The following is a 57671-nucleotide window of genomic DNA, read 5'->3' as shown; positions in this document are numbered from 1 at the left end:
ACCGGCTGCGCGCCGAGGCGGCGGAACGCATCCGCACCCTCCAGGCGCAGGCCGAGGCGGAGGCCGAGCGGCTGCGCACGGAAGCCGCGGAGGAGGCCGGCCAGGCCCGCGCCGAGGCCGAGCAGGCCGGGGTGCGGCTGCGCACCGAGGCGCAGACCGAGGCCGAGCGGCTGCGCACCGAGGCGCAGGAGACCGCGAACCGGCTGCGCGCCGAGGCGAAGGCGGCGGCCGAGCGGGTCGCCGAGGAGGCCGCGGAGGCGCTGGCCGCCGCGCAGGAGGAGGCCGCCCGGCGTCGCCGGGAGGCCGAGGAGACCCTCGCGTCGGCGCGGACGGACGCGGACAGCGAGCGGGCGCAGGCTCGCGAGCAGAGCGAGGAACTCCTCGCGCAGGCCCGCAAGCGCTCCGAGGAGGCCACGGCCGAGGCGGTCTGGCTGACCGAGGAGGCCGAGCGGCGCGCGTCCGAGGTGGTCGCGGCCGCCGAGGCGACCGCGCAGCAGGTGCGCGACGCGGTGGCCGGGCTGCACGAGCAGGCCGAGGAAGAGGTCGCCGGGCTGCGCAGCGCGGCGGACCACGCCGCGGAGCGCACGCGGACCGAGGCGCAGGAGGAGGCGGACCGGGTCCGCTCCGACGCCTACGCCGAGCGGGAGCGGGCCACCGAGGACGCGAACCGGATCCGCCAGGAGGCGCGGGTCGAGACGGACGCGGCGAAGGCGCTGGCCGAGCGGACCGTCGGGGACGCGATCGCCGAGGCCGAGCAGCTGCGCACGGACACGGCCGAGTACGCGCAGCGGGTGCGCACCGAGGCCACGGACGCGCTGGCCGCGGCCGAGCGGGACGCCTCGCGGACCCGCGCCGACGCCCGGGACGACGCCAACCGGATCCGCGGGGAGGCCGCGGAGTCCCTGGAGGCCTCGCGCGCCGAGGGCCTGCGCATCGTCGCCGAGGCGACGGAGCGGGCCGAGGCGCACACCGAGCAGACCCTCGCCGCGAACGCGCTGACGGTCGGCGAGGCGGCGGCCGAGGCCGAGCGGCTCACCACCGAGGCGGTGGCCGCGGCGGACGCGACCCGCGCCGAAGCGGCGGCCACCCTCGACGAGGCCCGCACCGAAGCCGGACGACTGCGCACCGAAGCGGCCGAACAGGCCGACCAGCTCATCACCGGAGCCACCGCGGAGGCGGAGCGGCTCACGCAGGAGACCCGCGCGGCCAACGACCGTACGGTCGGCGAGGCGGCGGCCGAGGCCGAGCGGCTCACCACCGAGGCGGCGGCCGCGGCGGACGCCACCCGCGCCGAAGCGGCGGCCACCCTCGACGAGGCCCGCACCGAAGCCGGACGACTGCGCACCGAAGCCGCCGAACAGGCCGACCACCTCGTCGGCGAGGCCACCGCGGAAGCGGAACGGCTGCGCACCGAGGCGGCCGGCGTCCTGGAGGAGTCCCGCGCGGAGGGCGGCCGGATCATCGGCGAGGCCACCGCGGAGGCCGAGCGGGTCACGCTCGCCGCGGCCGAGACCCTGGCCTCGGCGGAGCGCGAGTCCGAGCAGACCCTGGACGAGGCGCGCGCCGAGGCGGGCCGGCTGCGGTCCGAGGCGGCCGAGCAGGCGGACCGGCTCATCGGCGAGGCGTCCGCGGAGGCGGCCCGCCTCACGGAGCTGACCCGCAAGGACAACGAACGTACGGTCGGCGAGGCGGCGGCGGAGGCCGAGCGGCTGCGCGCGGAGGCGTCCGAGGCGCTGGCGTCGGCGCAGGAGCACGCGACCCGGACCCGGGACGGTGCGGAGCGGCTCAAGGCGGAGGCGGCCACGGAGGCGGAGCGGGTGCGCGCGCAGGCCCGTACCGAGTCGGAGCGGCTGCTCGACGAGGCCCGGCAGGCGGCCAACAAGCGCCGCAGCGAGGCCGCGGAGCAGGTGGACCGGCTCATCACGGAGGCGTCCGCCGAGGCGGACAAGCTCACCGCGGACGCGCGGGCGGCGGCCCTGGCGGCCACCACCAAGGCCGAGGAGCAGGCCGACGCGATGGTCGACGCGGCCCGCAAGGAGGCCGCGCGGATCACCTCGGAGGCGACCGTCGAGGGCAACTCCACGGTGGAGAAGGCCCGTACGGACGCGGACGAGCTGCTCGTGGGCGCGCGCACGGACGCGTCGGCCATAAGGGAGCGGGCGGAGGAGCTGCGCGCCCGGGTCGAGGCCGAGGTCGAGGAGCTGCACGAGCGGGCCCGCCGGGAGTCGTCCGAGCAGATGCGGTCGGCCGGCGAGCGCGTGGACAAGCTGGTGAAGGCGGCGACCGAGCAGAGCCAGGAGGCCGAGGCGAAGGCCAAGGCGCTGGTGTCGGACGCGAGCAGCGAAGCCGGCAAGGTCCGGATCGCGGCGGTCCGCAAGGCCGAGCAGTTGCTCAAGGAGGCCGAGCAGAAGAAGGCCGAACTGGTCCGCGAGGCCGAGGGGATCCGGGCGGCGGCGCAGGCCGAGGCGACGCAACTGGTCGACGAGGGGCGGCGCGAGCTGGAGGTCCTGGTGCGCAGGCGCGAGGACATTCAGGCGGAGATCTCCCGTGTCCAGGACGTACTTGAGGCGTTGGAATCATTCGAGGCGCCTTCGGGTGGCACAAAGCCCGGGGCCGGTCCGGCGGCGGGCGCGGTGAAGGCGGGAGCGTCGGCCGGTTCCACTCGTTCCGGTGGTAAGACGTCGGAGGGCTAGCAGGGGTACGAGATGTGTGCTCCTGATGGAGGTTCAGGCCAACGAGTGACAAGCATTCTGTCGCCTTGCCACTCAAAAGGGGTGTCATTGTGCAGATCAAACGTGGATTGACTCGATGACACGCCGCTCCGGCGCCTAGGATTCCCCTTAACACCTCACGTAGCACCTCATCGGTCTCATTCGACAGGAACCCCATGAGCGACACTTCCTCACCCTTCGGCTTCGAGCTCGTGCGGCGTGGTTACGACCGCGGTCAGGTGGACGACCGCATTACCAAGATCGTCGCCGACCGTGACAGCGCCCTGTCCCGCATCAACTCTCTGGAGAAGCGGATCGAGGAGCTCCACCTCGAGACGCAGAACGCCCAGGCCCAGGTCAACGACGCCGAGCCGTCGTACGCCGGCCTCGGTGCCCGGGTCGAGAAGATCCTGCGGCTCGCCGAGGAGGAGGCGAAGGACCTGCGCGAGGAGGCCCGCCGCGCGGCCGAGCAGCACCGCGAGCTCGCCGAGTCGGCGGCCCAGCAGGTGCGCAACGACGCCGAGTCGTTCGCGGCCGACCGCAAGTCGAAGGCGGAGGACGAGGGCGTCCGCATCGTCGAGAAGGCCAAGGGCGAGTCCGCCACCCTGCGCTCCGAGGCCCAGAAGGACGCCGCCTCCAAGCGCGAGGAGGCCGACGCGCTCTTCGAGGAGACCCGCGCCAAGGCCGCCCAGGCCGCCGCCGACTTCGAGACCAACCTGGCCAAGCGCCGCGAGCAGTCCGAGCGCGACCTGGCGGGCCGCCAGGCCAAGGCCGAGAAGCGCCTCGCGGAGATCGAGCACCGCGCGGAGCAGCTGCGCCTGGAGGCCGAGAAGCTCCGTACGGACGCCGAGCGCCGCGCCCGTCAGACGGTCGAGACCGCGCAGCGCCAGGCCGAGGACATCGTCGCCGACGCCAACGCCAAGGCGGACCGCATCCGCAGCGAGTCCGAGCGCGAGCTGGCGGCGCTCACCAACCGCCGCGACTCCATCAACGCCCAGCTGACCAACGTCCGCGAGATGCTGGCGACGCTGACCGGTGCGGCGGTGGCCGCGGCCGGTTCCCCGATCGACGACGAGCCGGTCACCCGCGGCGTTCCGGCGCAGCAGAGCCGCTGACGCGCCGCCGCGGCGCCGACGGCGTCGGGTGAGGCCGACCGGCTGAACCCGGCACAAGCTACCCGCCGGTAGCGGAACCTCGCATTCCAGGGCCTTGTGACACCTTTTTGAGGTGGCGCAAGGCCCTGAGGCGTTCTAGCGTGGCCCGCATGATCGAGCTTGAGGGCCTTACCAAACGATTCGGCGCGAAGACCGCCGTGGACAACCTCAGCTTCCAGGTCAGACCGGGGGTGGTGACCGGCTTCCTCGGCCCCAACGGGGCGGGCAAGTCCACGACCATGCGCATGATGCTCGACCTCGACAACCCGACCAGCGGTTCGGTCAGGATCGACGGCAAGCACTACCGGGACCTGCCGGAACCGCTGAAGTACATCGGCGCGCTGCTGGACGCGAAGGCGATGAACGGCGGACGCAGCGCCTACAACAACCTCTTGTGCCTGGCCCAGTCGAACCGGATCCCGACGAGCCGGGTCTCCGAAGTGCTCGACCTGGTCGGCCTGTCGAGCGTCGCCAAGAAGAAGTCCAAAGGATTTTCACTGGGCATGGGGCAGCGGCTGGGAATCGCCTCCGCGCTGCTCGGTGATCCGGAAATCCTGATGTTCGACGAACCCGTCAATGGTCTGGACCCCGAGGGAATTCTCTGGATCCGCAATCTCATGAAGAGCCTGGCCTCGGAGGGAAGGACGATCTTCGTTTCCTCCCACCTGATGAGTGAAATGGCCGTGACCGCGGACCATTTGATCGTGATCGGGCAGGGCCGGCTGCTCGCCGACACCTCGATGGCCGATTTCATCCACCAGAACTCGCGCAGTTACGTGCGCCTGCGCTCCCCGCAGCAGGAGCGGCTCAAGGACGTCCTGCACGAGGCGGGCATCGCGGCGATCGACGTGCCGGGCACCGGCTCCCTGGAGATCGACGACGCGAGCGCCGAACAGCTCGGCGAACTGGCGGCCCAGCACCGGATCGTGCTGCACGAACTCAGCCCGCAGCGGGCCTCCCTGGAAGAAGCGTTCATGCGCATGACGGCCGACTCGGTCGAGTACCACGCCCACGCGTCCGGTGCGCCCGGACACCCCATCGGACCCGGACACCCCATCGGACCCGGACACCCCGCGAGCGGCCCGCCCGGTGGTCCCGGCCTGCCCGGTGACAACCCGGCCCGGCCCGCCGACGTCCCCGCCTGGGGCGCCGGTTTCGACGCGCAGCGCAAGGGCGGCGAGTGACCATGGCTTCCTTCCCCGCCGTTCTCCAGTCCGAGTGGACCAAGATCCGTACGGTCTCCTCCACGATCTGGACCCTGATCTCCGCGCTGGTCGTCACGGTCGGCGTCAGCGCCGGCCTGTGCGCGGTCTTCAACGCCACGTTCAAGGACATGGACCAGGCCCAGCAGCTCACCTTCGACCCGACGCTGGCCAGCTTCGCCGGGATGACCCTCGGCCAGCTCGCCATGATCGTCTTCGGGGTCCTGGTGGTCGGCAGCGAATACAGCACGGGCATGATCCGCACCTCACTGGCCGCCGTGCCGGGCCGGGCGAACTTCCTGGCCGCCAAGCTCACCGCGGCCACCGGGCTGGCGCTGATCGTCGGCCTGCTGACCAGCTTCCTGTCCTTCTTCCTCGGCCAGGCCATCCTGGGCAGCCACAGCATCGGCATCGGCGAGACGGGCGTCCTGCGCGCGGTCATCGGCGCCGGGCTCTACATGGCCCTGACCGCCCTGTTCTCGATGGCCGTGGCGACCATCCTGCGCAGCTCGATGCTCTCGCTCGGCATCCTCATGCCGTTCTTCTTCCTGGTCTCGCCGATCCTGGGCGCGGTCAGCGCCACCCGCAAGGTCGCGCAGTACTTCCCCGACCAGGCCGGCTCCAAGATCATGCAGGTGGTGCCGGGCGCGATGGACAGCGCGGCGGCGCCGTACGGGCCGTGGGGCGGCCTCGGCATCATGGGCCTGTGGGTCCTGGCCGCGCTCGTCGGCGGCTACCTCGTCCTGAAGAACCGCGACGCCTGATCCGTACGGCCTGACCGTACGACCGGTCCCCGCGACCGGTCCGTACGACCTGATCCGTACGCCGCGTCCACCTCGCGGCCGACCCGGGGCCGTCCCTTCTCAGGGGCGGCCCCGGGTCGCATCTCAGGGGTAGCTCAGGGATCGGCAGCGGGTGGAACCGTACGAGGCTCGATATCCTCTTAAGCCTTACGCGGGCGAATCTCGCCAGCCTGGCAAGGGACAAGGAATGATCGAGGCAGTCGGCCTGACCAAGCGCTTCGGCGCCAAGACCGCCGTCGACCAGCTCTCCTTCCAGGTCAGGCCGGGTCACGTGACCGGGTTCCTGGGACCCAACGGGTCGGGCAAGTCGACCACCATGCGCATGATCCTCGGCCTCGACCGGCCCACCGCCGGACACGTCACGATCAACGGCGCCCCCTTCCGCGAGCTGCCGAACGCGCAGCGCAACGTCGGCGCCCTGCTCGACGCCAAGGCCGTCCACGGCGGCCGCCGGGCCCGCACCCACCTGCTCGCCCTCGCCCAGCTGTCCGGGATCCCGGAGAAGCGCGTGGACGAGGTGCTGCACGTGGTCGGCCTCCAGGACGTGGCCCGCCGGCGCACCAAGGGCTTCTCCCTCGGCATGGGCCAGCGGCTCGGGATCGCGGCGGCCCTGCTCGGGGATCCGCAGGTGCTGCTCTTCGACGAGCCGGTCAACGGGCTCGACCCCGAGGGCATCCTCTGGGTCCGCACCCTCATGAAGCAGCTGGCCGCGGAGGGCCGCACCGTCTTCGTCTCCTCGCACCTGATGAGCGAGATGGCGGTGACCGCCGACCACCTGATCGTCATCGGGCGCGGGCGGCTGCTGGCCGACATGGGCGTGCAGGAGTTCATCGCGCACAATTCGGCCGGATTCGCTCGGGTCCGCACCTCCGCCGACGCCCCCGGGGACGCCGCGGCCCTCTCCCGGCTCCTCGCCGAGGCGGGCGCGCGCGTCCTCACCGAGCCGGACGGCGCCCTGCGGGTGACCGGGCTGGAGCTGCCGCGCATCTCCGATCTCGCGCACGGCGCCGGCGTACGGCTGTGGGAGCTGTCCCCGCACCGGGCCTCGCTCGAAGAGGCCTACATGCGCATGACCCACGGCTCGGTCGAGTACACCTCCACCGACGACCCGCGGGCCGAGCTGTTCGAGCCGCCGCCGCTGACCGTGCCGGCCTGGGAGGACGACCCCGCCCCGCCGGCCGTGCCCCACGAGGGCTGGTACGTGCCCGCCCCCCCGGCGGCCGACGGCGCGCCCGCGCCCACCGGGACCGCGGGCTCCCCCGGGTCCGCTTCCGCGTCCCCGGGCGCCGCGCCCGCTCCGGGGCCCGAGGCCGCCGGACGCGCTCCCGCCTTCCTGATGCCGAGCAGCCCCGGCGACCTGGCCCGGACCGTCAAGAACGACCCCGAGGACTCCCGATGACCCCGCCGACCAGCACGCAGCAGCGGCCGCCGCGGCCGGGCGCGGCGGGCAACAGCGCCCCGCTGCCCACGCCGCGCCCGCACCTGGGCCACGCCCTGGCCTCGGAGTGGACCAAGATGATCTCGGTCCGCTCCACCCTGTGGACGATCGGCTCCCTGGTGGTGACGGTGGTCGGGATCGGGCTGGTCTTCGTCTCGCAGACCCAGGACGTGAACTACCGGAACATGCCGTACACCGCGCCCGCGCTGTTCGGCCTGCTCGTCGGCCAGCTCTCGGTGATGGTCCTCGGGGTGCTGACGATCACCTCCGAGTACGGGACCGGCCTGGTCCGGACGACCTTCGCCGCCGCGCCCGACCGGCACCGCGTGCTGAGCGCGAAGTACCTCGTCTTCGGCGCGGTCGCCTTCCTCACGGTGGCCGGGTCCATCTTCCTGGTGGGGATCGCGGCGGCGATCGCGCACGGCGGTCCCGATGCCGGTCCGCACGACGACGGCGCCTGGGTCTCGGCCCTGGCGGTCAGCGTGTACGTGACCCTGCTCGGCCTGCTCGCGCTCGCGGTGGGCGCCCTCGTGCGGCACTCGGCCGGGGCGATCGCCGTGATGCTCGGCGTGGTGACCCTGCCGCCGGTGATAGGGGGGATGCTCAGCGCCTGGGAGGCCTCGCAGCCGCTCGGCACGCTGGTCCTCAACTACAACGCGCCGGTGGCGCTGATGCAGCTCTTCGGCATGCCGGAGGTGGGCACCGCCGGCCTGCCGAGCAAGGTGGTCCAGCTGGCGCTGCTCCTCGTGGTGACCGGCGCCGCGGTGGCCGCCTCGTACGTGGTGGTCCGGCGCCGCGACGTGTGAGGGCCGCCGCCGGGCGCGGAGGTCAGTACCGGGGAGCGTTGCGCGACCGCTGCACCCGCGAGGTGCGGCGGTCCTTCGCGTTCCAGCAGGCCTTGTGCCAGTGCCTGCGGTCGTCCACGCCGCCGTACTCGGGCCAGGCCACCAGGTGCGGCATCCCGGAGGGGATCTCCTGGTCGCAGCCGGGGCAGCGGTAGCGCTTGCCCGCGGCGCTCGCGCCCGCGACGTGCCGGACCTTCCACTCCTCGCCCTGGTACTCCTCCGTGCGCTCCAGTCCGTACCGCTCCAGCCCCGGGCCGCGGCCCGAGTCCGTGCCGGATCGGTCGGCTGGGCTCTCGCCGCCCCGGGGGCGGTTGTGGCGCGGTGACACGTATACCTCACGGGTCGGGGGACGGACAGGACTTTTCTCCAGACTACGCGCAGCGAGCCCGGGTACCCGCAGGGTGGCCGAAGACGATTCCCCGACAATCCCAATAACTTTCCTGTGAGGCCGTGCCTTTGGCACGTGTCAGACGTTGTTGCCACCAGACGGTGTCTCATGAGAGCCGGTCCGCCTGGGGAGGCCGCGTCAGCCGCGAGGAGGAGAAGGCGATGCGCGTAGGAGCGTTCGTGCTGGGGGCCCAGTTCCCCGGCCAGGGGTCGGGCGAGGCCCTGCACCGGGCGGTACGGACCGCCGAAGTGGCCGAGGAGGCCGGGCTGGACTCGGTCTGGCTGGCCGAGCACCACTTCGTCCCGTACGGGGTGTGCCCCTCGGCGGTGACCCTGGCCGCCCTGCTGCTGGGCCGGACCCGGCGGCTGCGGGTGGGGACGGCGGTCAGCGTCCTGCCGAACGTGCATCCGGTGGCGCTCGGCGAGCAGGCCGCGTTGCTGCACCTCACCTCGGGCGGCAGGTTCACCCTCGGGGTGGGCCGGGGCGGGCCCTGGGTGGACCTGGAGGTGTTCGGCGGCGGCCTGGAAGCGTACGAGCACGGGTTCCCGGCGGCCCTGGACCTGCTGCGGCGGTGGCTGACCGAGCCGAGCGTGGCGGCCGTGCCGGCTCCCGGGCAGCGGTACGGCTTCCGCGAGGTGGCCGTCGTACCGCGCCCGTCGGAGTCCCTGGACGCCCTGGACGAGGACGCGGACGGCGGTGGCCCGGAGGTGATCGTCGCCTGCACCTCCCCCGCCTCCGTCCGGCTCGCCGCAGAGCGGCTGCTGCCGATGCTGCTCGGCATGCACTGCGGGGACGAGGACAAGGCGGCGATGGTCGCGCTGTGGCGGGAGGCGGCGCTGGCCGCCGGGCACCCGCGGGACCGGGTCCTGGCCGCCGGGCACGTGTCCGCCGGGGTCTGCCAGCTCGCGGACCGCACGGCGGACGCCCGCGAGGCCCTGCTGAAGGCGATGCCCGGGTGGCTCAAGCAGGGGCTCGACGCGCACGTGACGGTGGACGGGCGGGCGCGCGCGATGCGGGATCCCGTCGCCTACACGGAGCTGCTGTGCGAGCTGCACCCCGTGGGCACGCCCGAGCTGGCGGCGGACCGGCTGGCGGCCACCTCCGAACGCACCGGCATCACCCGCTTCGCCCTCCTGACCGAGGGCTGCGGCGACCTCGCGGGCACCGAGGAGAACGTCCGGCGCCTGGGCGTCGAGGTCCTGCCGCTGCTGGGCTGAGCCGGGCCCGCCACCGCCCCGTACCGCGCACCGCGCCGCGCCGGACCGCCGGGCCTTGGCTGCCGCTCCGGTACCAGTCGCACCTCCCGCGGTACGGAGCGGCAGCGAAGGCTCACGTCACTAGCAGTCCCGGAGTTCCGGAGACTGGTTGAGCAGCTGGCCCCTGATGGACGTGAACTTGGCCAGCCGGTCGTCCACCGCGGGATCCAGCGGGAACACCGCCACACGGTGACAGTTCTGGAATGCCAGACGCACCCCGAAGTGCCGCTGCAGCGCACCGCGTATCGCGTCACTCGCGAGTGCGCGCAGCAGCTGGCCGCGCGCCTGCTCGTTGGGCGGCGGCGTCTGGTTGTCGGCGAACTCGCCACCGTCGACCTTCAGTTGGGCCACCAACGAGCTGATCATCTCCCAGGCGAAAGGCAGGGAGGTCCGGACGCAGTCGACGAAGGCGGCTTCGTCGACCTCGCCTCGCTCGGCCTGTTCAAGTAGGGCCGGTGAGACGTCGAGCGACATGGGTTCTCCTCTCGCGACCCCGGCCGTTTGGTGACCGGAGCCTTACGGGCAGGGAAGGGAAACCGCGACGCAGCGTGCACGTACGGCGACCTCCCGCTCACCACGGTAGGCGCCCGGTGGGTACCGCACCAGGAGAATGCGCATACAACGCGCCATCCGCGAACGGGGCTTTCGGGGGCGAATCGCGTGCAGGCCTTCTCGTCGAGTAGCGTTGCCGACCATGCGTCTCGTCATTGCCCGCTGCTCCGTCGATTACGCGGGCCGGCTCACCGCCCATCTGCCCTCGGCACCCCGTCTGATCCTCGTGAAGGCCGACGGCAGTGTCTCGATCCACGCGGACGACCGGGCGTACAAACCGCTCAACTGGATGTCCCCGCCCTGCACCCTCAAGGAGGGGAGCGGGGAGGAGGCCGGTGTCTGGACCGTCGTCAACAAGGCGGGCGAGAAGCTCATCATCACGATGGAGGAAGTCATCCACGACTCCTCCCACGAGCTGGGCGTCGACCCGGGCCTGATCAAGGACGGCGTGGAGGCCCACCTCCAGGAACTGCTGGCCGACCGGATCGAGACCCTCGGCGAGGGCTTCACGCTGATCCGCCGCGAATACATGACGGCGATCGGGCCGGTCGACATCCTGTGCCGGGACGCCAAGGGCGCGACGGTGGCCGTGGAGATCAAGCGGCGCGGCGAGATCGACGGCGTGGAGCAGCTGACCCGCTACCTGGAACTGCTGAACCGCGACCCGCACCTCGCGCCGGTCCGCGGCGTCTACGCGGCCCAGGAGATCAAGCCGCAGGCGCGCGTGCTGGCGACGGACCGCGGCATGGAGTGCGTGGTGCTCGACTACAACGCGATGCGCGGCATCGAGGACGACAAGCTGCGCCTCTTCTGATCTTGACCTGATCCGTCCCCGGCCCGGGCCCCGCCGCGGCCCCGCTCCCCCTCGCGCGCCCCCTTCCGTCATCGACGGGAGGGGGCGTGCGCGTTCCGGCGCGGGGTCAAGGCGTGGCGGCGGGCGGGGAGAGCTGGGTCGTGGCGGGGGGCGACGTGGAGGCGGACGGGGTGGGCGACGTCGAGGCCGGTGGCGTAGGAGACCCGGAGTTCGACGCGGTGGCGGACGGGGTCGGCCTACTCGAAGCCGGTGCCGACGGGGGCTTCGACACCGGGCGGCGCGAGGCCCCGTTCCCGGGGGCGGGGGCCGACGGCGAGCCGGAGGCTCCCTGCGGCGAACCGCCGGGGGCGGGCGGCGCGTCGGCCGAACCGGAGGTGGACGGGGAAGCCGCGGGATCGGCGGGAGCGGGAGCCGGTGCAGGATCGTTCCCGCTGGTGTCCGGCGCGGAGGACGAGGGGGTCGCGGAACCGGGGTGCCGGGGAGCCGGCGCCTCCCCCGAGGAGATCGCGAAGCTCACCACCGTGCCCAGCGCCAGCACCGCGAGGACGCCGCCCGCCGCCAGGGCCGCCGGACGGCGGTGCCACTGCGGGGTCGCGGGCCGCACGGGCCGGGTCAGCGGCACGCGTACGGTCACGGGTGCGGGCACCGGCTTCGCGTCCAGCGGGAAGGTCTCCGCGAAGGCCGCCGCCGGGGGCACCGCGGGCACCGGTGCGACGCGCACCAGCGGGAACGCCTCGGTCTGCGCCTCGGCCCCCGCGGGAGCGGGCGGTTCCAGGCGCAGCGGGGGCGAGAGCCGCGGGCCCGCCGCCTCCCGGTCCGTGACCAGGGCGAGGGCCCTGCGGCCCGCCACCGTGCCGCGCTTGTCGGCGAGCGCGCCGCGCAGGCCGTTGGAGGTCTCCAGTTCGGCGCGGGCCCGGTCCAGCCGGTCGCCGCACAGGGCCAGGACGCCGAGTTCGTGGTGGAAGTACGCCTGTTCCGCGACCTCCCCCGCCGTGCGGGCGGCCTCGGCCCCGGCCCGTAGCACGCGCTCCCAGGCTCCCCAGTGCAGTGAGGCGGCGAAGGCGGGTGCGGCCGTACGGGCCAGCAGGACCGCCGCCACCACGTCGGCGCCCGCCAGGGCCGCGAGCACCGCGTCCCCCTCGGCGGCCACCCGCTCCGGCGTGACCGACGTGTGCCCGGTCCACCAGGCGTAGTGCCGGGCCGCCGTCAGCGCCTCGCCGGAGGGGACGAACCCGGATGCGGCGAGCTGGCGGGCGACCCCGGGGGCCAGCCGGTAGCGGCTCCCCGAAGCGGTCAGCAGCCCGCAGGCCAGCAGCTCCGCGACCGCCGCGTCCGCGTGGGTGTCCCCCACCAGCGCGGGCAGGTGCGCGGGGTGCGGCATCTCCTCGTCCAGGGCGCAGGCGAAGCGCAGCGCGGCCCGCGCCGACTCGCTGACCCGCGAGGCCAGCAGTTCCGCCGGGGCGGCGCCCTCGGCGAGGGTCGGCAGCGGGACCGGTGCGGCCTTGCGCGGGGGGCCCTCGAAGACGCCGGGCTCGTCCCCGTCGGCGTCCTCGGCGCTCCGGTTCAGTTCATCGCGCTGCCGCAGCAGCCCGCCGGCCTGGACGAAGCGCAGCGCGAGCCCCTCGGAGGCGAAGCGCAGGTCCCCCGCCCAGGCGCTCTCCAGCTCGGTCAGCGGCCGGCCGACGGCGCGTTCGAGCAGTTCCACGCACGCGGCCCGGCCGAGCCCGCCGAGGAAGACCTCTTCCAGGTGGGAGCGGTCGGAGGGGGCCGGGGTGTCCGGGGTCGCGGCCAGCAGCCAGGCGCATTCGGGCGTGGCGCGCAGCAGCTCTTCCAGCGCGGCGCCGCCGAAGTCGAGGTCGTCGAGGAGGACTACGGCGCCGATCTGTCCGACCCACCGCAGGAGTTCGGGGCGCGCGGGCCGTTCGGGGAAGCCGTCCGAGGGGGCGTACACCACGGAGTACAGCGCGTACAGCAGCTCGGTGGGGGTCTGCCGGTGTCCGCAGAGCCGCACGACCCCGTCGGGCGCGAGGTCCGCGCAGTCTCCGGCGACGGCGTCGAGGAGGGTGGTGCGACCGGATCCGGCGGGGCCGGTGAGCCGGACGGAACGCCCTCGTCCGAGGAGCCGGACGAGCCGCTCGCGCTCCTCGTCGCGCTCCAGCGGGGCCGGGGCGGTCTTGGGGGCGCCGGGAGGGGCGGGAGGCCGTCCGGCGGCGTCCAGGGCGGCGCGGGAGGCCGCGTCGCGGCGGGCCGGAGCTTCGCCCTCCGGTTCGTCGCCCCGCCGGGTCTCGATCTCGCTCCCGTCGACGGGATTGACCGTCAGCACGTAGTCGCCGACCGCGAGCCGGACCACCCGCGCGGGCCCGGTGGCGGAGGAGGAGGCGGCCGCATCCAGGAGGCCGGAGCCCTCGTCCACAGTGTCCATGACCATGTCTCCCGATCGCGTCGTGCGCCGTCGTCCCGCCCGGCCTTCGCACACGCCGCTGCCGCTACTGGTCCGGTTTCGCCCGAACCCTAGACGTTCTCGGCCCGTCCCGGAACCTCAGGGGTGCCCGGGCGCCCGGAGCGTCACGATTCGTCCGCCGACGTCCCTGCCGTACGGCGCCGCGGGGGCCCGGAAAGCGTCGCCTTTCGGCCACCCCCGGACGTCACACCCGAGGAAGCGATTCCGCTTCCAGTCCGCCCTCGATCGCGAGGATCCGGTGCAGCCGCGTGGCCACGAGCAACCGCTGCATCTGCGGCGGAACCCCGCGCAGTACGAGACGGCGCCCCGTCCGCCCGGCCCGCCGGTGCGCGCCCATGATGACGCCCAGTCCGGTCGCGTCCCAGGAGTCGAGCCCCGTCAGGTCGAGCACGAGGTCTCCGACGCCGTCGTCGAGCGCGGTGTGGAAGGCCGTACGGGCGTCCGCCGCGCTGCGCACGTCGAGGCGGCCCCCGACTGCGAGTTCGGCGTGGTCGCCCCTGATGTGCATGTGTGCTCCCGGCAGTGCGGCGTGTGCGTGGTCCGATGGCCGTGTCCGAGGAGCCGTGCCCGACGGGCCGTCTCCGATGGGGGCCGTGGTCGGCAACTCTCACTGCAACTGACTGCCCGGGGGGCAGGGAAGTTGCCGACCGTGAGCGAACCGATACCTAATTCACCCTGTCGGGTGAGGGCATTCGAACGGTGTCGCCCCTGCTCGTGCTCAGTGCTTGTAGAAGCCCTGCCCGCTCTTGCGGCCGATGTCACCGGCGTCCACCATCCGGCGCATCAGCTCCGGCGGCGCGAACTTCTCGTCCTGGGACTCCGTGTAGATGTTGCTGGTGGCGTGGAGCAGGATGTCCACACCCGTCAGGTCGGCCGTGGCCAGCGGGCCCATGGCGTGCCCGAAGCCCAGCTTGCAGGCGATGTCGATGTCCTCGGCGGAGGCGACGCCCGATTCGTACAGCTTCGCGGCCTCGACGACGAGCGCCGAGATCAGACGGGTCGTCACGAACCCGGCGACGTCGCGGTTGACGACGATGCAGGTCTTGCCGACGGACTCGGCGAAGGCGCGGGTGGTGGCGAGGGTCTCGTCGCTCGTCTTGTAGCCGCGCACCAGCTCGCACAGCTGCATCATCGGGACGGGCGAGAAGAAGTGCGCGCCGACGACCCGCTCCGGACGCTCCGTCACGGCCGCGATCTTGGTGATCGGGATGGCGGAGGTGTTGGAGGCGAGGATGGCGTCCTCGCGCACGAGCTTGTCGAGGGCGCGGAAGATCTCGTGCTTGACCTCGAGCTTCTCGAAGACGGCCTCGACGACGATGTCGGCGTCGGCGACCGCGTCGAGGTCGGTGCTCGTGGTGATGCGCGCCAGCGCGGCCTCGGCGTCCTCGGCGCTCAGCTTGCCCTTGGCGACGAACCGGTCGTACGAGGCCTTGATGCCGTCGGTGCCGCGGGTCAGCGCGGCGTCCGTGACGTCGCGCAGGACGACGTCCCAGCCCGCCTGTGCGGAGACCTGCGCGATCCCCGAACCCATGAGTCCGGCACCGATGACGGCGAGCTTCCCAGCCACTTCACACCCCACGTTCTTCCAGACGGCCCGGTCTCGGCCCGGTCTCTAGTCCTCTCCGGCGGAGAGTAGCGTCCGGGACGGGTCCGATGACCGGGAAGTAACACGCGTCACGTCTCAGATGACGGACATCACACCGGTACGGCCCAGCACTGCGGCGAGGGGCCGCAGTTGACGCGAACTAGGCTGACCGCATGGTGAACCTCACGCGCATCTACACCCGTACCGGCGACCAGGGCACGACCGCCCTCGGCGACATGAGCCGTACGGCCAAGACCGACCTGCGGATCTCCGCGTACGCCGACGCCAACGAGGCCAACGCGGCCATCGGGGCGGCGATCGCGCTCGGCGCGCTCGCCGAGGACGTCGTCAAGGTACTGGTCCGGGTGCAGAACGACCTGTTCGACGTGGGCGCCGACCTGTGCACCCCGGTGGTGGAGGACCCCCAGTACCCGCCGCTGCGCGTGGAGCAGTTCTACATCGACAAGCTGGAGGCGGACTGCGACGCCTTCAACGAGCGGCTGGAGAAGCTGCGCAGCTTCATCCTGCCCGGCGGGGCCCCCGGGGCGGCCCTGCTGCACCAGGCGTGCACGGTGGTCCGGCGCGCCGAGCGCTCCACCTGGGCGGCGCTGGAGGTGCACGGCGAGTCGATGAACCCGCTCACCGCCACCTACCTCAACCGGCTCTCGGACCTCCTGTTCATCCTGGCGCGCACGGCCAACAAGGAGGTCGGGGACGTGCTGTGGGTGCCGGGCGGCGAGCGCTGACCTCCCGTCGGCCGGCCGCCCCTCCGGAGGACGCCGTCCCTCCGGAGGACGCCGTGACCCCGCGGATCCCGCGCCCGCACCGCGACGACGTCCTGCTCGGCGTGGTCAGCGTCCTCGTGGGCGTCCTGCTGTGGGCCCTCGGCGTGCACAGCAACGCGACCCGGCACGTGCTGCCCCCGTGGGCCGCGCTGGTCCCGCTGGTGTGCCTCGGCGCGATGGAACCGCTGCGCCGCTCCGCGCCGCGGGTGACCCTCGCGGTGGGCACGGTCGGGATCGTCGCCGACCAGTTCACGGTGGGCTCCCTGGTCACCGTGCTGATCTTCACGGACCTGATGTACGCCGCCGTGGTCTACGGCAAGCCCGCCATGGCCCGGTGGCTTCCGGTCACGACCGGCCTGGTCACCGTGGTCGTCACGATCACCGCCGTGGCCTGGCTGCGCACCCCGCAGGGCCTGCTCGTCGGCGCGCTCACCGGCATCGTCTGCTTCGCGCCGGCCCTGACCGGGGCCACCCTGCGCAATCACCGCGAGGCCGCGGTGGCGGCGCGGCTGCGCGCCGAGCAGACGGCGCTGCTGGCCGAGATGGACCGGAGCCAGGCGGTGGCCGCCGAGCGCGCGCGGATGGCCCGCGAGCTGCACGACATGGTCGCCAATCACCTGTCGGCGATCGCCATCCACTCCACCGCCGCGCTCTCCATCGACTCCCCCGCGACCAGCCGCGAGGCGCTCGGGGTGATCCGGGAGAACAGCGTCCAGGGGCTGGCCGAAATGCGCCGGCTGATCGGCCTGCTGCGGGACGCGGGCGCGGCGGGGGAGGTGGCGGCGGTGCCGTCGCTGGACGCGCTGGGGACCTTGGTGGAGCAGGCCTGTACGAACGGCGCGGCGAGCGGGCTCGCCTTCGTGCTGCACGACGACCGGGCGCCCCGCGGGGAACCGGCCCCGGCGCTGCCCGCTCCGGTGGAGCTGGCGGCGTACCGGATCGTCCAGGAGTCCCTGACGAACGCGGTCAAGCACGCCTCCCCCGGCACGGTCACGGTCCGGGTCGCCCGCTCGGGCGGACTGCTGCGCGTGGACGTGGACTCCCCGTACGGCGGCCGGGCCGCCGGGCCGCGCGCGCCGGGGTCGGGCGCCGGGCTGGTGGGGATGCGCGAGCGGGCGGAGCTGCTGGGCGGCAGCTTCTCGGCCGGGGCGGCCGGGGCGGGGGCTGCGGGAGCGGGCCGGCCGGGCGCCGCGACATGGCGGGTGCGGGCGGTCCTGCCCGCCGAGGAGAGGGTGGCCGAATGACGACGAGCGGAACGACGACGGGCCCCGGGGCGCGCCCCGTACGGGTCCTGGTGGCCGAGGACCAGGCCGCGGTGCGCGCCGGGCTGGTGCTGATCCTGCGCAGCGCGGACGGCATCGAGGTGGCGGGCGAGGCCGGTGACGGGCTGGAGGCGGTGCGCCTGGCCCGGGAGCTGCGGCCGGACGTGGTGCTGATGGACGTGCAGATGCCGCGCCTGGACGGGGTCTCGGCGACCCGGCAGGTGGTCGCCGAGGGGCTGGCGGACGTCCTCGTCCTGACCACCTTCGACCTGGACGAGTACGTCTTCGGGGCGCTGCGCGCGGGCGCGGCGGGGTTCCTGCTGAAGGACACGGAGGCCCGGGAACTCGTCGAGGCGGTCCGGACGGTCGCGCGCGGCGAGGGGCTGATCGCCCCCGCCGTGACCCGGCGGCTGATCGCGGAGTTCGCCGCTCCGGCGGACCGGCGCCCGCCGGTCCCGCCGGAGACGGCCGCGGCGCTGGAGTCGCTGACCCGGCGGGAGCGGGAGGTGCTCGGCTGCCTGGGCGGCGGGCTCTCGAACGCGGAGATCGCGGTCCGGCTGGAGATGGCGGAGGCCACGGTGAAGACCCACGTCAGCAGGCTGCTGGGCAAGCTGGAACTGCGCAGCCGGGTCCAAGCAGCAGTGCTGGCACAGGAGTTGGGCCTGGTGCACTGAATTCTTGTGCGGAGCCGGAGCGGAGGTCTGGACCTCTTGACGGTTGGTCCAGACCTTTCTAATCTCACCGCAACTGTGGTGAGCGTGCATGACAACGCGTGCTCACGGGCGGCGCAGGTCCCACCCCCATGCCGGGAGTCGACGCCAGCGACTCCGGCGGACCTTCGGAGGAGCACCCTTGAGCACAGCACATGCGTCACGACCGGCACCCCCACCCCGCCACCGGCTGCTGCGCAGGTTCGCCGCGACCGTGGCCGCCTTCGCCCTGCCCCTCGCCGGGCTGGTCGGACTCGCGGGCACGGCCCAGGCGGCGACCTCCGCGACGGCGTCCTACACCAAGGTCTCCGACTGGGGCGGCGGCTTCGAGGGCAAGTGGACGGTGAAGAACACCGGCACCACCACCCTCAGCAGCTGGACCGTCGAGTGGGACTACCCCGCCGGCACCACGGTCACCTCGGCCTGGGACGCCACCGTCACCAGCTCGGGCACCCACTGGACCGGCAAGAACGTCGGCTGGAACGGCACCCTCGCCCCGGGCGCCAGCGTCAGCTTCGGCTTCAACGGCTCGGGCGCCGGCGCACCCAGCGGCTGCAAGATCAACGGTGGCTCCTGTGACGGCGGCACCACGCCCCCGGCCGACGCTCCCCCCACCGCTCCCGGCACCCCCACGGCCGGCGCGGTGGGCGACACCTCGGTCAGCCTGAGCTGGACCCCGGCCACCGACGACAAGGGCGTCAAGAACTACGACGTCTACCGCGGCTCCGCCAAGATCGCGACCGTGACCGGCACCAGCTACACCGACACGGGCCTGACCAAGGGCACCACGTACGGGTACAGCGTCACGGCCCGCGACACGGCCGACCAGAGCGGCCCCTCCTCGGGCACGGTCACGGTCACCACCACCGGCGGCGACCCGGGGCCCGGCCCCGGTCCCGGCCCGGGCTCCAAGGTGCAGCTCGGCTACTTCACGAACTGGGGCGTCTACCAGCGCAACTACCACGTGAAGAACATCGTCACCTCGGGTTCGGCGAGCAAGCTGACCCACATCAACTACGCCTTCGGCAACGTCACCGGCGGCAAGTGCCAGATCGGTGACGCCTACGCCGACTACCAGAAGACCTACGACGCCGCGAGCAGCGTCTCCGGCGTCGCCGACACCTGGGACCAGCCCGTCGCGGGCAACTTCAACCAGCTGCGCGAGCTGAAGAAGAAGTACCCGAACATCAAGGTCCTCTGGTCCTTCGGCGGCTGGACCTGGTCCGGCGGCTTCGGCCAGGCCGCCGCCAACCCGACCGCCTTCGCCGACTCCTGCTACAGCCTGGTCGAGGACCCGCGCTGGGCCGACGTCTTCGACGGCATCGACATCGACTGGGAGTACCCGAACGCCTGCGGCCTGTCCTGCGACACCAGCGGGGCCGCCTCGCTGAAGAACCTGCTGTCCGCGCTGCGCGCCAAGTTCGGCGCGAACAACCTGGTCACCGCCGCCGTCAGCGCCGACGGCTCGGCCGGCGGCAAGGTCGACCTCGCCGACTACGGCGCGGCCGCCCCGTACGTCGACTGGTACAACGTCATGACCTACGACTTCTTCGGCGGCTGGGACGCCAAGGGCCCGACCGCCCCGCACTCCCCGCTGACCTCGTACAACGGCATCCCGATCGCCGGCTTCAACAGCGACGCCGCGATCCAGAAGTACAAGTCCAAGGGCATCGCGGCCAACAAGCTCAACCTCGGCATCGGCTTCTACGGCCGCGGCTGGACCGGCGTCACCCAGGACGCCCCCGGCGGCGCCGCCACCGGTCCGGCGCCCGGCGCCTACGAGCAGGGCATCGAGGACTACAAGATCCTCAAGAACAGCTGCCCCACCACCGGCACCGTCGCCGGCACCGCCTACGCCAAGTGCGGCAGCAACTGGTGGAGCTACGACACCCCGGCCACCATCGCCGGGAAGATGGGCTACGTGAAGAACCAGGGCCTGCGCGGCGCCTTCTTCTGGGAGTTCAGCGGCGACACCAGCAACGGTGAACTGCTCACCGCGATCGACAGCGGCCTGAGGTAACGGCCCGCAAGTGACCGGGCCCGCAGCAGCGGGCCCGCACCAGAACCGGCGAAGCCGGGTGCCGGGGTCCGCCCCCCGTCACCCGGCTTCGCCTTGCGCAGGGGCTCCCCTACGCGACGTTCACCCGCTGGCCGGGAGGCGCCGCCTCCAGCCAGGCCAGGAAACCGGTGAGGGCGTCCTCGCTCATCGCCAGCTCCAGCCGGTCCCCGCGGTGGCGGGTGCCGAGCACGATCGCGTCGGAGAGCAGGGCCAGCTCCTCCTCGCCCTCCGGGGCGCGGCGGGACAGCACCTCGATCGCGGAACGCTCCAGCACCCGGCGCGGCCGGGGGGAGTACGAGAACACGCGGAACCACTCGATCCGGTCACCGCCGTAGCGCGCGACCCCGTACACCCAGCCTTTGCCGGAGACGTCGGGGGCGTCGGACACGCCCCAGCGCACGCTGCAGTCGAACGTACCGCCGGACCGCTGGATGAGCCGCCGGCGGAGCCCGAAGACAAAGAGCCCGATCACCACCAGGGCTACGACCAGGCCGCTCACAAGCAGAGCGAGGAGCATCTTCACCGACCTCCTCGCTCATCGAATTCGGAAAACCAAAAACGGACCCGCATCGCCTCAGCCGCGACCCGGTCCCGGAAATTCCGGAACGGGCCGCGGCTGAGGGCACACACTCTTGCGATACCGGGGTCAGTGCCCCGTCACCGCGCGCAGCCGGACATCGGCGCGACGCTCGGAGGCGTTGTCGGCCTCCGACTTCGCGCGCTCCAGTGCCCGCTCCGCACGCTCGACGTCGATCTCGTCGGCCAGCTCGGCGATCTCGGCCAGCAGGGACAGCTTGTTGTCCGCGAACGAGATGAAACCGCCGTGCACAGCGGCGACGACGGTGTTGCCGTCGCTGGTGCGGATGGTCACCGGGCCCGATTCCAGCACACCGAGAAGCGGCTGGTGACCGGGCATGACGCCGATGTCGCCGGACGTGGTGCGGGCAACGACCAGGGTGGCCTCGCCGGACCAGACACTACGGTCCGCCGCGACCAGCTCGACGTGCAGCTCAGCAGCCAAGGTGGCTCCTCGGGTCACCACCCGGCGGGAAAGCCGGGTGTTGGGTCAAATTCTAATGGGCGTGAGGAGAGGGACGGGACACACCCGCCCCTCTCCGTCGATCAGCTGTGCTCCGAGGAGCCCGGCCTCAGGAGACGCCCAGCTCCTTGGCGTTGGCCTTCAGGTCCTCGATGCCACCGCACAGGAAGAACGCCTGCTCGGGGAAGTGGTCGTAGTCGCCGTCGCAGATCGCGTTGAAGGCGACGATCGACTCGTCGAGCGGAACGTCCGAACCGTCCACGCCGGTGAACTGCTTGGCGACGTGGGTGTTCTGCGACAGGAAGCGCTCGACGCGACGGGCACGGTGGACAACGAGCTTGTCCTCCTCGCCCAGCTCGTCGATACCGAGGATCGCGATGATGTCCTGGAGGTCCTTGTACTTCTGCAGGATCCCCTTGACGCGCATCGCCGTGGCGTAGTGGTCCGCCGCGATGTACCGCGGGTCGAGGATGCGGGACGTCGAGTCCAGCGGGTCCACGGCCGGGTAGATGCCCTTCTCGGAGATCGGACGGGAAAGCACCGTCGTCGCGTCGAGGTGGGCGAAGGTGGTGGCCGGAGCCGGGTCGGTCAGGTCGTCCGCGGGGACGTAGATCGCCTGCATCGAGGTGATCGAGTGACCGCGGGTCGAGGTGATGCGCTCCTGCAGCAGACCCATCTCGTCAGCCAGGTTCGGCTGGTAACCCACGGCGGACGGCATGCGACCGAGAAGGGTCGACACCTCCGAACCGGCCTGGGTGTAACGGAAGATGTTGTCGATGAAGAAGAGCACGTCCTGCTTCTGCACATCGCGGAAGTACTCCGCCATGGTCAGACCGGCCAGGGCGACGCGCAGACGGGTGCCCGGGGGCTCGTCCATCTGGCCGAAGACGAGCGCCGTCTTGTCGATGACGCCGGAGTCGGCCATTTCCTCGATGAGGTCGTTGCCCTCACGGGTACGCTCACCGACGCCCGCGAAGACCGACACACCGTCGTGGTTGTTGGCGACGCGGTAGATCATTTCCTGGATCAGAACGGTCTTGCCGACACCGGCACCACCGAACAGACCGATCTTTCCACCCTTGACGTACGGGGTGAGGAGGTCGATGACCTTGACGCCGGTCTCGAACATCTCCGTCTTCGACTCGAGCTCGTCGAAGCGGGGCGCCTTGCGGTGGATCGGCCAGCGCTCGGTGACGTTGGCGTTCTCCTCCGGGTAGTTCAGCACCTCACCGAGGGTGTTGAACACCTTGCCCTTGGTGAAGTCACCGACGGGGACGGTGATGCCCTCGCCCGTGTCGGTCACCGGCGCCCGGCGGACCAGGCCGTCGGTGGGCTGCATGGAGATGGTGCGGACCACGCCGTCGCCCAGGTGCTGGGCGACTTCCAGGGTCAGCGTCTTGAGCTTGCCGTCCTCGGCCGGGTCGGCGACCTGGACCTTGAGGGCGTTGTAGATCTCGGGCATGGCGTCGACGGGGAACTCCACGTCGACGACCGGGCCGATGACCCGGGCGACGCGGCCCGTGGCGGCGGCCGTCTCAACAGTGGTCGTCATTACTTGTCACTCCCCGCGGTCGCGTCAGCCATGGCGCTCGCGCCACCGACGATCTCGCTGATTTCCTGGGTGATTTCGGCCTGGCGGGCCGCGTTGGCAAGCCGGGAGAGGCTCTTGATGAGGTCTCCGGCGTTGTCGGTCGCCGACTTCATCGCGCGGCGGCGGGCGGCGTGCTCGGAAGCGGCCGACTGCAGCAGTGCGTTGTAGATGCGGCTCTCGACGTAGCGCGGCAGCAGGGCGTCGAGGACGTCCTCCGCCGACGGCTCGAAGTCGAACAGCGGAAGGATCTCGCCCTTCGCACCGTCCTCGTCCGGAGCCTTGTCGAGGCTGAGCGGCAGCATCCGGCCGTCCACCGCGTTCTGCGTCATCATCGACACGAATTCCGTGTAGACGATGTGCAGCTCGTCGACGCCGCCCTCGGCCGTGTCCGTCTGGATGGCCTCGATCAGCGGCGCCGCGACGCGCTTGGCGTCGGCGTAGGCCGGGCTGTCGGTGAAGCCGGTCCACGACTCCGCGACCTTGCGCTCGCGGAAGCCGAAGTAGGCGACACCCTTACGGCCGACGATGTACGTGTCGACCTCCTTGCCCTCGCCGCGGAGCCGCTCGGTGAGCCGCTCCGCCTGCTTGAGCGCGTTGGAGGAGTAGCCGCCGGCCAGACCGCGGTCGCTCGTGATGAGCACGATCGCGGCGCGGGTCGGCGCCTCGACCTCGGTCGTCAGGGCGTGCTTGGTGTTCGAGCCGGTCGCCACCGCGGTCACCGCACGGGTGAGCTCGGTCGCGTACGGCATCGACGCCGCCACCTTGCGCTGCGCCTTGACGATGCGCGAGGCGGCGATCATCTCCATCGCCTTGGTGATCTTCTTGGTCGCCGTGACGGCACGGATGCGACGCTTGTAGACCCGGAGCTGCGCTCCCATGAGTCAGGTCCCTTCCGTCGTCACTTGGAGACGTTGACGGCCGGTGCGTCCTCGCCCAGCAGCTTGCCGTCCGAGGTCTCGAACTGCCGCTTGAAGTTGGCGATGGCGTCACCAATCGAGGTGATGGTGTCGTCCGACATCTTGGCGCCCTCGGCGATGGAGGTGAGGAGGTCCTTGCGCTCGCGGCGCAGGTGCTCCAGCAGCTCCGACTCGAAGCGACGGATGTCGTTGACCGGGACGTCGTCCATCTTGCCGGTGGTGCCGGCCCAGACGGAGACGACCTGCTCCTCGACGGGCATCGGCTGGTACTGGCCCTGCTTCAGCAGCTCGACCAGACGCTTGCCGCGCTCCAGCGAGGCCTTCGACGCGGCGTCCAGGTCGGAACCGAAGGCGGCGAACGCCTCCAGCTCGCGGTACTGGGCCAGGTCCAGGCGCAGTCGGCCGGACACCTGGCGCATGGCCTTGTGCTGGGCCGAGCCACCGACGCGGGAGACCGAGATACCGACGTTCAGCGCCGGGCGCTGGCCCGCGTTGAACAGGTCGGACTCCAGGAAGCACTGGCCGTCGGTGATGGAGATGACGTTGGTCGGGATGAACGCCGACACGTCGTTCGCCTTGGTCTCGACGATCGGCAGGCCGGTCATCGAACCGGCGCCCATGTCGTCGGAGAGCTTCGCGCAGCGCTCCAGCAGACGCGAGTGCAAGTAGAAGACGTCACCCGGGTAGGCCTCGCGGCCCGGCGGGCGGCGCAGCAGCAGCGACACGGCGCGGTAGGCGTCGGCCTGCTTCGACAGGTCGTCGAAGATGATCAGGACGTGCTTGCCGGCGTACATCCAGTGCTGGCCGATGGCGGAACCGGTGTACGGCGCCAGGTACTTGAAGCCGGCCGGGTCGGACGCCGGGGCGGCGACGATCGTCGTGTACTCGAGCGCGCCGGCCTCTTCCAGGGCGCCGCGAACGGACGCGATGGTCGAGCCCTTCTGGCCGATGGCGACGTAGATGCAGCGGACCTGCTTGTTCACGTCGCCCGAGCGCCAGTTGTCGCGCTGGTTGATGATCGTGTCGACGGCCAGAGCGGTCTTACCCGTCTGACGGTCGCCGATGACCAGCTGACGCTGGCCGCGGCCGATCGGCACCATCGCGTCGATGGCCTTGTAGCCGGTCTGCATCGGCTCGTGGACCGACTTGCGGACCATGACGCCGGGGGCCTGCAGCTCGAGGGCGCGGCGGCCCTCGGTGGCGATCTCGCCGAGACCGTCGATCGGGTTGCCGAGCGGGTCGACAACGCGGCCGAGGTAACCCTCGCCGACGCCGACGGAGAGCACCTCGCCGGTGCGCTGCACCGACTGGCCCTCCTCGATACCGCTGAACTCACCGAGGACGACCGCACCGATCTCGCGCTCGTCGAGGTTGAGGGCGAGACCGAGGGTTCCGTCCTCGAACTTCAGCAGTTCGTTCGCCATGGCGGAGGGCAGGCCCTCCACCTTCGCGATGCCGTCGCCGGCAACGCTGACCGTTCCGACCTCCTCGCGCGAGGCCGCGTCCGGCTGGTACGACTGGACGAAGTTCTCCAGTGCGTCCCGGATCTCCTCCGGCCGGATCGTGAGCTCCGCCATCTGGGTTCCCTGCTCTCCTTGTTGGGCCTGAAGCTTCTTAGGGGTCTGGGGGCGACCCCCAGGAATCTTCTGCAAGTTCTGCACGGCCCAACCGGGCCGCTGGAAATGCGTCGTGTGTGTAAGTGGCCGGTCAGCCGGCCATGCGGCGGGACGCCTCGCTGAGGCGTTCCGCGATGGTGCCGTCGATGACCTCGTCGCCGACCCGCACCACGATCCCGCCGAGGACCGTGGGGTCCACGTCGAGGTTCAGGTGCATCTGGCGGCCGTACAGCGTGGCCAGGACAGCGCCGAGACGCTGCTTCTGCGCGTCGCTGAGCGGAACCGCGGTGGTCACCGTGGCGACCATGCGGTTGCGGCGCTCCGCCGCGAGCTTGGAGAGGGACTCCAGTCCCGCTTCCAGGCTGCGGCCACGCGGGTGCGTGACGAGGCGCGCGACGAGACGCTCGCTGACCGGGTGGGCCTTGCCGCCGAGCAGGCTGCTGAGCAGCGCGCCCTTGGCGGACCCGGAGGCCGCGCGGTCGGTCAGCGCGGCGCGCAGTTCGGTGCTCGAACCGACGATCCGGCCGAAGCGGAACAGCTCGTCCTCGACATCGTCGAGCGCGCCGGCCTGCTGCGCACCGGTGAGGTCGGCGGTGTCCGCCAGCTCTTCCAGTGCGTCCACCAGGTCGCGCGACCGCGACCAGCGCGACCGGACCATGCCGGACACCAGGTCGAGGGCTTCCCCACCGACCTGGCCGTTCAGCAGACGGCCGGCCAGCTCGGCCTTGGCCTCGCCGGACTGCGCCGGGTCCGTGACGACCCGACGCAGCGAGACCTCACGGTCGAGCAGCGCGGTGACGGCAGCCAGCTCACCGGCGAGCTTCGCCGCGTCGACGGACGTGTTGTCCGTCAGCGCGTCGAGACGCTCGCGTGCGGCGGCCAGTGCCTCGCGGCTCGCTCCGTTCATCGGGCGGCCCCAGTCGAAGCAGCCTTCTCCTCGAGCTCGCCGAGGAAACGGTCGATGGTGCGGCTCTGCCGGGCGTGGTCCTCAAGGGACTCGCCGACGAGCTTGCCGGCCAGGTCGGTGGCGAGCTTGCCCACGTCCTGGCGCAGCGCGTGAGACGCGGCCTTGCGGTCGGCCTCGATCTGGGCGTGACCGGCAGCGATGATCTCCTCACGCTGCCGCTGGCCCTCGGCACGGAGCTCTTCCTTGAGCGCAGTGCCCTGCTCCAGCGCGTCCTGGCGCAGACGCGCGGCCTCGTGCCGGGCTTCGGCGAGCTGGGCCTTGTACTGCTCCAGCACGCTCTGGGCCTCGGTCTGAGCAGCCTCAGCCTTCTCGATACCGCCCTCGATCGCCTCGCGGCGCTCTTCCAGAACCTTGTTGATGCTCGGGAGGAGCTTCTTCAAGAAGAAGAAGAAGACGATGGCGAAGGCGAGGGCGCCGATCAGCAGCTCGGGGCCCGCGGGAACGAGCGGGTTCTGCTCTTCCTCGGCCGCCAGCTGAACCAGGTTGGCGATCACATCAGTGCCTTTCGTCGACAGTGGTCAGTAAGAAGTGATTACTTACCGAACACGAACGGCATAACGATGCCGATGAGGGCGAGCGCCTCACAGAAGGCGAAGCCGAGGATCTGGTTGGCGCGGATCAGGCCGGCAGCCTCGGGCTGACGGGCGAGAGCCTGCGTGCCGTTACCGAAGATGATGCCGACGCCGACGCCGGGGCCGATGGCCGCCAGGCCGTAGCCGATGGAGCCGACGGAGCCGTGGACACCAGCTTCAGCAGCAAGGTTCTGGAGAGCGGACATGCCGGTTCTTCCTTCTCTTTCACGGACCGATGGGGGTTGGCCATCGGGCGACTTTGGGTGATGCGGGGGCGGGATTGCCTCAGTGGTGCTCGGCGAGAGCACCCTGAATGTACGAGCAGGCCAGCAGTACGAAGACGTACGCCTGGACGGCCTGCACGAAAAGCTCAAAGAGGATCATGACGATGGTCATGACGAAGGAGACTCCGGCAGCCGGAATCATGAAGCTGCCCATCAGGTACCAGGAGGCGACCGTGAACATGACCAGCATCAGGTGGCCCGCGAACATGTTCGCGAACAGTCGGACGGCGTGGGTGAACGGCCGCACCAGGAGGTTCGAGAAGAACTCGATGACCATCACGAGGGGCAGGACCGCGCCGAGCGACTTGTCGTAGCCGGTGACGTTCTTCCAGAAGCCGACGAAGCCGTGCTTCTTGAAGGTCAGCGAGACCCAGACGACGTACACGATGGCCGCGAGGACCATCGGGAAGGCGATGACCGACGACACCGGGAACTGTGCGAGCGGAATCACGGACCAGATGTTCATGATCCAGATGAAGAAGAACAGCGAGACCATGAGGGGGACGTACTTCTCGCCCTCACGCTTGCCGAGCGTCTCGTAGACGATGCCGCGGCGAACGAAGTCGTAACCCGCCTCACCGATCATCTGAAGCTTCCCGGGCACGACCTTCGCCTTGCCGAACGCCGCCCAGAAGAAGGCGACGACGACCAGGGAGGTGATCAGCGAAAGCAGCATCACCTTGTTGAACTCATACCCGCCGACCGTGAAGAGCGGCTTGAAGAGGAAGGAGTTCAGGCCCGGAGCGGGAAAGCCACAGCCGTTGTCAGACAGGATGCGGCAGCTCCAGTCAAAGGCGAGCTGGTTCTGTTCAGCACTCACCGCGGGCTCCTTCAGCGTGGCGCATAGGTACGGCAACCTCGTTGTGTCGGCGCGGCGCACAGCCGCGGTTCGGCACGGGACTGGTCATACGGATGTGGGGGCGGCAGCTTGCAGGCATTGAGCCTCGCGATTGAGCAGGCGTCAGCTCAGATGTCTGCGCCCGCGATGCCGCAGTTGGCACCGGACGATAGCAGGATCTCGAACGAGCACTTATTCCGCCCCTACCGTTCACGACGAGGACCCCGTGTTTTCGGGCTTCTCACCCTTGTCACCCTTGGGGGCTTCGGGCTCGACGTAGAGGATCTTGGCCTTCATGTGTGCGCGGGCCTGCGCACCGATCCAAGCGAGGGTCGCCGCGACGATGGTTGCCGCGAATGCCTTGGGATGGAACAGCGTCGTGTCCTTGAACACGGCGACGAAGACGAAGAGCAACAGGATCTGGGTCGTGAAGAGCATCAGACCCATTGCCTGGAACAGATAGGGAAACGATCGCGCCGTGCGTTGCAGCACGAGCACGCCGATGCCCATGAAGACGATCACCACCAGCGTGGCGACGACAGCACCGAGCGCACCCTTGCCGCCCGCGACGACACCGCTGATGACAGCGGCGATCGCGCCGACGGCAGCAGTGGGTACGGCGGTATGCAGAAGGGATCGGGCGTCATCAGACCGCATGGCGCATGGCTCCGCGTGGTGGTGGGGGTTTTCGGGACTCGTACGGGACGAGCGTAAGCCCGGTCCGAGAGAGAGCCTCGGGCCAATGGACCGTCGCACTACGGTCCTTCGGCTCTGTCGCCGGGTTTAGTGAACGGTATCACAAACTATTTGATGAGAGCTTTACCTGTGTGGTGTGCTCACTGTCACACATGAGAGCTAACCCGCCCGTGTGTGCACGCGCGCCAACGGTTCTGTCTGGTATAGGACGTTCGGTCCGGTTACCGGAACCGCGAACGAGGGCCTACGGCGGTCGCGCCGTTGACGCCCGAGACCCCGACGACCGTCTTCGCCGCCGCTTCCCGGGCCGGCTCCGGCTCTTCGCCGGAGGTGTCCAGGGCCGCCGCCTCCGCCGCGGCCTCGGCCGCGCGCTCGGAATGCCGGTAGCGGGGCGGCACCAGGCCCTCCGCCCACCGCGGGGCGCGCGGCGTGAACCGCGGCAGCAGGAGCAGGACGAGCCCCACCGCGCTCAGCGCGACGATCATCAGCACGATCCACATCGAAGCGGAGTTCACCGAGTACGCCACCGCGCCGAAGGCGATCAGCGCCGACCAGAAGTACATGATCAGAACGGCCCGGCTGTGCGAGTGGCCGACTTCCAGCAGCCGGTGGTGCAGGTGCCCGCGGTCGGCCGCGAAGGGGGACTGGCCGTTCCAGGTGCGCCGCACGATGGCGAGCACCAGGTCCGCCACCGGGATCGCGATGATCGTCAGCGGCAGCAGCAGCGGGATGAAGACCGGGAGCATCGCGTGCACCGCGTTGCGCTCACCGCCGGCGAACAGCTTCATCGCGTCCGGGTCCACCTGACCGGTGATGGAGATGGCGGACGCGGCCAGCACGAGGCCGATCAGCATCGACCCGGAGTCGCCCATGAAGATCCGCGCCGGGTGCATGTTGTGCGGCAGGAAGCCGAGGCACATCCCCATCAGGATCGCGGCGAACAGGGTGGCGGGGGCGGCCGCCTCGATCGCGTACCCGAACCAGATCCGGTAGGCGTAGAGGAAGAACGCCGCGGCGGCGATGCACACCAGGCCGGCGGCGAGGCCGTCGAGGCCGTCCACGAAGTTCACCGCGTTGATGGTGATGACGACGAGCGCCACGGTCAGCAGGTTGCCCTGCCACTGGGTCAGCGACACCGTGCCGACGCCGGGGACCGGGATCCACAGGATCGTCAGGCCCTGCATGACCATCACGCCCGCGGAGATCATCTGCGCGCCGAGCTTGATCAGGGCGTCGATCTCGAACTTGTCGTCGAGGACGCCGATCAGCCAGATCAGCGCCGCTCCGGAGAGCAGCGCCCGGGGTTCGTTGGAGCGCTCGAAGACGCCGTTGAGGTTCGGCAGGTGGTCGGCGACGAGCAGGCCCGCGCACAGTCCGCCGAACATCGCGATGCCGCCGAGCCGCGGAGTGGGCTCGCGGTGCACGTCGCGCGCGCGGATCTGCGGCATCGCTCCGGCCGCGATCGCGAACTTCCGTACCGGCCCGGTGAGCAGGTACGTCACCGCCACCGTGACGCAGAGCGTCAGCAGATATTCACGCACGGGCTGCCCCAGATGTATTGCCGGCCATCTCAGCCCCACACATTAGCCGCGATGTCCCCCTGGAAGAGGACGCGAGGGCACTGTGAACCGGTTCCCCTACCCGCCGCTTGCCCCGGTTACGCCCCGTACGGGGGAAAGTCGAGGGCCAGTTCGGCGACCTCCGCCCGCAGGCGGCCGGGGTCCGCGCCGGTCAGGGCCGCCGCGAACAGATCGGCGAGACGGACCATCTCCGCCTCCCCCATGCCCTGGGTGGTCACCGCCGCGGTGCCCAAGCGCAGGCCGCGCTGGTCCCCGTACGGCAGGGCGCAGGTGTCGAGCACCATGCCTGCGGCGGCGAGGCGGCCGCGGGCGGTGGGGCCGTCGACGCCGAGGGGGTCCGGGTCCGCGGTGATCATGTGGGTGTCGGTGCCGCCGGTGGTGATCGCGAGGCCGCGCACGCGCAGGGCCTCGGCCAGGGTCCGCGCGTTGGCGACGACCCGGTGGGCGTAGGTGGTGAAGGCCGGGGTCGCGGCCTCCCCGAAAGCCACCGCCTTGGCGGCGATGGTGTGCATCTGGGCGCCGCCCTGGGTGAAGGGGAAGACCGCGCGGTCGATCCGCTCCGCGAACTCGGCGCCGCACAGGATCATCCCGCCGCGGGGGCCGCGCAGCACCTTGTGGGTGGTGGCGCAGACGATGTCGGCGTACGGGACCGGGCTCGGGGCGGCGCCGCCCGCGACCAGGCCGATGGGGTGTGCGGCGTCCGCGATGAGGAAGGCACCGACCTCGTCGGCGATCTCCCGGAAGGCGGAGTACTCGGGGTGGCGGGGGTACGAGATCGAGCCACACACGATCGCCTTGGGGCGGTGGGCGTGCGCCAGCTCCTGCACCTGGAGGTAGTCGATCAGGCCGGTCTCGGCGTCGACGCCGTACCCGACGAAGTCGAACCAGCGGCCCGAGAAGTTCGCGGGCGAACCGTGGGTGAGGTGACCGCCGTACGGGAGCCCCATGGCCAGCACGGTGTCGCCGGGGCGCAGCAGCGCGGCGTAGGCGGCGAGGACGGCGGCGGAGCCGGAGTGCGGCTGGACGTTCGCGTGCTCGGCCCCGAACAGGGCGCGGGCCCGCTCGGTCGCCACCCGTTCGGCCTGGTCGGCGTACTCGCAGCCGCCGTGGTGGCGGGCGCCGGGGTAGCCCTCGGCGTACTTGTTCGCCAGGGCGGAGCCGAGGGCGGCGAGGACGGCGGTGGAGGTGAAGTTCTCGGCCGCGATGAGCTGGAGGCTCCGGGCCTGGCGGTGCGCCTCTCCGGCGAGGACGTCGGCCATCTGCGGATCCTGGCGGCGCAGGGTGTCCGTCGGCTGGGTGATGACGCTCATGGCGCGGCTCCGACGCGGTGGATGGACCGGGTACCGCCACTGTAGGCCCGCCCCCGCCACCCCGCCTTTCCTACCGCCCCGGGGCCCCCTTCCGGCCACCGGCCCCTGCCCTGCGGCGAGGCCGGACGCGCCCACCGTGCCCGCGAGCGCGGCGTACGAGTCGCCCCCGCCCTTGCCTCCGGCGGCGCCTCAAACGCCGGCGAGGCTGAAGTTGCCCGGCACGATCCGTCCCTCGGGGGACTTCCAGCCCGCCCGGCGTTTGAGGGCCCGCCGGAGGCAGCACCGGCCGCACCCGGCCACCCACCTCGGCGAGCTCACGGCTTCAAGCCTGCGCAGCGATGGCGAGCGCAAAACCAAGCCCGCCCGGCGTTTGAGGGCCCGCCGGAGGCAGCACCAGCCCGCCCGGCGATTGAGGGCGCCCGCGGGCACGGGGGCACGCCAAGCGAAGAGGGGTTCGGGGAGGGGAGACGCGGGGCGGAGCACCGCGGGGGACGGGGGCCGCGTAAGGGGGCGGCGGCGCCGTCAGCGGCGGTCGTTCACGCCCGTCAGCGCGGTGACGACCGGGTCCAGCGCCTGCTGGATCTCGTCGCCGATCGAGCGGAAGAACGTGATCGGCGCACCGTACGGGTCGTACACCTCGTCCGCGTCGGGAGACGGCGCCAGCAGCCACCCCCGCAGCGCGGCGGCCGCCCGCACCAGCGCACGGGCCCGCTCCGCCATCCCGTCGTCCAGCGGCGGCAGCGTCGCCGGGTCTATCGCCCGGACCAGCCGGGTGAACTCCTTGAGCGTGAAGGTGCGCAGCCCGGCCGAGTGCCCCATCGAGATGACCTGCGCCCGGTGGTCGCGCGTGGCGGTCAGCACCAGATCGGCGCGTATGACGTGCTCGTCGAGCAGCTCCCGCCCGATGAACCCGCTCGCGTCGGCCCCGAAGTCCGCGAGGACCGCCGCGGCGTTCGCCTCCATCGGCGCGCCCTCGTGCCCCCACGTACCGGCGCTCTCGACGATCAGCCCGCCCGCCGGCGCCCCGCCGAGGCGGTGGCTCAGGGCATGCCGCGTCAGCCGCTCGGTGATCGGCGAGCGGCAGACGTTGCCGGTGCTGACGTGGAGTATGCGGAAGGCGTCCCCTCCGGCCCTTGCTATGCCACGCCCCTCAGGGCTCACGGAGCCACCTCGAGGTCGGGTACGACCTCGCGCAGCTGGTCCGCGGTGAGTGCCCCCTCGCGCAGGAGGACGGGAACCTTGCCGGTGACGTCGACGATCGACGACGGCTGGATGCCAGGGGTGGGCCCGCCGTCCAGGTACACGGAGACGGAGTCGCCGAGCATCTCGCGGGCGGCGTCGCAGTCCTCCGGCGCCGGGTGGCCGGTGAGGTTGGCCGAGGACACGGCCATCGGCCCGACCTCGGTCAGCAGCTCGATCGCGACGGGGTGCAGCGGCATCCGCACGGCCACCGTGCCACGCGTCTCGCCGAGGTCCCAGGCCAGCGACGGCTGGTGCTTGGCGACGAGGGTCAGCGCACCGGGCCAGAAGGCGTCGACCAGCTCCCACGCCTGCTCGGTGAAGTCCGTGACCAGGCCGTGCAGGGTGTTCGGCGAGCCGATCAGCACCGGCGTGGGCATGTTGCGGCCCCGGCCCTTGGCGGCCAGCAGGTCCCCGACGGCCTCCGCGCTGAAGGCGTCCGCACCGATCCCGTAGAGCGTGTCCGTGGGCAGCACGACGAGCTCGCCGCGGCGCACGGCGGATGCGGCTTCACGCAGGCCCGTCTTACGGTCCGTCGCATCGTTGCAGTCGTATCGCCGGGCCATCAGCGGGTCTCCTCGTGCGGGGTGATCGTGGTGGGGGTGTGCACAGGGCGGGACGCGCTCGTCACGGCATGGCCTTGCGGGCGGTGGCGAAGCGCGGCCGGTTGTTCAGGTCGGGGTGGTCGGCGGCGTCGGCCCAGCCCCGCTCCTCGGCGAAGATCCACGGGACCTGGCCGCCCTGGGTGTCGGCGTGCTCGACCACGACGATCCCGCCGGGCCGCAGCAGCCGGTGGGCGGTGCGTTCGATGCCGCGGATGGTGTCGAGGCCGTCCTCGCCGGAGAACAGCGCCATCTCCGGGTCGTGGTCGCGGGCCTCGGGGGCGACGTACTCCCACTCGGTGAGCGGGATGTACGGCGGGTTGGAGATCACCAGGTCGACCTGGCCGTCCAGCTCCGGGAGCGCGCTGAGCGCGTTGCCCTGGTGGACGGTGACCCGGGAGCCCTCGGCGTTCTTGCGGGTCCACCGCAGGGCGTCCTCGGACAGCTCCACGGCGTGCACGCGCGAGCGCGGCACCTCCTGCGCCATGGCGAGGGCGATGGCGCCCGAGCCGGTGCAGAGGTCCACGATCAGCGGTTCGACGACGTCCATCGCGCGGACGGCCTGTATGGCCCAGTCCACGACGGATTCGGTCTCCGGGCGCGGGACGAAGACGCCCGGGCCGACCTGGAGCTCCAGGTAGCGGAAGAAGGCGCGCCCGGTGATGTGCTGGAGCGGCTCGCGCGCCTCGCGGCGGGCGACGGTCTCCCAGTAGCGGGCGTCGAAGTCGACGTCCTTGACCGTGTGCAGTTCCCCCCGCTTGACGCCGTGGACGTAGGCCGCGAGCTCCTCCGCGTCGAAGCGCGGCGAGGGTACGCCTGCGGCGGCCAGCCGCTGCGTGGCCTGGGCCACCTCGGCAAGCAGCAGACTGCGGGGGCCCGGGGGTCGCCCCCCAGATTGTGGCTGCACGCTGGTCCTCCGGACTGCTGTCGTACGGGCGGGACGGACGGAAGGGGTACCGCGCCGCCGCTACTGCGCGGCGGCGAGCTTGGCGGCGGAGTCGGTGTCGACGCAGGCCTGGATCACGGAGTCGAGGTCGCCGTCGAGCACCTGGTCCAAGTTGTACGCCTTGAACCCGGTCCGGTGGTCCGAAATGCGGTTTTCCGGGAAGTTGTAGGTGCGGATCTTCTCGGAGCGGTCCACGGTGCGCACCTGGCTGCGGCGCACGTCGGAGGCTTCCTGCTCGGCGGCTTCCTGGGCGGCGGCCAGGAGGCGCGAGCGCAGGATGCGCATGGCCTGCTCCTTGTTCTGGAGCTGGCTCTTCTCGTTCTGGCAGGACGCCACGACACCGGTCGGCACGTGCGTGATGCGCACGGCGGAGTCGGTGGTGTTGACGGACTGGCCGCCGGGGCCGGAGGAGCGGTACACGTCGATCCGGAGGTCGTTCATGTTGATCTCGACCTCGACCTCCTCGGCCTCCGGGGTGACGAGCACGCCGGCGGCGGAGGTGTGGATGCGGCCCTGCGACTCGGTGGCCGGCACGCGCTGGACGCGGTGCACGCCGCCCTCGTACTTCAGGCGGGCCCAGACGCCCTGGCCGGGCTCGGTCGCGCCGTTGCCGCCCTTGGTGCGCACGGAGACCTGGACGTCCTTGTAGCCGCCCAGCTCGGACTCGGTGGCGTCGATGATCTCGGTCTTCCAGCCGACGCGCTCGGCGTAGCGCAGGTACATGCGCAGCAGGTCGCCGGCGAAGAGGGCCGACTCGTCGCCGCCCGCTCCCGCCTTGACCTCCAGGAGCACGTCCTTGTCGTCGCTGGGGTCGCGCGGGACGAGCAGGAGGCGGAGCTTTTCGGTCAGCTCGACGCGCTCGGCGCTCAGTTCCTTGACCTCGGCCGCGAAGTCGGGATCGTCGGCCGCGTACTCCTTGGCCGTCTCGATGTCCTCCGCCGTCTGCTTCCACGCCCGGTAGGTCGCGACGATCGGGGTCAGCTCCGCGTAGCGCTTGTTGAGCTTGCGCGCGTTGGCCTGATCGGAGTGGACCGACGGGTCGGCGAGCTTCTTCTCAAGATCGGCGTGCTCGCCGATCAGGTCCTCGACCGCCTCGAACATCGGGGGCTCCTGGGGTGAAAAGTACGAACGGGCTGCGGAAGGGCTGGGCACCGCGGACGGGCCAGGACGACAAAGGCGCCGGTCCGGCCGCCCCCGAGTGGACCGGGGGTGGCCGTGGACCGGCGCCGTGGGCTCGCTACTTCGAGCCGGCAGCCTTGCCGAAGCGGGCCTCGAAGCGGGCCACGCGGCCACCGGTGTCGAGGATCTTCTGCTTGCCCGTGTAGAACGGGTGGCACTCGGAGCAGACCTCGGCGCGGATGGAGCCTTCGGCCAGGGTGCTACGGGTGGTGAACGACGCGCCACAGGTGCAGCTGACCTGGGTCTCGACGTACTGGGGGTGGATGTCGCTCTTCAAGGTGTCTCCTAGATCGGGAGGGCGCCGGGTCGCAGGGGCCGAATTGCGCGCTGCGTGAACCGGGGCCGACGGACCAGTCTGCCAGGACCGGGCCGCCTGTCAAAATTCAGGACGTGAGCCATAACGGACGGGGGGCGCCGGGTATTCCTACTGGACGATCGAGCCCGCGCCGCTGCGGTCATTGGCCGAGTTCTGGGTGGCTTCGGCGGGTATCGGCTGGTCGCCGCGCAGGGCGTCCCAGACCATCTTGGACTCCGCCTCCAGCGGGACGACGCGGTCCTTGTCCTTGGGGTAGTCCATCACCGGCAGCGTGACCATGTGCATGTTCTCGGCGCCGAGGCCCTGGAGCCCGGCCGCGAAGCCCATGAGGGACTTCACGTCGCCGAGGCCCTTGTCGGTGGTGATCGCCTTGGTGGCGGTGTCCGCGACGGACAGCAGCCGCTTGGGGTTGTCGAACACCCCGATGCTCTTGACCTGCTTGATCAGCGCCTTGATGAAGGCCTGCTGGAGCTGTATTCGGCCGAGGTCGCTGCCGACGCCGACGCTCTTGCGGGTGCGGACCAGACCGAGGGACTGCTCGCCGTTGAGCTTGTGCGTGCCGGCCGGGAGGTCGAGGTGGCTGCCCTTGTCGTCCTTGATCGGCTTGGTGGTGGTCAGCGGGACGCCGCCCAGGCTGTCGACGATCCTCTTGAAGCCGGTGAAGTCGACCTCGATGTAGTGGTCCATGCGGATCCCCGAGATCTTCTCGACGGTCTTGACCGCGCAGGTGGCCCCGCCGACCGTGTAGGCCTCGTTGAACTGCTCGAAGGCGGCCTTGGCGGTCTTGCCGCCGCTCGTGGTGCAGGCCGGCCGGTTGATCATCGTGTCGCGCGGGATCGAGACGATACTGGCCTGCTTGTGGCCTTCGTAGAGGTGGACGACCATCGCGGTGTCGGAGCGCGCGGAACCGCCGTCGTCCGCGCCGTACTGGGCGTTGTCGCCGCCGCGCGAGTCGGAGCCGAGGACGAGGATGTCCATCGAGCCGTTGTCCACGTTCTGCGGGCGGTCCTTGCCGAGCGCCGCGTCGATGTCCACGCTCTTCAGGTTGCTGTTGTACTTCACGTAGAAGTACCCGAAGCCGGCCCCACCCAGCAGGACCACCCCCGCCGCGGTCCAGGCGGTGAGGGTCAGGGCCTTGCGGCGCTTCGTCGTCGGCTTGCGGCGGCTGCGCTTGGCGGCGGCACGGCGGCCGCGGCCCCTGCTGTCCTGGCTCATGCTCTCCTCAGTCCTGGTGTACCGGCGACCCGGTCCGGACGCCTCCCCCGACGCCTGTTGTCCTCTGGTTCAGACGGTGGAGCGGATCCCAGGGTTCCATGCCGAATGTGACCGTTCGGTGATCAAAGGCCGCCCGGTGTCCTCGTCCGGCGCCGCCGGGGGCCCGTCCCACCTGGGATTTCACCGGCGCGCGCGGGGCGTCCGCAGCGCGAGCGGTGTGGTGAAGGACACCGGGGAACGAGAACCGCCCCCGCCGGTGAACCGGCGGGGGCGGCTTCGTCACGGCCCGTGACGGCGCGGAGATCAGTCGTCGTTCTTGCCCGACGGCGTGGTCTTCGCGATCTGCATCAGGAACTCGGCGTTCGACTTGGTCTGCTTCATCTTGTCGAGCAGCAGCTCGATCGCCTGCTGCGAGTCGAGCGCGTGCAGCACCCGGCGCAGCTTCCAGACGATCGCGAGTTCCTCGCTGTTGAGGAGGATCTCCTCCTTGCGGGTGCCCGAGGGGTCGACGTCGACGGCCGGGAAGATCCGCTTGTCCGCGAGCTTGCGGTCGAGCTTGAGCTCCATGTTGCCGGTGCCCTTGAACTCCTCGAAGATCACCTCGTCCATGCGCGAGCCGGTGTCGACCAGCGCGGTGGCCAGGATGGTCAGCGAGCCGCCGTCCTCGATGTTGCGCGCGGCACCGAAGAAGCGCTTCGGCGGGTACAGCGCGGTCGAGTCGACACCACCGGACAGGATGCGGCCGGAGGCCGGGGCCGCGAGGTTGTACGCGCGTCCCAGACGGGTGATCGAGTCCAGCAGGACGACCACGTCGTGACCCAGCTCGACGAGGCGCTTGGCGCGCTCGATGGCCAGCTCGGCGACGGTGGTGTGGTCCTCGGCCGGGCGGTCGAAGGTCGAGGAGATGACCTCGCCCTTGACCGACCGCTGCATGTCGGTGACCTCTTCCGGACGCTCGTCGACCAGGACGACCATCAGGTGGCACTCGGGGTTGTTCGTGGTGATCGCGTTGGCGATCGCCTGCATGATCATGGTCTTGCCGGTCTTCGGCGGGGCCACGATCAGGCCTCGCTGGCCCTTGCCGATCGGCGACACGAGGTCGATGATGCGGGTCGTCAGCACGCCCGGGTCGGTCTCCAGACGGAGCCGGTCCTGGGGGTACAGCGGGGTCAGCTTCTGGAACTCGGGGCGGCCGCGGCCCGATTCGGGCGCCATGCCGTTGCACGAGTCGAGGCGCACGAGCGCGTTGAACTTCTCGCGGCGCTCGCCGTCCTTGGGCTGGCGCACGGCGCCGGTGACGTGGTCGCCCTTGCGCAGGCCGCTCTTGCGGACCTGGGCGAGGGAGACGTAGACGTCGTTCGGGCCGGGCAGGTAGCCCGAGGTCCTGATGAACGCGTAGTTGTCGAGGATGTCGAGGATGCCCGCGACGGGGATCAGCACGTCGTCGTCGGCGACCTGCGGCTCGTTCGGGGTGAACTCGTCGCGCCCGCGACGGCCACGGCGGTCGCGGTAGCGGCCGCGGCGGCCGCGGCGGCCGTCCTCGTCGAAGTCGTCCTGCGGACCGTTGTCCTGCTGGCGGTCCTGACGGCCCTGGCCCTGGCCGCCCTGCTGCTGGCCCTGGCCCTGGCCGCGGCCCTGGCGGCCGCCCTGACGGTCCTGGCGGTCGGCGCGGTCGGCGCGGTCGGCGCCGCCCTGCTGCTGGCCCTGGCCGCCACCCTGCTGCTGACCCTGGCCCTGGCCCTGCTGCCCCTGGCCCTGGTCGTCGGCCTTGCCGCGGTCGCGGCGGCCCTGGCGCTCCGTACGGTCGCCCCGCTCGGCGCGGTCGCCGCGGTCGCGGCGGTCCCGGCGGGTACGGCCCTCGGCGGCGTCCTGGCCGGCGACGGCGGTGGCCGCCTCGGCCTTGGCCTCGGGCTGCGCGGTGACGGCGGCGGCCGCGGTCTCCGGCTTGGTCTCGACCTGCACGGCGGCGGGGGCCGAGGACTCCGGGCTGCCGGAGGGGGCCGTGGCACGGCGGCGGCGGCGCTCGCCGACCGGCTGGTCGTCGGCCTCGCTCGCGCGGGAGGGGCCCCCCGCCGGCTGGCCGGGAATGTCGATCTGGGCCTGCACGGCCGGCTTCTCGGCGGGCGCCGCGGCGGCGGTCTCGCCGGTGCGGGCCTTGCTGGTGGCACGGCGCTTCGGCTTGGCCTCGGCGGCGTCGGCGGGGGCGGAAGCCGCGGCCTTGGCGGTGGAGGCACCACCGGCCTGCGTCTCCTTGATGACCTCGATCAGCTGGCTCTTGCGCATCCGCGCGGTGCCCCTGATGCCGAGGCCCGACGCGACCTGCTGCAGCTCGGCCAGAACCATGCCCTCGAGGCCGGTGCCGGAGCGGCGACGCTTGGGTGCGGCGCCCGCGGCGGTGGCACTGGTGTCGACACTGGTGTCGGCAGCGCCCATCAGATCGGTGGTGTCGCTCACGAAGGGTCCTTCCCTGGAGCGGACGTCGGCCTGTCTGGCTCGGCGACCGGTTGTGCTGTCCGACCGCGGTCCTAGGTGTGGACCGTGCCGGGGCGGTGGTCCGCCGGCAGAGATACCGCGGCGGAGGGAAACGTGCATGGGTTCCGGCGAGAGCCCCCGAGCTGGAAGCGTGGGAAAATCACGCCGATTCCGGAGCGTGCTCGAAACTGCTTGGCAGTGATCAAAGCAGTTGGGGAGGCTCCCGGAAGAAAGGTGGTCCCTGATGGGGACACTGAGCACCGAGCCATGGCGGCTTCGGATGCGCACTTGAGACTAACACTACCGGATCCAACAGACATTCCCCCTCTCAGTAACCGGCCTCGCGCCCGTCCGGGGGCGGCCTGCCCGGCCGCCCCGTCCCCCTGGCGGCCGTGTGCTAGCCGCCCTGGCTGCCCAGCGGAAGGACGCTCGCGCCCCCGGCGTCGAGCGCCAGCCGGTTGGCCGCCCACCCTTCGCCCGCGAGCTGCGCGACCTTGTCGGCCGCGTCGTTGTCGGCCAGCGCGAGGACCGTGGGTCCGGCGCCGGAGATGACCGCGGGGATCCCGTCCGCCCGCAGTCTGTTGACGAGGGCCACGCTCTCGGGCATCGCCGGGGAGCGGTACTCCTGGTGGAGCCGGTCCTCGGTGGCGGGGAGCAGCAACTCGGGACGCCTGGTCAGGGCTTCGACGAGCAGGGCCGCGCGGCCGGCGTTGGCGGCGGCGTCCACGTGCGGGACCGAGCGCGGCAGCAGGCCGCGGGCGGTTTCGGTCAGGACCGGCTTGGAGGGGACGAAGACCACCGGAACGATGGAATCGGCGGGCTCCATACGGATGGCCTTGGCGCTGCCGCCGTCCATCCAGGCCAGGGTGAAGCCGCCGAGCAGGCAGGCGGCGACGTTGTCGGGGTGGCCCTCGATCTCGGTGGCCAGTTCCAGCAGGGCGGTGTCGTCGAGGCGCGCCTCGCCGCCTATGGTCACGGCGCGCGCGGCGACGATCCCGGCGCAGATGGCGGCGGAGGAGGAGCCGAGGCCGCGGCCGTGCGGGATGCGGTTGGCGCACACGACCTCCAGGCCGCGCGGCTGCCCGCCGAGCAGGTCGAAGGCGGTGCGCATGGACCGTACGAGCAGGTGGCTCTCGTCGCGGGGCAGGTTGTCGGCGCCCTCGCCGGCGATGTCGACGTTCAGGCCGGAGTCGGCGACGCGGACGACCACGTCGTCATAGAGCCCCAGGGACAGCCCGAAGGCGTCGAAGCCCGGGCCGAGGTTGGCGCTGCTGGCGGGAACGCGCACCCGTACGGCGGCGGCGCGGAATGCTGGACCGGCCACGCTCGATGACACTCCTTGTGACTGTGCGAGATCTTTGCCGTGGATCTTCAGCTGTGAATCTTCGCTGTGAATGTACTGGAGAACGTACGACACCCGAAGGCCCCCGGGGCAGCACCGCGTCATATGCGCGGTGGCGGATGTCAGTACAGCGTATCGAAGGAAGGTTCTTCTCCGACATAGGGCGCACGGGAGGCGCACGATGCGTGTCGCGGTGTTCCCTCGCGCTTTTGTGGCCGTACGGGCCGAGTTGCCGGATTCCGGAAGGCTCCGAGGAGCCCTTCCGGAATCCGGCGGCGGGCCGGCGGGTGCCGGGCGGCCGCGGCGCACCGGCCGGATCGCGCCGGTGTCCGTCAGGTCGGACGGCCGGGCGCGAGCGCCGGGCGCGCGGTCAGACCAGGCCGAGGCGTGCGGCGGCGGCCTCGGCGTCCACCGGGACCGTGACGGGCTGCGGGGCGCCCGCGACCGCCCAGTCGGGGTCCTTGAGGCCGTTGCCGGTGACCGTGCACACGATCTTCTGGCCCGGGTCGACCAGCCCCAGCTCGGCGGCCTTGAGCAGACCGGCGACGGACGCGGCCGAGGCGGGCTCGACGAACACGCCCTCTTGCGCGGCCAACAGCCGGTACGCGGCGAGGATCTGGCGGTCCGTCACCTCGTCGATGAAGCCGCCCGACTCCTCGCGGGCCGCCAGGGCGTACTCCCAGGAGGCCGGGTTGCCGATGCGGATCGCGGTGGCGATCGTGTGCGGCTCCTTGACGACCTCGCCGCGCACGATGGGCGCGGAGCCGGAGGCCTGGAAGCCCCAGACGCGGGGGGTGCGGGAGGCGAGGCCGTCGGCCTTGTACTCCTTGAACCCCTTCCAGTACGCGGTGATGTTGCCCGCGTTGCCGACCGGGAGGACGTGGATGTCGGGCGCGTCGCCGAGCGCGTCGACGATCTCGAACGCGGCCGTCTTCTGGCCCTCGATGCGGACCGGGTTGACGGAATTGACCAGCGCGACCGGGTAGTTGTCGGCCAGCGCGCGGGCCAGGTCCAGGCAGTCGTCGAAGTTGCCGTCGACCTGGAGGATCTTGGCGCCGTGGATGAGCGCCTGGCCCATCTTGCCGAGCGCGATCTTGCCCTGCGGCACGAGGACGGCGCACACCATGCCCGCGCGCACCGCGTAGGCGGCAGCGGAGGCGGAGGTGTTGCCGGTGGAGGCGCAGATGACCGCCTTCGCGCCCTCCTCCTTGGCCCGGGTGATCGCCATGGTCATGCCGCGGTCCTTGAAGGACCCGGTGGGGTTCGCACCCTCGACCTTGAGGTGGACTTCACAGCCGGTGCGCTCGGAGAGCACCTGCGCGGGGACGAGGGGCGTACCGCCTTCGCGGAGCGTGACCACCGGGGTGTTCGCCGTCACCGGAAGCCGGTGCCGGTACTCCTCGATGATGCCGCGCCACTGGTGGGTGCCGTTGTCGGTCATGGGTCCCTTACTCCCCTTCAACACGCATGATGCTGGCGACACCGCGGACGGTGTCCAGCTTCCGCAGTGCCTCGACGGTCCCGGAGAGGGCGGCGTCGGGCGCGCGGTGGGTGACGACGACGAGGGAGGCTTCATTGCCGACCCCGTCGGGGCGTCCTTGCTGCCTAACGGTATCGATGGAGACACCGTGTTCCGCGAACGTGGTCGCCACCTGGGCGAGCACGCCCGGCTTGTCGGCCACGTCCAGGCTGATGTGGTAGCGGGTGACGACGTCGCCCATGGGGCTGACCGGCAGCCGCGTGTACGCCGACTCGCCCGGCCCCGTCACCTCGGCGAGCTTGTTGCGGCAGACGGCCACCAGGTCGCCGAGGACCGCCGAGGCGGTCGGCGCGCCGCCCGCGCCGGGACCGTAGAACATCAGCCGGCCGGCGGCCTCGGCCTCGACGAAGACGGCGTTGTACGCCTCCCGGACCGAGGCGAGGGGGTGGCTGAGCGGGATCATCGCCGGGTGGACGCGGGCGGTGACCGAGCGGCCGTCGGCGGCGCGCTCCAGGATGGCCAGCAGCTTGATGGTGCAGCCCATCCGCTTGGCGGAGGCGAAGTCCGCGGAGCTGACCTCGGTCATGCCCTCGCGGTAGACGTCGTCGAGGTGCACCCGGGTGTGGAAGGCGATGCCGGCCAGGATCGCGGCCTTGGCGGCGGCGTCGTAGCCCTCGACGTCGGCGGTCGGGTCGGCTTCGGCGTACCCGAGGGCGGTGGCCTCGTCGAGCGCCTCCTGGTAGCCGGCGCCGGTGGAGTCCATCTTGTCGAGGATGAAGTTCGTGGTGCCGTTGACGATGCCCATGACGCGGTTGATCTTGTCGCCGGCGAGGGACTCGCGCATCGGGCGGACCAGCGGGATGGCGCCGGCGACGGCGGCCTCGTAGTAGAGGTCACGGCCGTGCTGCTCGGCGGCCGCGTGCAGGGCGGCGCCGTCCTGGGCGAGCAGGGCCTTGTTCGCCGACACCACGGAGATGCCGTTCTCGAAGGCGGTGGTGATCAGGGTCCGGGCGGGCTCGATGCCCCCGATGACCTCGATGGCGACGTCGATGTCACCCCGTTTGAGCAGGGCGGTGGCGTCGGTGGTGATGAGCGCGGGGTCGATGCCCTCGCGGACCTTGGAGGGCCGCCGCACGGCGACGCCGGCCAGCTCGACGGGCGCGCCGATCCTCGCCGCCAGGTCGTCGGCGTGCGTCGTCATGATGCGCGCCACCTCTGAGCCGACCACTCCACAGCCCAGCAGCGCCACCTTCAGCGGACGCGTACGCATCATGTAGACCCAAACCTTTCGATCCACGGATCGATCAGGCTTCGATCCGTCCATCAGCCCCCGCTGCGCGGTCTTGCGCACCAGGTGGGAACAAGTCTCACTCAATGGACAGAACTTTCCATCCTTCGTCCATTGAGTGAGACGGTAATTTCATTATCCGACGTCGATGCGCAGGAGATCTTCCTCCGTGTCGCGCCGGACGATCACACGGGCCGCTCCGTCGCGCACGGCGACCACCGGCGGACGCAGCGCGTGGTTGTAGTTGCTCGACATCGAGCGGCAGTACGCGCCGGTGGCGGGCACCGCGATCAGGTCGCCCGGCGCCAGGTCGGCGGGCAGGAAGGCGTCGCGCACCACGATGTCACCGCTCTCGCAGTGCTTGCCCACGACGCGGCAGAGCATCGGCTCGGCGTCCGAGGCGCGCGAGACCAGCGCCACGCTGTATTCGGCGTCGTAGAGGGAGGTGCGGATGTTGTCCGACATCCCGCCGTCGACGCTGACGTACGTCCGCAGCCCTTCCAGCGGCTTGATCGTGCCGACCTCGTAGAGCGTGAAGGCGGTCGGCCCGACGATCGCGCGGCCCGGCTCGACGGAGATCCGCGGCGCCCGCAGCCCGGCGCCCTCGCATTCGCGCGCGACGATCTCGGTGAGCGACTTGGCGATCTCGTGCGGCTCGCGCGGGTCGTCGGTGTCGGTGTAGGCGATGCCGAGGCCGCCGCCGAGGTCGATCTCGGGCAGCTCGACGCCGTGCTCGTCGCGCACGTCCGCCAGCAGCCGCACCACGCGCTTGGCGGACACCTCGAAGCCGGCCATGTCGAAGATCTGCGAGCCGATGTGGGAGTGGATCCCGATCAGTTCGAGGCTGTCGTGGCCGAGCACGCGGCGCACGGCCTCGGCGGCCAGCCCGTCGGCGACCGCGATGCCGAACTTCTGGTCCTCGTGGGCGGTGGCGATGAACTCGTGCGTGTGCGCCTCGACGCCGACGGTCACGCGGATCTGCACGCGCTGGCGGACCCCCAGCCCGGCGGCGACGTGCGCCACCCGGGCGATCTCCTGGAAGGAGTCGAGGACGATCCGCCCGACGCCCGCGGCGACGGCCCGCCGGATCTCGGAGACGGACTTGTTGTTGCCGTGGTAGGCGATGCGCTCGGCGGGCATCTCGGCGGCGAGGGCGGTGGCCAGCTCGCCCCCGGAGCACACGTCGAGGTTGAGCCCCTCTTCCCTCAGCCAGCGCACGACGGCCTTGGAGAGGAAGGCCTTGCCCGCGTAGAACACGTCGGCGTCCGGCCCGAAGGCGTGCGCCCAGGCGCGGCAGCGGGCCCGGAAGTCCTCCTCGTCGAGGAAGTAGGCGGGGGTCCCGAACTCCTCTGCGAGCCGGGTCACCTCGATCCCGCCGACGCTGACCACTCCGTCACCGGCGCGGGTGACGGTCCGGGACCACACCTTCTCGGGGAGCAGGTTGAGGTCGGCGGCCGGCGGGGCGTAGTGGCCTTCCGGCAGGACGTCGGCGTGACGGGGACCGGCGGGGTGTGCGGAGCGGCTCATGACGCTTCTCTTTCTCCTCTAAACCACTTCAGGAATGTCGACACCGAGCAGGGTCAGGCCACCGGCCAGCACCGTCCCGGCGGCATCGGCGAGCGCCAGCCGGGAGCGATGGGCGGCCGAGGGTTTCTCGTCCCCTCGGGGCAGTACGTCGTACTGGAAGTCGAGCAGGGCGTCGGCGAGCGCGACGAGGTGCCGGGCGAGCCTCTCGGGCGCCCGGTGGTGCGCGGCGGCTTCGAGCACGAGGGGGTACTCGCGGAGCGCGTCGAGCAGGGGCTTGGTGGTGGGGGTGCGGGCGCGGGCGGGGGTGGCGCCAGCCGGGGTCGGGTCGTCCGTCGCCGGGGCGTCCGTCATCGGGGCGAACCCGAGCCGGGCGGCGTTGCGTACGAGCGCCCGTGCGCGCGCGACGGCGTACCGCACCCGGAAGAACTCGCTGGCCTCGCCCTGGACGAGCAGGACCGGGCCGAAGTGCGGCGGCTGCGCGGGATCGGTGGCGAGCATGCCCCAGCGCGCGGCGTCGGCGCCGTAGCGCCGTACGACGTCCCCGTCGGCCCGCGCCACGGGCGCGACGCGCAGCAACCGGGCATCGTCCGGCACGCCCTGGCTCCGCAGCAGCCGCCCGACGGCCTCGCGCACGGCGCGGGTACGGAGGTCCTGGTCGGCGGGGGCGTCCGTACCGGGGCGATCGGCCGGGTCGGGGAGGTCGGCGAAGTCGGCGAAGCCGTACGCGGCCCCCCGGGCCCGCACCAGCCGCACGACCTCACGAGCACCGGCACCGGCAGCGCCGTCGCCATCGCCGTCTCCATCATCACTGAGACTGAAATTGAGGAAGCCGGGGCCGGTGATCTCCACGTGCCGGATTCCGGCCACCCGGCCGAGCCGCCGGGCCAGCAGATCGGCCACCTCGGCGGGACGGCGTCCGCTCGCCTTGGCCAGCTGGAGGGCGACGGGGGTGGCGTACTCCCCCACTCCCCCGGGCCGGGTCCGCTCGACGACGACCCGCTCGGGCACGACGGCCCCTGCGCCCAGCTCCCCGCCCTCGACGGCGCAGCGCACGGCGCGCACGACGGTACGGGAGAGGTCAGCGGGGGTCACGGGACCCACACTAGGGGAGAAGGTCCCCCCTGACGCGAACCGGTTTCGCCATGTGAACTCCCCGCCCGCCGGTCCCCCCGCGCTTGCGCTCGATCAGCCGCCGCACGACCCGCACCAGCTCGGTCGGCTCGAAGGGCTTGGCGAGGAACGCGTCCACCTGGGCGAGGGTCCCGGACTCCACCTCGTACTGCGTACAGGCACTGACGATCACGACGGGCACCAGCCGCGTCCGCGGATCGGCGCGCAACCGCGCGACGGTCCCGAACCCGTCGAGCCGCGGCATGACGACGTCCAGGGTGATCACGTCGGGACAGACCCGGTGCACGACGTCCAGGCACTCGGCACCATCGTTCGCGGTCACGACCTCGAAGCCCTCCAGCTCGAGATTGACCTTGATCAGCTGCCGGATGACCTTGTTGTCGTCGACAACAAGCACCCGGCCCGAGGCGCCTGACACAACTCGAGAGTAGGTCGCCCTAAGCCCCCGCGTCCGGGTTTTTGCCACTTCCACCCCCTCCGGGCGACCCACCCCTCCGGACCCCGCAAACGCGTTCCTGATCACCCCGCGGAAGCTGGTAGTGTTCAACCCGTCGCCGCACAGCGGATGACACGCCCCCGTAGCTCAGGGGATAGAGCAACGGCCTCCGGAGCCGTGTGCGCAGGTTCGAATCCTGCCGGGGGCACTCCAGCTGGTGGTGTGCAAGTGTCGCTGACCAGCTGAAGTGCCGAGCATGAAGGCCCGAACTCAGTCCAACTGAGTCCGGGCCTTTGTCGTTGTTACGCCCCCCTCCGCGTGAGGGGCGCTTGGCCGCACAGACCCGTCAGGCGGGCAGCGGCTCGTGGGCCGTGCCTGCCCAACTGCCCCCGTGGAATGGCGTCCGGTTCCGGTCGAAGCTCTCCCGAAGGGGCAGAAGGAGTGGTGAGGCAGGCATGCACACGATTCGATGTGAGATCGACGCCGAGTACCGCGGTGCCGAGGCGATGGCCGATCTCGCCTGGCGTTGGCTCACGGAGTGCCCGGATCGCTTGGAGCACGAGACCTTCCAGGCACTCCTCGACTCCACCGAGCAGGTGGAGGAGTCGATCAAGAAGTCGGTGCAGTGCGGCCCACCCGGGTCGCTCTGGGGCTTCCTCCAGGCGAACATCGTCAACGGCACCACCGGGCGGGTCACCAACCGGTCCCGGGTGCTGACCCGCAAGAACCTGCCGATGCTGCGCAAGTGGCTGGCCCTGGACGTGCAGTTGGCCGAAACCGCGGTCTACCGGCTGGACGATCACGGTATGCCCGGTGAGCAACTGCTAAGGGTGGGCGTCGCGCGTGACGAAAACTCCAGGGACTGGGTCAGGCTCAGCGCGCACGCGCCCGAGGACCGCTTCGGGCCGGCCGCCCAGGCACGTATGACGGAGGTGCTTCGGGACTTCTCCCAGGAGGTCGATCCGTGCTACGCCCAGGTCGGGTACTTCCTGTCACTGGGCCGTACCGAGCACGAGGAGCGGGTCGGTCCACCGCTGCCCTCGACGACGCTGCCGGAGTCACGGCGGCGGCTGCGCGGGTACGAGTGGCTGATGGTGATCCCGCGCGAGATCGCCCAGCAGCTGGGCGGCGCCGACGGCATTGCCGCGGCCGGTGACTTCCACCGCGTCGAGACCCTGCGCGACGGCGCCGTGCTGCTCCAGGTCACCGCGGAGTTCCAGGACTTCACGGGCGAGGCGATCGAACGGACGTGGCGGCTGCTGCGACCCGCGCTGAGGCCGGGGCTGCCCAAGCGCTTCGACTCCGACGCGGGACGGCCGCCGAGCCGCATCTGGTACGCCGACATCGCCTGAGCCCAGGGCGCAGTGGTGATCGGTTTCCGGCGGGTCGTACGAGGGGGTGGGGTGGGGATCGGCGGATTTGCGGCTTGGGGGGTGGGGGTGGGGTGTCTAGGATTTTGGGGGAGGCTGCATTGTGCTGCTGACCTGGCACTTTGTGGATCGGGAGTCTTACGGCGATCGGGGTGGCACGGATGCGTGAGCTGGCTGAGTCGGCGCGGCAGTGGGTCTCGGAGGGGCGGGCCGGGTTTCTGGCGCGGCCCATCACCGAGCAGGGGTTCGGGCCCCGGGACGCCGGTGGGGCGGTGCTCGTCGATCCGCGCGGGGAGTGCGTGGGGGCCCTGTACCGGGGGGTGTTCGACGCCGAACTCGTCGCGGAGGCGGGGGCCTTGGCGGCCGGGGAGAGCGCCCGGGTGTGTGAGGTGTCCGTACGCGGGCCCGAGGCCGTGGAGGCGCGGCTGACCTGTGGCGGGCAGGCGGAGATCCTGCTCCAGCCGCTGTCCGCCGTACCGGCCGCGTGGTGGGACCTGCTGGCCGAGGGAGCCGGGGTCGCGCTGGTGACGCGGCTCAACGAGGCCGCCGACCGGGCGGAGAGCGAGATCGTACGGGCGCTCGACGCCGAGCCCGCCACGGATGCGGAGCGCAGGGCGGCCGAGTTGCTGGGTACGCACCGGGCCGGCCGGGACGCGCTGTACGAGCGGTCGGGGCTGGTGCTGGTGGAGGCGTACCCGGCGGCTCCCTGCCTGGTGATCGGGGGCGGCGGCGAGCTGGCGCGGGTGATCGAGCGGCAGGCGCGGCTGCTGGGCTGGGACGCCGTGCTGGTCGAGGACGCCGCCGGGGCGGCGCAGGCGCTGCGGGCCCGACGGGACGGGGCCTGCCTGGTGATGCTGAGCCACGATCCCGACTTCGACGTGCCGACGCTGCGGGGCGCGCTCGCGGCCGGGGTCCCGTACGTCGGCGCGCTCGGCTCCCGCAAGACCCAGGCGCGGCGGCGCGAGGGGCTGCTGGCGGACGGGGTCGCCGAGGCGCAGCTGGCGCGGGTGCACGGACCGATCGGGCTGGACCTGGGGGCGCGTACGCCCGCCGAGACGGCCCTCGCCATCTGTGCGGAGATCCTGGGCGTGCTGGGCTCGCGGGGCGGTGGGGCGCGGGGGACGGGCGCCTTGCGGGACGCGGAGGGGCCCATAAACGTTTAGGGGTGTGTGGTGAGCAGGTGCGCTCCGCGCGGGCACCGGGGTCCGCGCGGGGCTCGCGGATCGGCGGCAGCAGCCCCGGACCCTCGGGCGAGGGCCAAGCGGCCAGACGGCCGGGTGGCGAGGGGGCCGAGGGGTCAGGCGGCCCGCAGATCCGGGCTTGAGCGCTTGCTCAGCCCATGTCAGTCGCAGTTGCTCGTCGGTCACCCGGTCTGTCCAGAGTCCGAGTCTGTGATCCAGCGCCCTTCGACGGGGTCGTGCACGTACGCCGGCCTCCCCATGGTCCCGCTCGTGCGGAACGGCTTCCCGTCGTCCGTGATCCGCACCGTCCCCGTACGGCCCCCGGCGCTCCACTCCAGCTCCAGGTACCAGCGGCAGTCGCAGCCCGCCGTCCGCGCGGAAACCAGCAGCTCCTCGGGGTCGGAGGAGGTGACCTTGTACGGGAAGGAGACGGCGGGGATCTTCCGGGCCTCGGCGCCGGAGGCGTCAAGGCCGTCGACGGGCCTCGCGAGCGGGCGCGGCTGGTCGAGGTCCACGGCGAAGTGGCGCGGGGTGACGGCGCCGCCACAGCCGTTGTCCATCCGGTACGCGTTCCACGGCAGCGGCGCGGCGCGGTCGACCACGCGCACGTGCAGGGCATGGAGGACGACGGCGTCGGACGGCGACCGGCCCTGGACCGTGATCCGCACCAGCGCCTCCCCGCCGTGCACGGCACCGTGCGTCCCGGCCCACGCCCCGGAGTCGGCCGCGACCGGTGGCGGGGCGACCGCGCGGGGGGCCCGGTCCACGAGGTAGGTGTGCCCGCAGCCGCCCTCCCAGAGCTGGGAACCGATGCTCCAGGTGAAGGGGAGGGGGGCCGCGGTCGGCCCCGGAGCGGTGGAAGCGGGAGCGGGGGCGGAAGCCGTACGGGTGGGGCGGCCGAGCAGGGCGGCGGCGAGGGCGAGCACGACGAGGGCGACGGCGGCGGCTACGAGGAGGAGGGGAGCGGGGGCGCCACGACGGGGGCGGGCCCGGGGCGCCTCCGGCGCGGACGGGTCCGCGGCGGACGGGCCCGGCGCGGACGGGCCCGGCGCGGTCGGGTCCGGCGCGGGGCCGGGGCCCGGTTCCGGCGCGAATGGTTCCGGGTTCGATTCCGGCGCGGCCGACACGGCCGGCACGGGCGTGGGCGCGGGCGAGGCCGCTCGGCGGCGGGCGCGGTCCGCCTCCGTCCAGGCCGCCTCCAGGGCCCGCCGTTCCTCCTCGTCCGCCCCGCACAGCAGGGCGAGGCGGTCGACCACGGCGAACTCCTCCGGGACGGTCGCGCCCGAGCAGTAGCGGTGGAGGGTGGACGCGCTGACGCTCAGCCGCCGGCCCAGCGCCTCGTAACTCCTCCCGTCCCGCGCCTTCAGCGCGCGCACGAGCCCCGCGAACTCCTCGACGGCGGCGTCCTTCGGCATTCCATCCCCCTCGACCCTGCATCCCATCCTTCACGTCCTTGCACGTCAGCGGGGGTGGAATGGTTCCGGGACGGCTGGTGGGCGCGTGATCGTTGCAGTCGGCGGGCGCCGGCCCCACGCTGGTTGAGCACTGACCGAACGAACGACCCGACGGGGGATCCACCACCATGAACAAGCTCCGCACCGCACTCGCCACCGCAGCCGCTGCCGCACTGGGCCTCGCGGCCCTCGCCACGGCCCCGGCGCAGGCCGCTGCCCAGCCCGCCTTCCTCGCCGCCTCCCAGATGCCGCCGTCGTCGACGCCGTGGACCGCCACCCAGGTCTTCACCGGCGTCCCGGAGAACGGCGGCGTCCTGTGCGCCCCGTACAAGATCCCGGCGCAGAACACCCGCTACCGCGAGTTCAGCACCGAGCTCGACACCAACGGCGTCCAGGTCACCACCGTCGCCCGTACCGAGGCCGACGCCGTGAAGCTGGTCGACACCCTCCGCGCGGCCCTCGCCGGCTGCGGTCCCCTGCTGGAGCAGCAGAACCCGGGCCTGCAGGCCGTCAGCGCCTCCCACGGCAAGCTCGCCGTCGAGGAGGGCGCCTGGGTCTACAGCCTGGACACCGCCGACCCGCAGATCGGCATCTCCGACATCCACCTGTTCTCCGTCGGCCGCGACGGCCGCACCGTCACCCTCGTCCGCTGGGGCCAGATGGGCGACCTCAAGGACGCCCCGCTGACCGCCTTCCGCACCACGACGAAGACCGCCGTCAACAAGCTCCACTGACCCGGGGGCCCCCGAGGGCTGACCACAGCACGACAGCGGCGCGGCCGGAAACCCGGGCGCGCCGCTGTCGTGCCCACCTGCTCCGCCGGCGGCGACCACTTCCTGGCCCTCACCAGCATCGCCTGCACCCTCATCCGTTACCGCAGCCTCGCCCCATGAGATGGTCTCTTGGCCGCCAGCGGCCCAGCCGCCCCGCGGCTCGGCTGCCCGCGGCCTGGCGCCCCGGTGCCCCGGTGCCCCATACCGGCAGATTTATGGTCATTACGGGCGCATACGCCGTGCCTCGCCGGGTAAAGGTCCACCATGGAAACGACCCTGAGCGACATCGCGTGGTTCCTGGTCGTCGGGATCGCCGTCACCGGTTTCCTGATCGCCGCCTTCTGGCTGGGCAAACGGGTCCGGGCCCAGGAGCCCGCGCCCCCCACCGCCGAGAGCCAGCCGCACCTGCCGGACGGCGGCGCGGTGCACGAGCTGCTCGAAGAGCGGGAGCCGGTGGAGATTCCCGAGGGCGGCCTCCGGCCGCACGAGATGCAGGGCTACGGGAACTTCGGCTCGACCACCTCCAGCCATCCTGAGGAGGTCCGGGCGGAGCGTGACGCCGGATACACCTCCTGGCACCACCGGCCGCCGACCCGGCCGGTCGACCCGCCGAACGGTCAGCCGCCGGTCCGAGGCGGCGGGGTGGGCCCCACCTGAGGGGACGGACGATTGCGTGGTGATGGGCGGCCCGGAAGGGCCGCCCATCACCATGTCCGGGACCTCTCACCCGCCCGTCCCGCTAGAACGCCTGCAAGTAGACCCGGGCCCCGCCCCCGCCGAGGTCCTGCGTGAAGATCGTGACGGACTGGACGCCGGGCCTCCGCTCATCCTTGACGCACGGCGGGCAGACCGTCCCCGTACGCACACCGGGAGCCGCGCCTGCGGTCACGCAGACGAGCGCTTCTGCGGGGTGCTCGTGGCCTTCTTCGAGGTCGTCGCCTTCTTCGTCGATGACGCCGTGGTCTTCTTCGCCGCGGTCGACTTCGTCGTCGTCGTCTTGGCCGCCGCGGACTTGGCGGTCTTCGCGGTCTTCGCGGTCTTGGCCGTCGTCTTCGCGGCGGAGCCGGTGGGGGTGGTCTTCTTCGTCGTCGACGTGGACTTCTTGCCGGTGGCGGCCTTGGGGGCCGCCGCTGATTTGGGCGCGGTCTTGCGGGCCGGCCGGCGCCGGATCGGGGTCACCTCGGCCACGTCCGCCGCCGCCTCCCCCGCCTCCCCCGCCTCGCCGGACTCCTGCGGCTCCGCTTCGCCGCGGGACGCCTTGGCCGCCCGTACGCTCTTCTCCAGGGCCGCCATCAGGTCGATCACCTGCGCGTTCCCGGTCGGCGCCGGGGTCTGCTCCGGGGTCAGGCCCGCTCCCGACTCCGACTTCGCGGCCAGCATGGCCTCCACCGCCTCGCGGTAGTCGTCGTGCAGGGAGTCGACGTCCACCTCGCCCAGAGTGGCCATCAGGGCGTCCGCCAGGTCCAGTTCCGCGTCGCGGATCGTGACGTCGGTCTCCGGGGCCACGCCTTCCGGGGCCCGGATCTCGTCCGGCCACAGGAGGCCGTGCATGGCGATGACGTCGTCGACCACCCGCAGCATCCCGAGCCGCTCGCGCCCGCGCAGGGCGAACTTGGCGATCGCGACCCGGTCGCTGCGCTTGAGCGCCTCCCGGAGCAGGGTGTAGGGCTTGGCGGCCGGGATGCCGTTCGCCGCGAGGTAGTACGCGGCGTCCATCTGGAGCGGATCGATCTGCGAGGCAGGGACGAAGGTCACGATCTCGATCGTCTTCGCCGTGGGCAGCGGCAGCGCCGACAGGTCCTCGTCGGTGATCGGGATGACCGAGCCGTCCGCCTCCTCGTACCCCTTGCCGATCTCGGCCGAGGTGACCTCCTCGCCGTCCAGTTCGCACACCTTGCGGTACCGGATGCGGCCGCCGTCGGCGGTGTGGATCTGGCGGAAGGAGATCGAGTGGTTCTCGGTGGCGTTCACCAGTTTGATCGGGATGCTGACCAGGCCGAAGGAGATGGCCCCGTTCCAAATGGATCGCACGGTTCCTCCTGATTCGTGGCAATCTCATCGTATGACGCCGATCACAACGGTGGAGGGGCGTCGCCTCGCGCTCAGCAATCTGGACAAGGTCATCTATCCGGAGAACGGTTTCACCAAGGGCGAGGTGCTGCACTACTACGCCACCGTCTCCGGGGCCCTGCTGCCTCACGTCCACGACCGGCCGGTCTCGTTCCTGCGCTATCCGGACGGGCCGGACGGGCAGCGGTTCTTCACGAAGAACCCGCCGCCCGGCACGCCCGAATGGGTGGAGACCGCGCGGGTGCCCCGCTCCGAGGACCAGCGCGCCGAGCAGGTCGTCGTGGCCGACCTCGCGACGCTCATGTGGGCCGCGAACCTGGTCGTGGAGTTCCACACCCCGCAGTGGACCACCGCCCGGCCGGCGGTGGCCGACCGGCTGGTCTTCGACCTCGATCCGGGCGCCCCGGCGGGCGTGGTGGAGTGCTGCGCGGTCGCCCTGTGGCTGCGGGAGCGGCTGGCGGCGGACGGGCTGGAGGCCTTCGCGAAGACCTCGGGTTCGAAGGGGATGCACCTCTGCGTGCCGGTGGAGCCGACGCCGTCCGCGCGGGTGTCGGCGTACGCGAAGGCGCTCGCGCAGGAAGCGGAGCGCGAGCTTCCGGAGCTGGTGGTTCACCGGATGACGAAGGCGCTGCGGCCCGGGAAGGTGTTCGTGGACCACAGCCAGAACGCGGCCGCCAAGACCACCGCCGCGCCGTACACGCTGCGGGCGCGGGCGCTGCCGACGGTGTCCGCGCCGGTGACCTGGGCGGAGGTGGCGCAGTGCGGGGACCGCGGCGACCCCGCCGCCCTGGTGTTCGTCGCCGACGAGGTGGTGGCGCGGCTCGCCCGGGACGGGGACCTCTTCGCGCCACTGACCGACCCGGCCCGGGCGGGGGCGCTGCCGGGCGGTGGCGCCCGTACGGCGGGTGCGCCGTGATCCGGGTCGCGCTGGCCGCCGCCGTGCGGGAGCTGCCGCGGGGGGCGGGGCTGGCGTACGAGCCGAAGTTCGACGGGCACCGGCTGGTGATCCGGCGGACCACCGAGGACGTGGTGCTCCAGGCGCGGTCGGGGCGGGTGGTGACGAGCGCGTTCCCGGACCTGGCCGCCGCGGCCCTGCTGCTGCCCGCCGGCACCACGCTCGACGGCGAAGTGGTGGTCTGGCACGCGGGCCGTACGGACTTCGCGCTGGTGCAGCGGCGGGCCGCGGCGACGGCCGCCCGCGCCGCCGTGCTCGCGCGCACGCTCCCGGCCTCCTACGCGGCCTTCGACGTGCTGGAACTGGCCGGGCTGGACCTGCGCGCGCGGCCGTACGAACGGCGCCGCGCGCTGCTGGTCGACCTGCTGCTGCCGCTGGGCCCGCCGCTCCAGCCGGTGCCGATGACGACGGAACCGGAGCTGGCGGCGACCTGGTACGAGACCCTGCCGGCCAGCGGGATCGAGGGGCTGGTGATCAAGCGTCTGGACCAGGCGTACCCGACGGGCCGCCGGGGCTGGCAGAAGCTGCGGCACACGGACACCCGGGACGCGGCGGTGATCGGGTACACGGGGACCGCGGCGCGGCCCCTCGCCCTGGTGCTGGTCCTGCCGGGGGACGGGGATGCGGGCGCGGAGGCGGGTCCGGGGGCGGGTCCCGGGGTCGATGCGGGGGCGGGTCCCGGGGTCGATGCGGGTACGGACGGCGCACCGCTGCCCGGGGACCCGGCCGAGGACGCCGACCCGGACCCCGACGCGCCGATCGTGTCGAGCCCGCTGGGCCCCGCGCTACGGGCCCAGGTGGCGGCGGCACTGGCCGCGGCCGGTGCGGGTTCCGGGACCGCGGCGGCGGGTCGGACCGCCGCCACGAAGCCGGGTACCCGGACCGTCACGGCGATCGGGCTCGGCGAGATCGCCTACCACCCGGTCGATCCGCCGCTGACGGCCGAGGTCCGCAGCGCGTCCGGCCGCCACCCCCCGCCGGAGGTACTGCGCCTGCGCCCGTCGTGGTGAGAGCGGCCCGGCCCGGTCAGACCCGGGCCCAGGTGTTCCGGTCGCGGGCGGCTGCGAAGAGGGCTTCGACGTCCGATGGTTTGAGGGCGGCGGGGGCGCGGGTCAGGCGGGCGGCCGCCGTGCCCGCTTCCAGGACCACGACGTCGCGCAGGGACGGCGCCACCTCCAGGCGGGCCGGCTCCACCACCGCCAGGGCTGGGGTAACCGCGGTGACCAGCGCGTGCGCGGCGCGCTCCGCGGCCCGCCGGGCCCAGCGGACGTCCGGCCGGGGCTCGGCGCGGCCGACCGCTACGAGCAGGTCACCGACCTGGACGCGCTGGCGCCGGCCCGGGACGGTGCGCACGCACCAGACCCCGCCGGGCCCGATCAGCAGGTGGTCGATCCGCCCCGCCCCGGGCAGCGGTACGGCGTGCAGCGCCCGCCAGCCCGCGCCCTCCAGGGCGTCCAGCTCGGCGCCCACGCGCTCCTGGGCGAGCAGGTCCGGCCGCATGCGGTGGCGGGTACGGGCGCCCGCCGCGCCGTGTTCCAGTTCGCCCAGCAGCGCTTCGCCGGGGCGGTTCGGGGCCAGGTCGTCGTCCGGGTGGAGGGACAGCCGGGCGAGGTCCGCGGCGCTGGGCACGGGGGGCGGGCCGACGGTCCAGCTTCCGGTGAGGTACGGACGTAACACCGCGAGCGCGGCCTCCCGGTACCGCTCCGAGATCACGCTGACCCGGCCGGCCGTCCTGTCGTACCAGGCCACACCGCGTCCGTCGGGCAGATTGACCCACAGGCGGCCACGGTCGGGCAGCACCTTGAGTCCGAGCCCGAGGCCGTGTTCCCGTTCACGATCACGCATCTCCCTCACCCCCGCCGTCCATGGGAGCAGGCGCGGCCGTGCGCGGCAATCCCCCGGTCGGACCGCACGCCGGGCCGCGCGTCGAACCCCTCGGCGGTCCGGCGGTTGTGTAACGACTCCGCCGGGACGTTGCGGCCCCGCTGTTACACAGCCACCGTCGAACCGCAACGGCAGCCGCCTACGTTGGTGCCACCTGGGCACCCCAGGCTCCGACCGGCACCGAAGGACCTCCCGTGAGCACCGTCCGCCGCACCCTCGTTCGCGCCGCCGCCGTGACCGCCTGCGCCGGAAGCCTGCTGGCGCTGCCCGCCGTCACCGCCCTCGCCGACGGGCTGCCCGCGGCGGCCGCCGCGCAGACCTCGGCGCCCGCGCGCGCGGCGTCCGCGCCCCGGACCCTCGTCAAGAGCCTGACGCTCGCGGACGGCGTCTCCACCGCGCGCGTCTACCGGGTCGCCGCGGGGTCCTACCAGGCCGACGTCCTGCGCGACGGGGTCACGGTGGCCAGCCTGACCAGTCGGGACGGCGTCCCGGGCTACGGCCGCACGGACGCGCTGCATCTGGCGCTCCAGCCGGACGGGCGCCTCTCCTCCTGGTCGGCCGACACGTCGGCGAGCGGATCGGGGAACGGATCGCCGAACGGGTCCGCGGACGGCGAGGCCCTCGTACCGGCCGCGCTGGCCGCCGGCGCCGACGGCCACAAGACGGCCCGGCGGACCGGCTTCGCCGACGCGGCGCTCACCGTCCCGGGCGCGGGCGGCGGCACCATCGCGCCCTCGACCATGGACCCGGCCGCCGACCGGACCGTGGCGCTGCGGCTCGGCACGCTCGCCGACGGCCCCGACGACGGTGTGCTGATGATCGCCGCGGGCGGCGGCATGGCCGCGGTCGGCGCGGCCGGCCTCGGCTTCGCGATGCTGCGGCGCGGACGCACCGAGGCCTGACCGGACCGCCCGCGCCGGCGGCCCCCCGGGCCCCTCACCGGCGGCGCTCCCCCGGCCCCCATTGCAGCCCGCCCGGCGTTTGAGGCCCGCCGGAGGCGAGTCCGGCGGATGGCGGGCAACGGCCAGTGGTGCCGTGCGGCGCTCATGCCCTCCGGGGGCGCCTCAAACGCCGGCGAGGCTGGAGTTGACCAGGCGGGGTGGCGCCGCCCTGGCACGACGCCAGCGGGGCTGGAGTTGGCCAGGCGGAGTGGCGCCGCCCCGGTACAACGCTGGCGGGCCTGGAGTTGGCCCGGCAGAGTGGCGCCGCCCTGGCACATGCAGCCTGCCCGGCGTTTGAGGCCCGCCGGAGGCGAGTCCGGCCGGTGGCGGGACACGGACAGTGGTGCCGTGCGGCGCTCATGCCCTCCGGGGGCGCCTCAAACGCCGGCGAGGCTGGAGTTGACCAGGCGGGGTGGCGCCGCCCTGGCACGACGC

The 57671-nt window shown here is 72.1% G+C and carries 52 protein-coding genes and 1 tRNA gene (1 of these 53 only partly in view); 20 read left to right on the top strand and 33 right to left on the bottom strand.

Annotated elements, in window-relative coordinates; all coding sequences use genetic code 11:
- From scy to AC0693_RS26445, 6 genes are all read left to right on the top strand, one after another.
- A protein-coding gene (scy, locus tag AC0693_RS26470; protein WP_478803076.1) for a polarized growth protein Scy crosses the window boundary here: on the top strand, positions 1-2693 show its 3' portion. The gene continues 1840 nt to the left of window position 1, outside the view; 2693 of the gene's 4533 nt are visible here — the last part of the coding sequence; its start codon lies off the left edge, out of view; the stop codon is at positions 2691-2693.
- Positions 2694-2887: 194 nt separating this feature from the next.
- On the top strand, positions 2888-3826 hold the full coding sequence (locus tag AC0693_RS26465; protein WP_356408176.1) for a coiled-coil domain-containing protein: 939 nt from the start codon (positions 2888-2890) through the stop codon (positions 3824-3826).
- 149 nt (positions 3827-3975) lie between these two features.
- Positions 3976-5049 (top strand): ATP-binding cassette domain-containing protein, encoded by a 1074-nt coding sequence (locus AC0693_RS26460; RefSeq protein ID WP_478803075.1) that lies wholly within the window; start codon positions 3976-3978, stop codon positions 5047-5049.
- 2 nt (positions 5050-5051) lie between these two features.
- On the top strand, positions 5052-5831 hold the full coding sequence (locus AC0693_RS26455; RefSeq protein WP_469317886.1) for an ABC transporter permease: 780 nt from the start codon (positions 5052-5054) through the stop codon (positions 5829-5831).
- Between the two features lie 226 nt (positions 5832-6057).
- Positions 6058-7269, top strand: a complete 1212-nt coding sequence (locus tag AC0693_RS26450; RefSeq protein WP_478803074.1) for an ABC transporter ATP-binding protein — start codon at positions 6058-6060, stop codon at positions 7267-7269.
- Positions 7266-8114, top strand: coding sequence for an ABC transporter permease (locus tag AC0693_RS26445; RefSeq protein ID WP_356408187.1), 849 nt, complete (start codon positions 7266-7268; stop codon positions 8112-8114). The genes AC0693_RS26450 and AC0693_RS26445 overlap by 4 nt, the downstream gene beginning before the upstream one ends.
- A 22-nt stretch (positions 8115-8136) precedes the next feature.
- Here the strand turns inward: AC0693_RS26445 and AC0693_RS26440 are convergent, their stop codons facing one another.
- The gene (locus tag AC0693_RS26440) at positions 8137-8481 is read right to left on the bottom strand and encodes an ATP/GTP-binding protein (protein ID WP_356408190.1); all 345 of its coding nucleotides are present in this window, start codon (positions 8479-8481) and stop codon (positions 8137-8139) included.
- A 221-nt stretch (positions 8482-8702) separates the two neighbouring features.
- Between AC0693_RS26440 and AC0693_RS26435 the strand changes: the two genes are divergently transcribed.
- Positions 8703-9758, top strand: a complete 1056-nt coding sequence (locus AC0693_RS26435; protein ID WP_356408193.1) for an LLM class flavin-dependent oxidoreductase — start codon at positions 8703-8705, stop codon at positions 9756-9758.
- 120 nt (positions 9759-9878) lie between these two features.
- Here the strand turns inward: AC0693_RS26435 and AC0693_RS26430 are convergent, their stop codons facing one another.
- Complete coding sequence (locus AC0693_RS26430) at positions 9879-10271, bottom strand: SCO5389 family protein (RefSeq protein WP_330332675.1); 393 nt, start codon at positions 10269-10271, stop codon at positions 9879-9881.
- Between the two features lie 220 nt (positions 10272-10491).
- Here AC0693_RS26430 and nucS point away from each other — a divergent pair, with 220 nt between their 5' ends.
- Positions 10492-11163 carry an endonuclease NucS gene (gene nucS, locus AC0693_RS26425; RefSeq protein ID WP_356408196.1) on the top strand — a complete coding sequence of 224 codons (672 nt, stop codon included), beginning with the start codon at positions 10492-10494 and terminating at the stop codon, positions 11161-11163.
- Positions 11164-11269: 106 nt separating this feature from the next.
- Here nucS and AC0693_RS26420 read toward each other — a convergent pair whose 3' ends face one another.
- The 3 genes from AC0693_RS26420 to AC0693_RS26410 all read right to left on the bottom strand — a co-directional run bounded on the left by AC0693_RS26420 (position 11270) and on the right by AC0693_RS26410 (position 15191).
- Complete coding sequence (locus tag AC0693_RS26420; RefSeq protein WP_478803073.1) at positions 11270-13585, bottom strand: ATP-binding cassette domain-containing protein; 2316 nt, start codon at positions 13583-13585, stop codon at positions 11270-11272.
- 223 nt (positions 13586-13808) lie between these two features.
- On the bottom strand, positions 13809-14132 hold the full coding sequence (locus tag AC0693_RS26415; RefSeq protein WP_283448577.1) for an STAS domain-containing protein: 324 nt from the start codon (positions 14130-14132) through the stop codon (positions 13809-13811).
- 210 nt (positions 14133-14342) lie between these two features.
- Positions 14343-15191 (bottom strand): 3-hydroxyacyl-CoA dehydrogenase family protein, encoded by an 849-nt coding sequence (locus AC0693_RS26410; protein ID WP_354382874.1) that lies wholly within the window; start codon positions 15189-15191, stop codon positions 14343-14345.
- Between the two features lie 191 nt (positions 15192-15382).
- Here AC0693_RS26410 and AC0693_RS26405 point away from each other — a divergent pair, with 191 nt between their 5' ends.
- From AC0693_RS26405 to AC0693_RS26390, 4 genes are all read left to right on the top strand, one after another.
- The gene (locus AC0693_RS26405) at positions 15383-15955 is read left to right on the top strand and encodes a cob(I)yrinic acid a,c-diamide adenosyltransferase (protein WP_356408202.1); all 573 of its coding nucleotides are present in this window, start codon (positions 15383-15385) and stop codon (positions 15953-15955) included.
- 53 nt (positions 15956-16008) lie between these two features.
- Positions 16009-17238, top strand: a complete 1230-nt coding sequence (locus AC0693_RS26400) for a sensor histidine kinase (protein ID WP_478803072.1) — start codon at positions 16009-16011, stop codon at positions 17236-17238.
- Positions 17235-17930 (top strand): response regulator, encoded by a 696-nt coding sequence (locus AC0693_RS26395; protein WP_469317880.1) that lies wholly within the window; start codon positions 17235-17237, stop codon positions 17928-17930. Before AC0693_RS26400 ends, AC0693_RS26395 begins: the two co-directional genes overlap by 4 nt.
- 178 nt (positions 17931-18108) lie before the next feature.
- Positions 18109-19986, top strand: coding sequence for a glycosyl hydrolase family 18 protein (locus AC0693_RS26390; RefSeq protein ID WP_478803071.1), 1878 nt, complete (start codon positions 18109-18111; stop codon positions 19984-19986).
- A 109-nt stretch (positions 19987-20095) separates the two neighbouring features.
- Here the strand turns inward: AC0693_RS26390 and AC0693_RS26385 are convergent, their stop codons facing one another.
- The 25 genes from AC0693_RS26385 to AC0693_RS26265 form a co-directional block, all read right to left on the bottom strand.
- Complete coding sequence (locus tag AC0693_RS26385; RefSeq protein WP_356408211.1) at positions 20096-20542, bottom strand: DUF2550 domain-containing protein; 447 nt, start codon at positions 20540-20542, stop codon at positions 20096-20098.
- 129 nt (positions 20543-20671) lie between these two features.
- Positions 20672-21046 (bottom strand): F0F1 ATP synthase subunit epsilon, encoded by a 375-nt coding sequence (locus tag AC0693_RS26380; RefSeq protein ID WP_356408214.1) that lies wholly within the window; start codon positions 21044-21046, stop codon positions 20672-20674.
- Positions 21047-21173: 127 nt separating this feature from the next.
- The gene (atpD, locus tag AC0693_RS26375) at positions 21174-22616 is read right to left on the bottom strand and encodes a F0F1 ATP synthase subunit beta (RefSeq protein ID WP_356408217.1); all 1443 of its coding nucleotides are present in this window, start codon (positions 22614-22616) and stop codon (positions 21174-21176) included.
- Positions 22616-23533, bottom strand: coding sequence for a F0F1 ATP synthase subunit gamma (locus AC0693_RS26370; RefSeq protein ID WP_356408220.1), 918 nt, complete (start codon positions 23531-23533; stop codon positions 22616-22618). The genes atpD and AC0693_RS26370 overlap by 1 nt, the downstream gene beginning before the upstream one ends.
- A 20-nt stretch (positions 23534-23553) precedes the next feature.
- Positions 23554-25149: a F0F1 ATP synthase subunit alpha gene (gene atpA / locus AC0693_RS26365; protein WP_330332661.1), complete on the bottom strand. Its 1596-nt coding sequence runs from the start codon at positions 25147-25149 to the stop codon at positions 23554-23556.
- A 130-nt stretch (positions 25150-25279) separates the two neighbouring features.
- Positions 25280-26095, bottom strand: a complete 816-nt coding sequence (locus AC0693_RS26360) for a F0F1 ATP synthase subunit delta (protein ID WP_469317878.1) — start codon at positions 26093-26095, stop codon at positions 25280-25282.
- Positions 26092-26649: a F0F1 ATP synthase subunit B gene (locus AC0693_RS26355; RefSeq protein WP_478803070.1), complete on the bottom strand. Its 558-nt coding sequence runs from the start codon at positions 26647-26649 to the stop codon at positions 26092-26094. The genes AC0693_RS26360 and AC0693_RS26355 overlap by 4 nt, the downstream gene beginning before the upstream one ends.
- Before the next feature lie 38 nt (positions 26650-26687).
- Positions 26688-26933 carry an ATP synthase subunit c family protein gene (locus AC0693_RS26350; protein WP_351037658.1) on the bottom strand — a complete coding sequence of 82 codons (246 nt, stop codon included), beginning with the start codon at positions 26931-26933 and terminating at the stop codon, positions 26688-26690.
- Between the two features lie 79 nt (positions 26934-27012).
- Positions 27013-27783, bottom strand: a complete 771-nt coding sequence (gene atpB, locus AC0693_RS26345) for a F0F1 ATP synthase subunit A (RefSeq protein WP_478803184.1) — start codon at positions 27781-27783, stop codon at positions 27013-27015.
- A gap of 276 nt (positions 27784-28059) precedes the next feature.
- Entirely contained in the window at positions 28060-28506 is a 447-nt protein-coding gene (locus tag AC0693_RS26340; RefSeq protein WP_478803069.1) for a hypothetical protein, read from the bottom strand.
- A 260-nt stretch (positions 28507-28766) separates the two neighbouring features.
- Positions 28767-30098 carry an MraY family glycosyltransferase gene (locus tag AC0693_RS26335; protein ID WP_356408357.1) on the bottom strand — a complete coding sequence of 444 codons (1332 nt, stop codon included), beginning with the start codon at positions 30096-30098 and terminating at the stop codon, positions 28767-28769.
- A gap of 104 nt (positions 30099-30202) precedes the next feature.
- Positions 30203-31435, bottom strand: a complete 1233-nt coding sequence (locus tag AC0693_RS26330) for a serine hydroxymethyltransferase (RefSeq protein WP_478803068.1) — start codon at positions 31433-31435, stop codon at positions 30203-30205.
- 522 nt (positions 31436-31957) lie between these two features.
- Entirely contained in the window at positions 31958-32596 is a 639-nt protein-coding gene (locus AC0693_RS26325) for an arsenate reductase/protein-tyrosine-phosphatase family protein (RefSeq protein ID WP_356408235.1), read from the bottom strand.
- On the bottom strand, positions 32593-33240 hold the full coding sequence (locus AC0693_RS26320; RefSeq protein ID WP_283448545.1) for an L-threonylcarbamoyladenylate synthase: 648 nt from the start codon (positions 33238-33240) through the stop codon (positions 32593-32595). Before AC0693_RS26320 ends, AC0693_RS26325 begins: the two co-directional genes overlap by 4 nt.
- Positions 33241-33301: 61 nt before the next feature.
- Positions 33302-34141, bottom strand: coding sequence for a peptide chain release factor N(5)-glutamine methyltransferase (prmC, locus tag AC0693_RS26315; protein WP_356408360.1), 840 nt, complete (start codon positions 34139-34141; stop codon positions 33302-33304).
- 102 nt (positions 34142-34243) lie between these two features.
- Positions 34244-35323: a peptide chain release factor 1 gene (prfA, locus tag AC0693_RS26310; protein ID WP_356408238.1), complete on the bottom strand. Its 1080-nt coding sequence runs from the start codon at positions 35321-35323 to the stop codon at positions 34244-34246.
- 136 nt (positions 35324-35459) lie between these two features.
- A complete protein-coding gene (rpmE, locus tag AC0693_RS26305; protein ID WP_356408241.1) occupies positions 35460-35678 on the bottom strand; it encodes a 50S ribosomal protein L31 in 219 nt (72 codons plus the stop codon).
- A gap of 147 nt (positions 35679-35825) precedes the next feature.
- Entirely contained in the window at positions 35826-36932 is a 1107-nt protein-coding gene (locus AC0693_RS26300; protein ID WP_469317875.1) for an LCP family protein, read from the bottom strand.
- A gap of 303 nt (positions 36933-37235) precedes the next feature.
- The gene (rho, locus tag AC0693_RS26295) at positions 37236-39386 is read right to left on the bottom strand and encodes a transcription termination factor Rho (RefSeq protein ID WP_469317874.1); all 2151 of its coding nucleotides are present in this window, start codon (positions 39384-39386) and stop codon (positions 37236-37238) included.
- A 415-nt stretch (positions 39387-39801) separates the two neighbouring features.
- Complete coding sequence (gene thrB, locus AC0693_RS26290; RefSeq protein WP_356408249.1) at positions 39802-40728, bottom strand: homoserine kinase; 927 nt, start codon at positions 40726-40728, stop codon at positions 39802-39804.
- A gap of 388 nt (positions 40729-41116) precedes the next feature.
- Entirely contained in the window at positions 41117-42187 is a 1071-nt protein-coding gene (thrC, locus tag AC0693_RS26285; RefSeq protein WP_356408252.1) for a threonine synthase, read from the bottom strand.
- 7 nt (positions 42188-42194) lie between these two features.
- Positions 42195-43499, bottom strand: a complete 1305-nt coding sequence (locus tag AC0693_RS26280) for a homoserine dehydrogenase (protein WP_356408255.1) — start codon at positions 43497-43499, stop codon at positions 42195-42197.
- A gap of 150 nt (positions 43500-43649) precedes the next feature.
- Complete coding sequence (gene lysA / locus AC0693_RS26275) at positions 43650-45041, bottom strand: diaminopimelate decarboxylase (protein ID WP_478803067.1); 1392 nt, start codon at positions 45039-45041, stop codon at positions 43650-43652.
- An 18-nt stretch (positions 45042-45059) separates the two neighbouring features.
- Positions 45060-46133: an ArgS-related anticodon-binding protein NrtL gene (nrtL, locus tag AC0693_RS26270; protein ID WP_478803066.1), complete on the bottom strand. Its 1074-nt coding sequence runs from the start codon at positions 46131-46133 to the stop codon at positions 45060-45062.
- Between the two features lie 10 nt (positions 46134-46143).
- A complete protein-coding gene (locus AC0693_RS26265) occupies positions 46144-46638 on the bottom strand; it encodes a response regulator (protein ID WP_468464660.1) in 495 nt (164 codons plus the stop codon).
- 106 nt (positions 46639-46744) lie between these two features.
- Between AC0693_RS26265 and AC0693_RS26260 the strand changes: the two genes are divergently transcribed.
- From AC0693_RS26260 to AC0693_RS26250, 3 genes are all read left to right on the top strand, one after another.
- Positions 46745-46816, top strand: a tRNA-Arg gene (locus AC0693_RS26260).
- 247 nt (positions 46817-47063) lie between these two features.
- Positions 47064-47960, top strand: a complete 897-nt coding sequence (locus AC0693_RS26255) for a hypothetical protein (protein WP_478803065.1) — start codon at positions 47064-47066, stop codon at positions 47958-47960.
- A gap of 179 nt (positions 47961-48139) precedes the next feature.
- Positions 48140-49141: an XdhC family protein gene (locus tag AC0693_RS26250; protein ID WP_478803064.1), complete on the top strand. Its 1002-nt coding sequence runs from the start codon at positions 48140-48142 to the stop codon at positions 49139-49141.
- Between the two features lie 200 nt (positions 49142-49341).
- Here AC0693_RS26250 and AC0693_RS26245 read toward each other — a convergent pair whose 3' ends face one another.
- Positions 49342-50574 carry a helix-turn-helix domain-containing protein gene (locus AC0693_RS26245; RefSeq protein ID WP_478803063.1) on the bottom strand — a complete coding sequence of 411 codons (1233 nt, stop codon included), beginning with the start codon at positions 50572-50574 and terminating at the stop codon, positions 49342-49344.
- A gap of 167 nt (positions 50575-50741) precedes the next feature.
- On the opposite strand from AC0693_RS26245, the gene AC0693_RS26240 reads away from it, so the two are divergent.
- The gene (locus AC0693_RS26240; protein ID WP_478803062.1) at positions 50742-51347 is read left to right on the top strand and encodes a hypothetical protein; all 606 of its coding nucleotides are present in this window, start codon (positions 50742-50744) and stop codon (positions 51345-51347) included.
- A 303-nt stretch (positions 51348-51650) separates the two neighbouring features.
- Positions 51651-52043: a DUF6479 family protein gene (locus AC0693_RS26235; RefSeq protein WP_478736932.1), complete on the top strand. Its 393-nt coding sequence runs from the start codon at positions 51651-51653 to the stop codon at positions 52041-52043.
- Positions 52044-52271: 228 nt separating this feature from the next.
- On the opposite strand, the gene ku is transcribed toward AC0693_RS26235, so the two are convergent.
- The gene (gene ku / locus AC0693_RS26230) at positions 52272-53417 is read right to left on the bottom strand and encodes a non-homologous end joining protein Ku (protein WP_478803061.1); all 1146 of its coding nucleotides are present in this window, start codon (positions 53415-53417) and stop codon (positions 52272-52274) included.
- 31 nt (positions 53418-53448) lie between these two features.
- Here ku and ligD point away from each other — a divergent pair, with 31 nt between their 5' ends.
- Together ligD and AC0693_RS26220 are read left to right on the top strand one after the other, a co-directional pair.
- Complete coding sequence (gene ligD, locus AC0693_RS26225) at positions 53449-54372, top strand: non-homologous end-joining DNA ligase (protein WP_478803060.1); 924 nt, start codon at positions 53449-53451, stop codon at positions 54370-54372.
- A complete protein-coding gene (locus AC0693_RS26220; protein ID WP_478803183.1) occupies positions 54372-55421 on the top strand; it encodes an ATP-dependent DNA ligase in 1050 nt (349 codons plus the stop codon). The genes ligD and AC0693_RS26220 overlap by 1 nt, the downstream gene beginning before the upstream one ends.
- A gap of 16 nt (positions 55422-55437) precedes the next feature.
- Here the strand turns inward: AC0693_RS26220 and AC0693_RS26215 are convergent, their stop codons facing one another.
- On the bottom strand, positions 55438-56256 hold the full coding sequence (locus AC0693_RS26215; RefSeq protein WP_478803059.1) for a nuclease-related domain-containing protein: 819 nt from the start codon (positions 56254-56256) through the stop codon (positions 55438-55440).
- Positions 56257-56489: 233 nt separating this feature from the next.
- Between AC0693_RS26215 and AC0693_RS26210 the strand changes: the two genes are divergently transcribed.
- Entirely contained in the window at positions 56490-57197 is a 708-nt protein-coding gene (locus AC0693_RS26210) for a hypothetical protein (protein WP_478803058.1), read from the top strand.
- Positions 57198-57671 lie beyond the last annotated feature (474 nt).

Source organism: Streptomyces sp. NPDC043876 (assembly GCF_056435825.1).
Note: the sequence above shows the minus strand (reverse complement) of the source record. Positions and strands in the feature narration are given on the sequence as shown.

Bases quoted from the DNA above. Each gene is read 5' to 3' on its own strand.
- lysA (WP_478803067.1), bottom strand. From the start codon at position 45,041: ATGAGCCGCTCCGCACACCCCGCCGGTCCCCGTCACGCCGACGTCCTG.
- ligD (WP_478803060.1), top strand. From the start codon at position 53,449: ATGACGCCGATCACAACGGTGGAGGGGCGTCGCCTCGCGCTCAGCAAT.
- AC0693_RS26420 (WP_478803073.1), bottom strand. From the start codon at position 13,585: ATGGACACTGTGGACGAGGGCTCCGGCCTCCTGGATGCGGCCGCCTCC.
- AC0693_RS26360 (WP_469317878.1), bottom strand. From the start codon at position 26,095: ATGAACGGAGCGAGCCGCGAGGCACTGGCCGCCGCACGCGAGCGTCTC.
- AC0693_RS26255 (WP_478803065.1), top strand. From the start codon at position 47,064: ATGCACACGATTCGATGTGAGATCGACGCCGAGTACCGCGGTGCCGAG.
- thrC (WP_356408252.1), bottom strand. From the start codon at position 42,187: ATGACCGACAACGGCACCCACCAGTGGCGCGGCATCATCGAGGAGTAC.
- AC0693_RS26405 (WP_356408202.1), top strand. From the start codon at position 15,383: ATGGTGAACCTCACGCGCATCTACACCCGTACCGGCGACCAGGGCACG.
- AC0693_RS26215 (WP_478803059.1), bottom strand. From the start codon at position 56,256: ATGCGTGATCGTGAACGGGAACACGGCCTCGGGCTCGGACTCAAGGTG.
- AC0693_RS26250 (WP_478803064.1), top strand. From the start codon at position 48,140: ATGCGTGAGCTGGCTGAGTCGGCGCGGCAGTGGGTCTCGGAGGGGCGG.
- AC0693_RS26300 (WP_469317875.1), bottom strand. From the start codon at position 36,932: ATGAGCCAGGACAGCAGGGGCCGCGGCCGCCGTGCCGCCGCCAAGCGC.
- AC0693_RS26340 (WP_478803069.1), bottom strand. From the start codon at position 28,506: ATGCGGTCTGATGACGCCCGATCCCTTCTGCATACCGCCGTACCCACT.
- AC0693_RS26245 (WP_478803063.1), bottom strand. From the start codon at position 50,574: ATGCCGAAGGACGCCGCCGTCGAGGAGTTCGCGGGGCTCGTGCGCGCG.
- nucS (WP_356408196.1), top strand. From the start codon at position 10,492: ATGCGTCTCGTCATTGCCCGCTGCTCCGTCGATTACGCGGGCCGGCTC.
- AC0693_RS26460 (WP_478803075.1), top strand. From the start codon at position 3,976: ATGATCGAGCTTGAGGGCCTTACCAAACGATTCGGCGCGAAGACCGCC.
- AC0693_RS26370 (WP_356408220.1), bottom strand. From the start codon at position 23,533: ATGGGAGCGCAGCTCCGGGTCTACAAGCGTCGCATCCGTGCCGTCACG.
- AC0693_RS26280 (WP_356408255.1), bottom strand. From the start codon at position 43,499: ATGATGCGTACGCGTCCGCTGAAGGTGGCGCTGCTGGGCTGTGGAGTG.
- AC0693_RS26445 (WP_356408187.1), top strand. From the start codon at position 7,266: ATGACCCCGCCGACCAGCACGCAGCAGCGGCCGCCGCGGCCGGGCGCG.
- AC0693_RS26320 (WP_283448545.1), bottom strand. From the start codon at position 33,240: ATGGCCCGGCGATACGACTGCAACGATGCGACGGACCGTAAGACGGGC.
- atpA (WP_330332661.1), bottom strand. From the start codon at position 25,149: ATGGCGGAGCTCACGATCCGGCCGGAGGAGATCCGGGACGCACTGGAG.
- AC0693_RS26330 (WP_478803068.1), bottom strand. From the start codon at position 31,435: ATGAGCGTCATCACCCAGCCGACGGACACCCTGCGCCGCCAGGATCCG.
- prfA (WP_356408238.1), bottom strand. From the start codon at position 35,323: ATGTTCGAGGCGGTCGAGGACCTGATCGGCGAGCACGCCGATCTTGAG.
- AC0693_RS26235 (WP_478736932.1), top strand. From the start codon at position 51,651: ATGGAAACGACCCTGAGCGACATCGCGTGGTTCCTGGTCGTCGGGATC.
- AC0693_RS26240 (WP_478803062.1), top strand. From the start codon at position 50,742: ATGAACAAGCTCCGCACCGCACTCGCCACCGCAGCCGCTGCCGCACTG.
- atpD (WP_356408217.1), bottom strand. From the start codon at position 22,616: ATGACGACCACTGTTGAGACGGCCGCCGCCACGGGCCGCGTCGCCCGG.
- AC0693_RS26395 (WP_469317880.1), top strand. From the start codon at position 17,235: ATGACGACGAGCGGAACGACGACGGGCCCCGGGGCGCGCCCCGTACGG.
- AC0693_RS26435 (WP_356408193.1), top strand. From the start codon at position 8,703: ATGCGCGTAGGAGCGTTCGTGCTGGGGGCCCAGTTCCCCGGCCAGGGG.
- AC0693_RS26415 (WP_283448577.1), bottom strand. From the start codon at position 14,132: ATGCACATCAGGGGCGACCACGCCGAACTCGCAGTCGGGGGCCGCCTC.
- AC0693_RS26465 (WP_356408176.1), top strand. From the start codon at position 2,888: ATGAGCGACACTTCCTCACCCTTCGGCTTCGAGCTCGTGCGGCGTGGT.
- AC0693_RS26430 (WP_330332675.1), bottom strand. From the start codon at position 10,271: ATGTCGCTCGACGTCTCACCGGCCCTACTTGAACAGGCCGAGCGAGGC.
- AC0693_RS26350 (WP_351037658.1), bottom strand. From the start codon at position 26,933: ATGTCCGCTCTCCAGAACCTTGCTGCTGAAGCTGGTGTCCACGGCTCC.
- AC0693_RS26385 (WP_356408211.1), bottom strand. From the start codon at position 20,542: ATGCTCCTCGCTCTGCTTGTGAGCGGCCTGGTCGTAGCCCTGGTGGTG.
- AC0693_RS26455 (WP_469317886.1), top strand. From the start codon at position 5,052: ATGGCTTCCTTCCCCGCCGTTCTCCAGTCCGAGTGGACCAAGATCCGT.
- AC0693_RS26450 (WP_478803074.1), top strand. From the start codon at position 6,058: ATGATCGAGGCAGTCGGCCTGACCAAGCGCTTCGGCGCCAAGACCGCC.